The sequence below is a fragment of the Humibacter albus DSM 18994 genome (assembly GCF_000421825.1).
Classification (GTDB): Bacteria; Actinomycetota; Actinomycetes; order Actinomycetales; family Microbacteriaceae; genus Humibacter; species Humibacter albus.
This window is the reverse complement of record NZ_ATXT01000016.1, coordinates 346,030-402,129: the sequence shown is the minus strand read 5'-3', so window position 1 is coordinate 402,129 and position 56,100 is coordinate 346,030. Positions and strand designations below refer to the sequence as shown.

Below are 56,100 nucleotides of genomic sequence, written 5' to 3'. Positions count from 1 at the left end.
GCAGACCTACGCCGTGCTGTCCGCCGAGTCGGTGACGGACGGGCATCCTGCGCAGGAGTACTTCCGGGGGCGCACCGCCGCCCTGCGCGAAAAGCTCGTGGGCGTGCTGCGCGAGTTCGCGCATGACGGAGTCGGCGGCGATGAGTTGGTCCGTGCTGCCAATGCCCTCATCGCCGTCATGGACGGCTTACAGGTGCAGTGGCTGCTCGATCCCGACGCGGTCGACATGCCGGGAACAGTCGCGATGGTGATGGACGAAGTGATCGATCGTCTCTCGTCAGGAACCGCCGCGCCAAATGCCCGTTCTCGTGCGGACGAAATGCTCACCCCGCGTTGACCCCTCGTCACTCGCAGCCCCGCCTGCGGCTCTCGCGGTGACTCTCAGTGCTCGCCGGGCGACCACGTGGTCAGGCGACCGCACATGCCCCAGCGAGTGGCGGCATCCGGATGGCTGACGGCAATCCCGCTCGTCGCCATCACCCCGGGGTCTCCCGCGGCAAGCGATGCCAGCTGGCCGGCCGTGGCATCCAGCTGCGCACCGGGACCCTCGGTGACGAGACGTTCCCACTCGCCCACGCGGTCGCTCACCAGCGCAGCGGATGCCGCCGCCACCGGAGAGGGCGACGGTCGCGGACACGTGGCCGAGGGCTTCACCGCCACGGCGGACTGGTGGCAGGACAGCCTGCACGCCGAGTCCGCGTCGGTGCGAGCCGTGTACGAGAACGGCCTGCTCGTGGGGCACCCCGCGGTGATCGAGAACGCGGTGGGCGACGGACACGTGGTCTATCTCGGGACGCGGCTGGAGGCATCCGCCCTGTCCCGCGTGCTGAACGGCGAGGCGGCGCGGGCAGGCGTGAGTCCTCTGGTCGCGGACGCTCCCGCCGACGTCGAGGTGGCGCTGCGCGAGAGTGCGGAGTCGCGGTTCCTGTTCGTGATGAACCACTCGGAGACCGAGGTCGCCCGTGTCGCGCTGCCGTTCGCCGGGCGGGAGCTGCTGGGCGGAACCGACGTGGCGCACTCGATCGAGCTTGCGCCGCTCGGGGTGGCGGTCGTGCGAGCAGCGGAGGTCTGACGGGAACCAGCGGACGACGCCGAGAGCAGCCGCCGTAGCCGTCGCCCCGCATCGGGCAGGCGTCAGCAGCTGAGGGATGTCGGTGGCTGCGGGCAAGCTGGGTCCGTCGCGTCGACAGACCCAGCGGCGCACGGAAAGGGACTCCATGGACTTCGCTTCGATCCGCATCATCACCGACGACGTCGACCGCCTCGCGCGGTTCTACGAACTCGTCACCGGCATCGAGCCCGTGCGCCCGGCGCCGGTGTTCGCCGAGTTCCGCACCGCGGTCGGTGCGCTCGCAATCGGCAGCACGGCCACCGTCGCCATGCTGGGCGATCGCGCACCGAAGGCCGGAGCGAACGACTCCGTCATCATCGAGTTTCTCGTCGACGACGTGGACCGCGAGTTCGCCCGGCTTCGCGACGACCTGGACGACGTCGTGCTCGAGCCGACGACGATGCCGTGGGGCAACCGTTCGGCGCTGTTCCGCGACCCGGACGGGAACCTCGTGAACCTGTTCGCGCGGCCGGCGAGCTAGGTACGAACCGCCGCTGCCGGGCGAACCTCAGCTGATTCGCTTGCCGCCGGCATCCGTCACCGACGCGCGACGGCCAAGCCCACCGTGGCGTACTGCATGGTGAAACTGCCGCCATGCTCGTCGACGGCCTTTCCGAGGCCGGCGAGAAGGGCATCCATCGCGTCGGCGGGAATGCGGTTGTGCCCGCCCATCGTCGGCACCGAGTCGAGCCAGGCATCCCGGGTGATCGTCGCCTGCCAGTCGAAGCGCAGGGCCTCCGGCTCATCGAACGCGCCCGTCGTGCGGATGCCATCGGTCGCCTTGTCGAGGAAGTGCCGGTAACCATCGACGGCGGATACGCCGGCGGCCCAAGGCGTGAAGGGCAGGCCGGTGTCGACCGACCGGTAGACCTCGCCGAAGGCTGCAGCGATGTCTGGATCCGGGTCGCCCGCGTTCCAGAAGATGGCGAGGCGGCCGCCCGGGTGCAGGAGGGCGGCGGCTTTGCTGGCGCCCGCGTCCGGGGCGATCCAGTGCCACGTCTGGCCGGCGATCACAGCATCGAAGGCGGCACCGCGGGCATCCCACTCCTCGAAGCGACCCAGGCCAACGGCGAAACCGCGGGCGCGGGCGAGCTCCGCCATGCGTTCGTCGACCTCGACGCCGACCACGTCGGCGCCCTCGGCGCGGAACGGGAGAGCGGAGAGCCCGGTGCCGATTCCGACGTCCAACACCCGCTTCTCGGGCAGGCCGTCGAGCACGGCGTGAGCGAGCGCCCGCGGATAGTGCGGCCGAGCGCGATCGTAGCGGGCGGCATCCGACCCGAACGACTCCGCGATCTCGCGGTGGTGGTGCGGCACAGGATCGGCAGCGGGCGAAGGAAGCGCGACCATGTGCTCACTCTAGGCCGAGCCAGCAGCGGCGGCTGGTCTTGCGCGCCCCCGCCAGCGTCGACTTGCCTGCTCCGGGAAGTCCATTGACCAGAACGAGGGATCGCGAGGGCAACTCTGCTACCGGCATCCTCACACCAACTCGCGCCAGTTGCCGGGCAGCACGGCGGGAGGCCAGGCTGGGTCGGGCGTCCAGGCGTCCCAGTCGGCGTCGAACGGCCAGCCGCCGTCGAGGGCGATGTGGGTGAGGCGTTCCCCGGCGTCACGTGCCTGACCCGCCTCGTCCTCGGTGACGGCGCCGACGTCGAGGAGCCAGGCGAGCTCATCCTCGTCCTTGTAGTACACGTTCCAATCGGGGTCGCCGGGTGTTCCGGAGCAGACGACGTCGAGTGTCCAGTCGCAGGTGTCGAAGCCGATGTCGGTGCGTCTCCAGGGTTGCTCGAGGTTTCCGTACCAGGTGCCGACCCAGTTCTCGCCGTCGTGCCAGCGCCAGACCGACCATGGATCGCCGTGCCGGTGCACACGCACGACCGTGGAACCCGACCACCGGTGCTCGCCGTGGGTGCCGTCCCAGGCATCCGGAAGCACCAGGCGGCCGTTCGGGCCGGCGCCCTCGCCGTTGCGGCGGCGGATGTCGGATCCGGGCACCGTGGCGACGACGGAGACGTCATCGGTGTCGACGAGGACGTGACAGGCGACAACGAATCCGACGGCGTGCCCACGTGCGCCGAACTCGCGGATGCTGCGCACCGCGACCACGTCGCCGCGGCGGAACGAGGACGCCTCGTGTGCGGCAGGTGCAGGCGTCGTGTCGCGATCGGCGGTTGCGCCGGCCGTCACGGGAGAGACTGCATCGAGTTCTTCGTCGAGCGGCATTCGTCCAGTCTGCAACACAGGACGCCGGGCGGCTGCGAGGTTCGTCGCCCCGATCAGCGATGCGGCGCGTGACTGAGTCGGTGGCTGAGCGCACAATGTCTCCATGTCGGATCGCATCTCTGTCAGCGGCGTGACCATCAACGCCCCGCACGCCCTCGAACTCGCACGCTTCTACGCCGACATCACAGGCGGTGCCGCGCACGGTGACGCGGGGTGGGCGACGGTCACCGGGCCGAACGGAGAGCTCGGCTTCCAGCAGATCGCGGACTATGTACCGCCGACGTGGCCGGAAGGCACGGTGCCGATGCAATTGCACGTCGACTTCTACGTCGATGATCTGGTCGCGACCGAGAAGCGGGTGCTCGCGGCGGGCGCGACCCGGTTCGACTTCCAGCCCAACGACGACCACTGCCTCGTCTTCGCCGATCCTGCGGGGCATCCGTTCTGTCTCAGCACGTGGAAGGCGCCGGTGCTGAACGACGAATGAACTCCGTCGGCGTCGGCGGATGGGCGAGCTCCCGGGGCTATGCCGGCCAGCCGATCGGCGGTCGATCTCAACGCTCTGCGACGATGGAGCGGTGCGTCACGACGAGCTGCTGAACGACCTGAAGGCGCTCGCGCCGTCACCGCTGCGCGACGACTACGTGCGTTTCGTCTCCGAGCGGGGCGAAGCGGCGCTGCGACGCGACGGCGGCCTCGAGCATGTCACCGGTTCGTGCTTCGTGGTCTCGCCGGATCTCGCGAACGTGCTGCTCTGCTTTCATCGCAAGGGCGGGTTCTGGGTGCAGTTCGGCGGTCATGTCGAGGAGTCGGATGCCTCCATCGCGCAGACGGCGCAGCGTGAAGCACGAGAGGAGTCGGGCATTCCGGGGCTGGTTCTGCTCGGGACGGCACGCGACCTCACCGCGCCGATCGCCGACCTGGATCGGCACGAACTGCACGGCGGATTCGCGTGCGCCGCGCACTGGGATGTCGGGTACGTCGCCGTGGTCTCCCCCGATGTCGGGATCGTGGTGAGCGAGGAGAGCGAGGACGTGCGGTGGTTCCCGGTCGACGCGCTTCCGGCGCAGGTCCCGGCCGGGCTCGCCGATCGCGTCGAGGCGGCACGCGGTGCGGTGCGGGCGTTGGCGTGAGCGTGGGGCGGGTCGGGCCGTTGCGACCGCGAGGTGGCCGGCGTCGGAGTGATGCTGAGCTGAGCTCGGCCGGTGGCTTGTGGAGATGGTGAGCAGGAGCATCCTCACCGAATGACGATGGCGAGCGCTCCGAAGCAACACGCGGCGCCGATTACCGCGATGGCGCCGCAGAGCAGTCGGGTTCGCCACCCGGTCAGGCGGCGGGCGATCGTGTACGCGACGTATGCCGCCCCGATCGTGATCTGGATGACCCAGTAGCTCCAGCCAGTGGTAGCCGCGACCCGCACGAGGGATGCGACGCCGTCGCCGATCAGGAGCGCACCGATCGCTCCGGACCCGATCGCGCGCAGCGGGTGGCGCGGGGAGTACTGCCATGAGGAGGCGACGCCCACGACGGGTCCGACCACGAACGCCAGGAGGAACAGGATGTCGCCGGGCCCGTACGAGTCGGGGAACCCCCGCAGGGTCGAGGCGATCGCATAGCCCTGGAGCAGGCAGTGGAAGGCGATGAGGCCGAAGAGGGCGCACATCCACGGGCCGCGATGTGCGATCGTCACCACGATGACGACGAGGATGACCCAGCCGCCGTTCGAGTTGGCGAACGGAGCGAGCGCGGGCGGGAGAAACGTCTGCGCGAACGAGGTGAGGCCGCCGAGGAGCAGGGATGCCGCGGCGACTGCGAGCGTGATGGCGATGGCGATCGCGACGCGGGCGGGGGCGACGGCGGGCGCGCGGCGGTCGGCGGGGGCGACGGCGGGCGCGCGGCGGTCGGCGGGGGCGGGGGTGGAACGCTCGGCGGTCGGCGCCGCGTTGTCGGCGGCGACTTCGGGGCGGAGGGGACCGGTGGAGCGCGCCGGCGCGGCGAGTCGTTCGGAGGGCGTCGGTTTGACGGCCTGGTCGGTGGGCACGGGTTGAGGGTGCTCGGCGTCAGGGGTCACGATGTCCAGTTTGGCAGCGGGCCGATGGGCCCGATCGTGAGGCGGAGTGGGGTCGTTTGCGGAAGTCCGCGCGGTGGGCTGGATTTGCGGCGGTCTGAGCTCGAGCGTGCGATGCGAGAACCGAGCGGCTACGTGCGAGGGAAGGCAAGCGCATCTCTCCGTCCACAAGACGAGTTTCCACGAGTTACTAACAATGCTGATCAGAGGTGATTTTTGTCGTCTGAAATGTCGGTGGTCGCTGGTTGACTTGCTGGCATGACGGACCTCGCGACGACACGGGCGGCAGCGGACGATGCTGCGGCCGGTGGTGTCAGCTCTGTCGACGCCGACATTGTCAACTCTGTCGCCGAGGTCTTCAGCGAGCTGGCGTCGCGAGCCCGGGGCGCGCTGAACGGGCGGGGACTTCAGGCGGCGACCGACGACGATCTCATCGGTGTGCTTCGAGCTGCCGAAGAGCTGGGTCGCCTCGTTGACGGGTGGCGCGTGCGCGCCGCCGGCGAGGTCTCGCATCGTTCGCGCAAGAGCCTGGGCGCCGACCGGCTGTCCACTCAGCGTGGATGCCGCAACGAAGCCGAGCTGATCGCACGCGTGACGCAGGTGGCTGAGCGCACGGCGGTGCGAAGGGCACGTCTGGGAACCGCACTGCGCCGCGAGGAGTCGCTGGGTGGCATCCCGGGAGAGTCGAAATATCCCGTGGTGGCGGAGGCGGTGGGAACCGGTGAAGTAGGTGCCGACACGGCCGAAGTGGTCGTGACGATGCTTCGGCAGGTAGAGCACCGCGCGGCCCCGGAGCCGCGGGTCGCGGCGGAAGAGGCGCTCGTCGGATGCGCGCGCGGTTTCGATCCGACGACAGGCGAAGCGGTGGTTCCGTTCACCGCGGATCAGACCCGTGCGCAAGCCACGGTGTGGCGAGCGCTGCTCGATCCCGACGGTGTGGAACCGGCCGAGCACGAGGCACTTCGCCACCGATCGATCGTGAAGACCGGGGAACGCGACGGCCTCGTCGGGTATCGAATGCAGTTGATGCCCGAGATCGCGGCCCGCCTCGAGCGCATCTTCGACGCGCATCTGTCACCCAAGGTGACCGGACGGTTCGTCGATCTCGGTGTTGACACGGGCGTGGGCGTTGATGCGCGGCGCGGTGCAGATGTACGGCGCGGTGCAGATGTACGGCGTGATGCAGACCTACGGCGTGGTGCGGGCGCGCAGCCCGGCGACGCCGAGGGCGAGGCTGGTGCCGAGGGCGAGGCTGGCGCCGGCGATGCCGGTACCGAATTTGATGTCCTTCCCCTGCCCGATGACCGCACGCCCGCACAGCAGCGACACGATGCTTTCGCCGCGGCGATCGATGCGGCGACCCGCTCGGCGGAGACGCCGATGAACGGCGGAGCTTCGCCGACGGTGCTGGTCAATGTGAACGTCGACGATCTGGCGGCCGGGAACGGTGCGGGCTGGATCGACGGCGTCGAGACGCCGATCTCCATGGAGGCGGTACGGCAGTTCACCTGTACCGGCGGCATCCGCAAGGCGTTCTTCGACAGCACGGGTCGGCTCGTGGCGCTGGGCATTCCTGACCGGTGCTTCAACGGATCACAACGCAAAGCGATCACGGCTCGTGACGGCGGCTGCGCCATCCCCGGTTGCACGATCCCGGCCGGGTGGTGCGAGATTCACCACGTCGAGGAGTATGCGCGCGGTGGACCGACTCACACTGACAACGGGGTGTTGCTCTGCTGGCATCACCATCGCACGATCGACAGCTCGGGGTGGCACGTTCAGATGAGGCGGGGCGTGCCGTACGTGCGGGCGCCGCACTGGATCGACCCGAGTGGGCGGTGGAGACGCGTGGGCGAGGGTCGCGCACGGCGGTCGCGAGCGGGGCGAGCAGTGCCGAGCGAGTGTTCGGGGACCGGACGAAGGGCAGGTGCGAGCGGTGTGGAATCGTGACGGCGACGCCGCGAGGGGCGTCCGCGACCGGAGCTTCTGGTTCGCGGCCGATGGTATGGGGTCACGGGCGTGCCTCGGGTCAGCGACGTGAGCCACGCGGCACCATCGGGAGATGTCCCACGATCGGTTCCTACGCATCCACAGCCCAGAGTTCCGCGCGATGAGTCAGCGGGTGCTCGAAGTCACAGCGCTCACGTCGCGCCTCAATGTGCTGCCGTTCGACGACGAAGCCGGCAAGGCGGCGCTGCTCGAACAGATTCTCGGACGCGCGCTGCCGGATCGCCTTACGATCTATCCGCCGTTCTTCACCGATCACGGCAGCAACCTCGAACTCGGCGAGCGCGTCTTCATCAACCAGAACTGCACGTTCCTCGACTACGCGGGCATACGGCTGGGCGATCGAGTGATGGTGGCACCGAAGGTCACCTTCATCACGGTGGGTCATCCGGTCGATCCGCACGAGCGGCGCGAGTGGCTCACCGGCGGTCCGATCGACGTTGCCGAGAACGTGTGGATCGGAGCGGGTGCCACCATCCTTCCCGGCGTGAGCATCGGCAAGGATGCCGTCATCGCGGCCGGCGCGATCGTCGCCGACGATGTGCCACCGGCGACACTGGCTACGGGCGAGAAAGCGGCCGTTCGCCGCCAGTGGTGACTCGCCAGTGGTGGCCGGTAGTGGTGCCCGCCAGTGGTGACCCGGTAGTAGTGACGTTCGGCGGTGCCGGCTCCGGCTCCGGCTCCGGCAGCGGCAGCTGGCTCAGCCTGGTCGTTCGGGCTGGATCCGACTCGACCGCTGTCGTTTCCGGCGGGTTCGTCCTTGCGTAACTCAGTTCCTCCCGAGCTTGTCGGCGTTGTGCTTGCGCATCTCCTCCGCGAGCCGCTCGTTGTGCTCTCCGAGGTGCTCGGTGACGTTCGCGATCACCTCGGGAGCCTTGTTCTGGCTGAGCTTGGCGCGGGCGTCGAAGCGGGTCACGCGCATCCGCAGGCCGACTGTTCCCTTCGCCGCGCGACGCATCCCGGGCTCGTCCTCCGACAGGCTGCGACCGTGCGGGTAGTGCTGCTCGAAGTGGTCGGTGAGGTCGTCGAGCATCGCGTAGGTGGCCTCGTCGCTGAGAATCTCGGGCACGCCGTAGAGATGGGCAGTGAGGTGATTCCAGGTGGGGATGATGTCGCCCGGCGCATACCAGCTCGACGACACGTAGTCGTGCGGGCCCTGCACGATCACGAGGATCTCGTGCTGCCCGAGCTCGTGAAGCACGTCGTCGGGGCGCCCGAAATGGCTGAGGATCACGATGTCGTCATCCGTCACAGACTCGTCGAGCACGACCGGGTAGTGGGATGCCACGAGGCCGCCGCTCGTGTTCGAGACGATCGTCGCCCAGGGGTTGTTGCGGATGAGGTCCTTGACCTCGGCCGGATCGGTCATCAGGTAGTGCGGCGTGTGACGCATGCACTCATCGAACCACGTCGTGCTGGGCGCGGCCCGTGGCGCCGCGGCCCAGCGCAGCCCGACGCCGCAGGCGCAGCGCAGCCCGTGGCGCCGCACGATCAGCACAGCCCGTGGTGCCGCACGCTCAGCGCAGCCCGTGGCTTCGCAGGCTCAGCGCAGCACGCCAAGCTTGCGCGCCTCCACGATCGCCGCCGTGCGCGAAGCGACTCCGAGCTTCGAGAACACGTGCACGAGGTGCGACTTCACCGTCGCATCCGTGATGTGCAACCGCTGCGCCACCTCGCTGTTGGATGCTCCCTCCCCGACGAGTCGCAGCACCTCGATCTCGCGCGCCGAGAGACTGACGTGCGGAGCGCGCATCCGCTCCATCAGCCGACCGGCGATCGCCGGCGCGAGCGCGCTCTCGCCCGCCGCGGCGGCGCGTACCGCCGCGATGAGCTCGTGAGGCGGGGCGTCCTTGAGCAGGTAGCCGCTCGCACCCGCCTCGACCGCGCCCAGAATGTCGCCGTCGGTGTCGTAGTTCGTGAGCACGAGCACGTACGGGGCCGCCTCGAGCGCGCGGACGCGGCGCGTGGCATCCGCACCGGTCACGGCTTGGCCGAACTGCAGGTCCATCAACACGAGCTCGGGGGTCAGCGACTGCGCCAGCCGCACGGCGTCGTCGGGCGTGGCGGCCTCGCCGACCACCTCGATGTCGCTCTCTCCGTCGAGCAGTGCGCGGATGCCCGCCCGCACCACGGGATGATCGTCCGCGATCACGACGTGGATCATCGCGCACCCCCACCGATCGACACCACCACCGACGTGCCCTCCCCGGGCGCGCTGCGCACCTGCAGGCCCCCGCCGAGCTGTGCGACGCGCTCGCGCATGGCGCGCAGGCCGAACGAATCCGAAGAGGCGGCCTCAGCCGCCACCGCCTCCGGGTCGAAGCCGATCCCGTCGTCGGCGATCTCCAGTCGCACGCCCGAGGCAGCGGACACCGGCGCGACGGCGACGCGCACCACGGATGCCCGCGCGTGCTGCACCACGTTCGCCACCGCGCCCTGGACGATGCGCAGCAGAGCGGTCTGCACGTCCATCGCCAGGTCGGTCGTGTCGGGCACGTCGACCTCGACGCGCAGGCCGTCGTGCGTCCACTCCCGGTCTGCGAGCCGCAGCAGAGCCGCCCGCAGCCCCTCATCGAGCGACGGCGGCGACAGCTCGCGGATGAACCGGCGCGTGTCTGCCAGGCTGGCGGCGGCCGTCTCGCGCGCGAGCCGCACGTGCTCCGCCCCCGGGCGACCGGCATCCGCCCGCTCCGCCGCGTGCAGGAGCATCTGGATGCTTGACAGCGACTGCGCCACGGTGTCGTGGATCTCCCGTGCGAGTCGCGCCCGTTCCGCCAGTACGCCCTGCTCGCGTTCCGAGGCGGCCAGCCGGTCGCGCGTCGCCAGCAGCTCCGTCAACAGGGCCTCGCGTTCGGCGGCCTCCGCAGCCAGCTCCTGGTATCCGAGCCCGATCAGCAGTGCGACGCCGGCTCCGACGAGCGGTCCGACGACGCCACCCAGGGTGAACTCGTCGTGCAGACCGAGCGCGACGATCGCGATCGCCGTGGCCACGAGCACGGCGACGGGGCCCCAGACGCCATCGAGCAGATGCAGGTAGAGGAAGAAGAGCGGGAAGACGAGGTACGCGGCTTCCGGAACGATCGCGAGCAGCAGCATCCAGACGGCGGTGAGGGCGATGAGCCACACGACACCGACCGTGCGGCGCGACGCCTCGGGCGCCCGAGCCACCGCGATGCCCAGCATGTAGACCGCGGCGAGCAGCACGGCGAGCGCGACGCCGGCCCACATCCAGGAGGACCGCTCGATCAGCAGACGAACGACCACGAGCACGAGCAGCGCGACGAACAGGGCGTGCAGCCCGATGCGCAGGGCGAAGAACACCCGGGTGAGATTGCGGTGCACCATGGTGACTCCAGGCTACAAACCGGCGGTGATCGGGGCATCCATCGAAAGTCGGAGACGAAGTGCCAACCGCTCGGCGATGGCTTCGAGGCGCGCGAAAACGAGGCTGGAATCACGTCGTCGTCCTGAGCCGCGCACTTCTTGCGCAGCCGGCGGCGTGAAGGGCCGCCTCGATACGTCGCGGCAGAAGGGACTTCCCGTGTTCGTCGCCTGGCGCGACCTGCGCTTCGCGCGCGGTCGCTTCGTGCTCATCGGCGCCGTCGTGGCGCTCATCACCCTGCTCGTCGGATTCCTCGCCGGGCTCACCGGCGGTCTCGCGTCGCAGAACATCTCCGCCGTGCTCGATCTGCCAGCCGATCGCATCGTGCTGCAGCAGCCCTCCACGGGGCAGCCGAGCTTCAGCGAGTCCTCGATCGATGCGGATGCCGTCGCGGACTGGAAGCAGGCGCCCGGCGTTCGCGACGTCATTCCGGTCGGTATCGTGCAGAGCAAGGCGAAGGCGGGTGGTACGACTGCAGGCGTCGCTCTGTTCGGACTGCCGCACGGCTCGACCTCATCGACCCTCACCGACCTCGCTCCCGCTCATGCCGACGAGGTCGGGCTCTCGGCCGGCGCCGCGAAAGACCTGGGGGTGAAGACCGGCGACCGGGTGAGCATCCTCGGTGCGCGGTACCGGGTAACCATCGTCGGTGGGGATGCCTGGTACAGCCACACGCCCGCCGTCGTGCTCACTCCGTCGACCTGGGCGAAGGCGGACCGCGCTATGGGCGGCGACGGGTCGGCGACGGCGCTCGCCGTGACCGGCGATCCCGACTGGTCGGCCGTCGCGGACCGCACGCACACGGCGGCACAGACGCCGCTGGCGAGCCTCGCCGCGCTCGACACGTTCAAGTCGGAGATCGGGTCACTCGGCCTCATGATCGCCATGCTGTTCGGCATCTCGGCACTCGTGGTCGGTGCCTTCTTCACCGTCTGGACCATGCAGCGCTCCGGCGACGTCGCCGTGCTCAAGGCGCTCGGCGCCACCACGCGGTCGCTCGTGCGCGACGCTCTAGGCCAGGCGCTCGTCGTGCTCGTCGTGGGCATCGGGCTCGGGATGCTCGTGGTCGTCGCCCTCGGAACCCTCGCCGGCGGCGCCCTCCCGTTCCTGCTCAGCCCGCTCACCACACTGGCGCCCGCCGCCGCGATGGCCGTGCTCGGCCTCGCCGGCGCCGCGGTCGCGCTGCGCAACGTCACCAAATCCGACCCCCTCACAGCACTTGGGAGCAACCGATGATCACCCTCGACGACGTCACACTCACCTTCCCCGACGGCGCCTCGCGCGTCACGGCGATCGACCGTGTCTCATTGACCGGGCGTGCGGGCATCCTCACCGGCATCACCGGGCCCTCGGGCTCGGGCAAGTCGAGCCTGCTTGCGGTCGCGGCCACGCTCATCCGTCCCGACTCCGGCCGCGTCACGATCGGCGACGTGGATGCCACCTCCCTCTCGCGCGACGACGCCACCGCTCTGCGCCGCGAGCGCATCGGCATCGTGTTCCAGCAGTCCAACCTGCTGCCCTCGCTCACCGCGCGGGAGCAGCTGCAGGTGATGGCGGAGCTCGGCGGACACGGCGCCGGGCATCGCCGTCGTGCGGTGCGCTCGCGCGTCGACGAATTGTTGGATGCCGTCGGCCTCGCCGATCACGCCGGCAAGCGTCCCGCGCAGCTCTCCGGCGGTCAGCGCCAGCGCGTCGCGATCGCCCGTGCGCTCGTACACGAGCCGCAGGTGCTGCTGGTGGACGAGCCGACGAGCGCGCTCGATCAGGAGCGCGGTGCGGAGATCATGGACCTCATCGCGCGCCTCACGCACGAACGGGATGCCGCGACGCTGCTGGTCACGCACGATCTCGTGCACGAGGGGCTGCTCGACGAGCTGGTCACCGTGGTGGACGGGCGGATCGTGGCGGGGGCTCCGGCGATGGGGGCTGTGGCTCCGGCGGAGCTGTCGGTGGCTCGGGCGGTGCGGGGTGCGATGTCGGTGGAAGTGTCGGAGGCTGTCCCGACGACGGGCGCATAGGCGGCGGACGCGATCGGCTCAGCAGAGTGGGCGTGCGCACTGCAGGCGAGGACGCCTGCACGCGAGCGCACGCCCAGGCGAGTGCACCGAATCGACTCTGTCTGCCCCGTCGTCTGTCGGCATCCGGGTGCACTGGTTGCCGGCGCGGGGCCGCCGGTGCAGTGACTCGCGCTCGGACTGCGCTACCCGACCCCGCGCAGCACCGCGTCGACCGCGAAGTCCAGCTCGGCACGTGAGTCCGAGACATCCCGCTTCGGCGCCGCTGCCAATGCTGGGAAGCGCTCGGCAACAGCTTCGGTGAGCCACGGCTCCGGTGGGGCCGCACCCACGCTGCGCTCGAGCGTCGCATACGTACGGATGAGGCTGTCGAGCAGCAGCGCCAGTCGCAGAGCGTCCACGTGTGAGTCGTGCGGAATGGCGCGCACGAGCGCATCGATCCAGGCGTAGGGCCGGGGCTGGCGCGGCATCCCGCTCGGCTTCACCTCGGTCAGCCACGGATGCGCCGTGTACCGATCGGCGAGCAGCCTCACCCACGTGCGGCACCGCGACTGCCACCCGCGCCCCGCGATCGTCGGTGGGGCCCCGATGGCGTCGTCGACCATGAGCTCCACGAGTGCGGCCTTCGAATCGACGTAGCGGTACAGCGCTGTCGTCGTCATGCCGAGCCGTTCGGCGACGCGGGCGAGGGAGAGGGCATCCAGCCCGATCTCGTCGGCCAGTTCGACCGCGGCGGCGGCGACCTGCTCCTGGCTCCAGCGCGCCTTGGGACCGCGAGTGGATGCCGCCTCCACGCCCCAGAGCACGCGCAATGCTCGATCTTCCGGACTGTGCATGACATTCACTGTACCCCGTGTTACTGTGCATTCGGTTCACAGTGAATCACGTTCACAGATTATGCTCGCGATGCGATGCGATGCGATGCGATGCGATGCGATGCGATGCAGACGCAGAACCAGATGCAGATGCAGATGCAGACGCAGAAGTACGAACAGAGCATGACTGACGAAAACCGCGAGCCCGGCAACACGACCGAGCCGTACCACCAGGGCAACACCGACAGAAACGGAAATCTCATGACCACTGCACTCGTCACCGGCGCATCATCCGGTATCGGCGCTCGCGTCGCCGCGCTGCTCGCCGCTCGCGGCCTGACCGTTTTCGGCGCCGCCCGCAACACGGCAGCCGTCGCGGCGATCGACGGCGTCACCGCCGTGCCGCTCGACCTCACCGACGACGACTCGATCCGCGCCGCCGTAGCGACCGTGACCAAGGCGGCCGGCACCGTCGACGTGCTTGTGAACTGCGCCGGCTACGGCGAGTTCGGCACGGTCGAAGAGACATCGCTCGGGGCTGCCCGTCGACAGCTCGAGGTCAACGTGGTGGGGGCGGCGTGTCTGATCCAAGCGGTGCTGCCCGGCATGCGCGCGGCGGGCCACGGACGCATCGTCAACGTCTCATCGCTGGCCGGCGAGTTCGCCGCACCCCTCGGCGGCTGGTACCACGCGTCGAAGTTCGCGCTCGAGGCGCTCTCCGACTCACTGCGCGGCGAGGTCGCCCAGTTCGGCATCGATGTCACGCTCGTGCAGCCCAGTTACGTCGCCACCGATTGGCACGAGAACGCCATGCAGCACCTCGAATCGGCGTCCGGCCGCGGCCCCTACGCCGACATGGTGGCCGCGATGCGACGCCACTTCTCCAGCCCGGCGCTGGCGCGCCAGATGTCGAGTCCGGATGCCGTCGCCGCCCTGATCGCGAAGGCCGCCCTGACAACCCGCCCGCGCACCCGCTACCGCATTGGCGCCGGTGCGAACATCGCCGTCGCCCTGGCGACCCTGCTGCCGGACCGCGCGTTCGATGCGCTCACCCGCAAACAGTTCGGGTACGCCTGAGATCCGGTCGTCCTGGCACTCGAGTGCGCCCAAACGACTCTGTCTGCCCGGACGTCCGCCGGCGTATCGGTGCGCTGAGGCGCGGCATCCGGCATCCGCCGGCGTGTCGGTGCGCTGAGGCGCGTCAAGGGATGGGGTGCGAGCGCGCGCAAGGGTGGCGTCTGGTGCGCGGAGCGTGCGGGCAGCGCGTGCCGCGGGCCCCGCGCCGATCAGCGGCCCGGCGCCGCGTACTTCGCCGTCGACTCCCGCACCACGAGTGTGTTGTCGATGAGGCGCAGCCCCGGTGCGACAGCGCCGCCGCCCTGGATCGCCTCGTGCAGCAGCGCGAATGCGCGCTGCCCGACCTCGGCGAAGTTCTGCTGCACCGTCGTCAGCGGCGGCCAGTATTCGGCGGACTCCGGGTTGTCGTCGAAGCCCACCACGCTGATCTCGCCGGGAACGGCGCGCTCCGCCTCGTGCAGGGCGCGAAGCACGCCGAGCGCGATCTGGTCGTTCGCGCAGAACACGGCCGAGACATCCTCGCGTGCGGCGATGGCCCGGCCCGCCTCGTAGCCCGACTCGGACTCCCAGCTGTCGCCGAGCGGCTCCGGCACCTCGCACCCGTGGTCGAGGAGGGTCTGGCGCCAGCTTTCGGCGCGATCGGCGGCGGCGTTCGACGTCTCGACCGGGCCCGACACATGCCAGACGGTCGGATGCCCCAACCCGAGCAGGTGCTCGACCGCCAGTCGCGCCCCCTGCTTCTGGTCGGCGTTCACCGAGATGCGATCGTCGTAGCGCCGTGAATCGATCAGCACCGAAGGGATACGCTCCGGGAACGTGATCGAGTGCTCGCTCAGCTCGTGGGCCTCGAGGATGACGATGATGCCGTCCACCGCCTCGTTGTCGAGCCGCGACAGTGCGTTCGTGATGCTGCCCGTCGACGGATCGCCGGTGAAGATCAGGTCGATCGAGAATCCCTCGGCGCCGGCGGCCGTCGTGATCGCATCGAGAATGCGCACCGACCCGATGTTCTGCAGCGTGAACATCAGCACGCCGATGGTCTGGAACCGGCCGCTCTTCAGGGCACGCGCGGCGCTGTTCGGGCGGTAGTCCAACTCGGCCATCGCGGCGAGCACGCGCTCGCGCGTCGTGGGCTTCACCGTGGCGAACCCGTTCGAGACGCGGCTGACGGTCTGCGCAGAGACGCCGGCACGCGCCGCGACATCGCCGATGGATGCCGGTCGGCTCTTCTCATGCGCGGCCTTGCGGACCACTGCGCCTCCCCTTGTCATACTCACGCGTTGTCACGCGTGCGCGTTCGTTCTCACCCGGAAGCCGCGACGCCTCAGCGCGCCGGCCCGTCTGCTTCATCGTATTGACGAGTCGCGCGCCGACGGGAATCCGTCACCGCGGATGCGGACCTCCGCGGGGGGCCGGTCCCGCTCGTCGCAGCCGGTCTCACCGCGCCCGCCCACGGCGCATCGCCGATGCGGCAGCGGAGCCGTCACTCCCGTTCCGAAATCGATGGTAACGTAAACATGTTTACGTGAACACCGGATGTCGGCGGTCGCGTGGACCCCCCCGGCACTCGTCCCCGACGCTCGAGTCCGCGGCTCGCGCAGAGCCGCACGCCACACCCCGACCCGCCCCCGAAAGAAGACCGTGTCGTCTCTGACATCTTCGCCCGCCCGGCCCTCCTCGCCTGCCCGGCCGCGGAAGCGCTCCTCTCTGCAGAGGCGCGTCTCGTCTGCCGGCGTCGGATTCGTGACGCCCTTCATGATCGGGCTCGCGCTCTTCGTGATCGCGCCGATCGTGTACGCGCTCTACCTGAGCGTGTTCCGCAGCCAGCTCGTGGGCGGAACCACGTTCGTCGGGCTCGAGAACTACCTGACGCTGTTCGGCGACGCGAAGTTCTGGGACTCGTTCCTGCGGGTGCTGCTCTTCCTCGTGGTGCAGGTGCCGATCATGCTCGTGCTCTCGCTCGTGGCGGCGCTCGCGCTCGACAGCATGCGTCTGCACGGCGCCGGCTTCTTCCGCATCGCGATCTTCCTTCCCTACGCTGTGCCCGGCGTGGTCGCGGCGCTGATCTGGGGCTTCATCTACGGTGACCAGTTCGGCCTCACCGGTGCCGTGAACGACGCTTTCGGTTGGCACCTCGCCCCGCTGTCGTCGTCGTGGATCCTCGGCTCCATCGGCAACATCGTGACCTGGGAGTTCATGGGCTACAACATGCTCATCTTCTACTCGGCACTGCGCGTCGTCTCTCCCGATCTGTACGAGGCCGCCGAACTCGACGGTGCCGGTGCCTTCCGGCAGATCACCAGCATCAAGATCCCGGCTCTGCGCGGCTCGATGGTGATCGCGGTCATCTTCTCGATCATCGGCAGCTTCCAGCTGTTCAACGAGCCGAACCTGCTCCAGACTTTGGCGCCGAACGCGATCGGCAGCTACTTCACCCCGAACATGTATGCCTACAACCTCTCGTTCGCCGGGCAGCAGTTCAACTACTCCGCCACCGTCGCGATCGTGATGGGCGTGATCACCGCGGTGATCTCCTACATCGTGCAGGTGCGCGGCACGAGAGCGGAGAACCTCTGATGACCGCGACCATTCCTGCCACCCACTCCGGATCGCCGGCGGCGCCGGCTCCCGGCTCGACGAACGGGCCTGCGGGCACCGGCGCGAAGGCGCGGCGTTCTCGGCGGCCGGCGGGGAGCATCCGTCGCCTCGGCCCGCACGCCCGCCCCCGCAAGAACATCGTGCTCACGATCGTGATGGCGCTGTTCGTGATCTACTCGTTCGTTCCGCTGGTGTGGCTGATCGTCAACGCGACGAAGACCCAGGGAGACCTCTACTCCACCTTCGGTCTCGGGTTCGGGCACAGCTTCGCGCTGTGGGACAACATCGTCGACACGTTCACCTACAAAGACGGCATCTTCGTGCACTGGTTCGGGAACACGCTGCTCTACGTGGTGGTCGGCGCGGGCGGCGCCACATTGCTCGCGACGCTGGCCGGATACGGCCTGGCGAAGTACGCGTTCCGTGGTCGGCGCGCCGTGTTCGCCGTGGTCATCGGAGCCATCGCCGTGCCGGGCACCGCGCTCGCGGTGCCGACGTTCCTGCTGTTCAGCCAGGTGGGCCTCACGAACACGCCGTGGGCGGTCATCCTGCCGTCTCTCATCAGCCCGTTCGGCCTCTATCTCGTCTGGACGTTCGCCGTGGATGCCGTGCCCACCGAGGTCTTGGAAGCCGCCCGCGTCGACGGGTCGAGCGAGATCCGCACGTTCTTCACCATCTCGCTGCGGCTGCTGATGCCGGGCATCGTCACGGTGATGCTGTTCGCGATCGTGGCGACCTGGAACAACTACTTCCTGCCGCTGATCATGCTCAGCGACCCCACCTGGTACCCGCTCACAGTCGGTCTCAGCCAGTGGAGCGCGCAGGCGACCGGCGCCGGCGCCCAGCCCATCTTCAACCTCGTGATCACCGGAAGCCTCCTCACGATCGTGCCGATCGTGGTGGCGTTCCTGTTCCTGCAGCGGTACTGGCAGTCCGGTCTCGCCGCGGGGAGCGTCAAGTCGTGATCGCGCCGCGGACTCGCACCACTCCTTATCCATTCCCGTTCCACATCCCGATGAAGTGAAAGGCAACACCATGCATCACAGCACGCGATCCTCGGCTTGGCGCCGGGTCGCATCCGTCGCCGTCGCTGGCGCCGTCGCCGCGGCAGCCCTCGTGGGCTGCTCGTCGTCCGGCACCGGTTCCGACAGCGGATCGAGCGCATCCGACGTGACAGCAACCCTGAAGAAGGGCGGCACCATCACCTACTGGACCTGGACCCCCGCGGCCAAGGCTCAGGTGGCGGCGTTCGAGAAGGCCTACCCGAAGGTGCACGTCAAGCTGGTCAACGCCGGCACGAACACGACCGAGTACACCAAGCTGCAGAACGCCGTCAAGGCCGGCAAGGGAGCGCCCGACGTCGCCCAGGTCGAGTACTACGCCCTCTCGCAGTTCGCTCTCTCCGACTCGCTCGTCGACCTCAAGCAGTTCGGCTTCGATTCGCTGAAGAAGGACTACTCGACGGGTCCGTGGGGCAACGTGAACGTGCAGGGCGCGCTCGTCGGCCTGCCGCAGGACTCCGGCCCCATGGCCATGTTCTACAACAAGACAGAGTTCGAGAAGTACGGCATCTCCGTGCCCACGACGTGGGACGAATACGTCGCCGCAGCCAAGAAGCTGCACGCGGCGAATCCGGATGCCTACATCACGGCCGACAGCGGAGACCCCGGCTTCGCTACCAGCATGATCTGGCAGGCCGGCGGACACCCGTTCACGGTGGACGGCACCAAGGTGACCATCAACCTGCAGGACGAGGGAACCAAGAAGTTCACGTCCGTGTGGAATGAGCTCGTTCAGAACAAGCTGCTCTCTCAGACGCCCGGCTGGACCGACGACTGGTACAAGGCGCTCGGCAATGGCGACATCGCGACGATGATCACGGGGGCCTGGTTCCCGGGCATCCTGGAGTCGTCGGTGAAGGACGGCTCCGGTCAGTGGGCCGTGGCTCCGATCCCGACGTATGACGGCAAGGCCGCCAACGCCGAGAACGGCGGCAGCGCCGAGGTCGTCATGAAGCAGAGCAAGAACCAGGCGCTCGCCGCGGGCTTCCTCCAGTGGCTCAACGACAGCAAGAAGAGCGTGAGCATCTTCATCAACGCGGGAGGCGGCTTCCCGTCGACCACCGCTGATCAGAACTCCAGCGCGTTCCTGAACCAGGCGCCGGAGTACTTCAACGGTCAGAAGATCAACAAGGTGCTCGTCTCGGGCGCGAAGGATGTCGTGAGCGGCTGGCAGTACCTCCCTTACGAGGTGTACGCCAACAGCATCTTCTCCGACACCGTCGGCCAGGCCTACAGCAACGCGACGTCGCTCGACCCCGCGCTGAAGAACTGGCAGAAGCAGCTGGTGACCTACGGCAACCAGCAGGGCTTCACGGTCAAGGGCAAGTAGCGAAAGACCGCACCACCGCGAGCGGCTGTCCGTGACGGGCGGCCGCTCGCGGCATCCACCAGCAGCATTCCGCACTATTCCTCGCACCATCAGCACCTCACATCACAGGAGTTCTTCCCCCATGAGCCGTTTCGCGATCAGTGGCGACGACTTCGTGCTCGATGCGAAGCCGTACCGCGTCATCTCGGGCGCGCTGCACTACTTTCGCGTGCATCCGGATCACTGGGCCGATCGCATCCGCACCGCGAAGCTGATGGGGCTGAACACCATCGAGACCTACGTGCCGTGGAACGAGCACGAGTCCCGCCGTGGGCACTTCGCCGCCGAGGACCCGCGACTCGATCTGCGCCGGTTCCTTCGGCTCATCGCCGCCGAGGGCATGCACGCCATCGTGCGCCCCGGCCCCTACATCTGCGCCGAGTGGGACGGCGGCGGGCTTCCGGGATGGCTGCTCGCCGACCCCGACGTACGCATGCGCAGCACGGACCCGCGCTTCCTCGAGCCGGCCACGCGCTTTCTGCACCATGTGCTCGGCATCGTGGCCCCGCTGCAGATCGACAACGGCGGGCCGGTCATCCTCGTGCAGGTCGAGAACGAGTACGGCGCATACGGCGATGACAAGCAGTACCTGCGCGAACTCACCGACGTGACGCGGGCATCCGGCATCACCGTCCCACTGATCACCGTCGATCAGCCGAGCGGCACCATGATCGCCGATGGCAGCCTGCCCGAGCTGCACAAGACGGCGTCGTTCGGATCGCATGCGGCCGAGCGACTGGCGCACCTGCGCCGCCAGCAGCCGACAGGACCACTGATGTGCGGCGAGTTCTGGTGCGGCTGGTTCGACGACTGGGGCGCGCACCACCACACGACGTCCGCCGAGGCCTCGGCCGCCGAGCTGGATGCCCTGCTGAAGGCTGGCGCATCGGTGAACGTCTACATGGTGCACGGCGGCACGAACTTCGGCTTCACCAACGGCGCGAACGACAAGGGCGTCTACAAGCCGATCACCACGTCGTACGACTACGACGCGCCCATCGACGAAGCGGGAAGACCGACCGCCAAGTTCTGGGCATTCCGCGAAGTGATCGCCCGGTACGCGCCGGTGCCCGAGTATGCGCCGGAGCCCGCGGCGGCCGCCCCGGTGTTCGAGGTGCCACTGGCGCCCGGCAGCGGGCTGATGGATGCCTCCGCCTCCGCGAGCTGGGCGTCTCATGACCACCTGCCCACCGTCGAGGACCTCGGCGTCTACCGGGGCCTCGTCGCGTACCGCACCGCGCTTCCCGCCGACACGTGCGGGACCCTCGTCTTCGCGGACATCCGGGACCGCGCGATCGTGGTCGTCGACGGCGTGCGTGTCGGCGCTCTGAACCGGGAGCGGCACGAACGCGCGATCGCCATCCCCGCCGGGCGCGAACTGCTCGTCATCGTCGAAGACGAAGGGCGCGTCGACTACGGTCCGCGCATCGGGGAACGCAAGGGTCTCATCGGGCCGGCCACGCTCGGCGACGTGCCGCTGACGCGGTGGGAGACCATGCCGCTGGATGTCGACGCGCGCGCCGCGTTGTCGGGGCCGGTATCGACGGCTCTCGAGCGATCGACGCTCGTGGGATCGGATACGGGCGCCGAGGGTACCTCCGGTCGCACTCCGACGGATCCGCTGCCGCGCTTCCACCACGCAACCTTCGAGCTGGATGCGCAGGCAGACCTCTTCCTCTCCACCGCCGGCTGGGGGAAGGGTGCGGCCTGGCTGAACGGATTCGCGCTCGGCCGGTATTGGAGCGCCGGCCCGCAGCACACGCTCTACGTGCCGCGCGGAGCGACGCATGCTGGCGCCAACGAGCTCGTCGTGCTCGAGCTGGACGCGCTCGCCTCACCGGTGGTGCACTTCGTGGCCGACCACGATTTGGGGCACACGGAGTTCTGACCGTCGCTCGGGCGCCGACCGCCGGCGAACCGTCCCGCTCTGGGGTCGCGTCGGCGCGTGACGAACCCCGACTACGCGGGAGAAGATGGCCGCAGGAGGTGCGCATGGACGATGGCACCGGAATGCTCACTGCAGCAGCGGCCGTCGCGCTCGTCGGCGCACTGGTCACGCTGGTGAGCCTCGTTGTCTTGCATGTGCTGCCGACGGGGCTCAGCCCCTTGCGCGATCCCGTGAGCCAATACGGCATCACGCGCTACCGAGCCGGCTACCGCGTCGCGGCCGTGGCCGCCGGCGTCGCCGGTCTCGGCATGGCCGCTCTGCTCGGTCAGGCGACGGGTCGCTGGTCGGTGCCGGTGGTTCTGCTGCTTGTCTTTGCGCTGGCGCGAATTCTCATCGCGTTCTTCCCGATGGATGCCCCCGGCACGCCCCCGACGGCACGCGGACGGGTGCATCTCGGCCTGGCCATCATCGCCTTCTTCGCCGTCACGGTCGCCGCGTTCCTCGATCCCGGGCGGTCGGACGTCGCCGGTCTCGGCCCGATCACGCTCGCCTGCGCGATCCTGATGGCGCTCGGCACGGTCGGCATCGTGATCGCACGACGCTCGTCGGGCCCGAGCCTCTTCGGGCTGTTCGAGCGGTTGATCTACGCGGGGTTCCTCGCGTGGTTTCTCGTGGTGGGCATCCTGGTGCTGGTGTAGCGCTCGGGCGGCGGCTGGAAGCGTCGTCCGTTTCGGGCGCTGTCGGGCGGGAATCGGTCCCGGGACCGCGCTTCTCGAAGCCTAGGCGGCCTTGGCCCGAGCCGTTGCCCGTGCCCGGTACTCGGAAGGAGCGAGCCCCTCCTGCTTCTTGAATGCCGCGCTGAATGCGCTCTCGGACCCGTAGCCGAGCTCGTAGGCGAGAGGTGCGACTCGCGTGTCCGGATCGGTGAGCGCCTGCTTGGCCAGCAGCATCCGCCAGCGAATGAGGTAGGCGACCGGTGGGATGCCGACACGCGCGCGGAAGCGCTCGGCGAATGCCGTCCGCGACATGGCGCATGAGCGGGCGAGGCTCTCGAGAGTCCAGCGCCTCGCCGGCTCGTCGTGGATGAGCATGATGGCGGACCTCAGCTGCGGATCGGCGAGCCCTTTGAGCCAGCCTGCGGGGAGTCCCGGGTCTTCGGAGAAGACGCGCACGACGTCCAGGATCAGCAGCTGGGCGTACTGCCGCACCGCGAAGTCGGAGCCGATGCGCTGCGCCGTGATCTCTTCGAGCAGGTTCTCGATGTGTCGGCGAACCCGACCTGTCCCCTCGTCCGCGGCTCGCACATGGGACACGGGCGGCAGCGTGCGCAGGAGGAAGTCGCGTGCCACAGTGCTCAGCTCGACGCGGCCACCGATCACGACGCTGACGCCGGCTGCGGCGAGTGCCTTCGGATCGATGACACCGCCGTCGGGCGGGGCGACCTCCGCCGGGTTGCCGTCACCCTCGCCGCCGGACAGTGCGAGACGCGTCCGGCCGTTGAGCAGCACGATGTCTCCCGCCGCCACGGCGATAGGATCGGCGATTCCGTCCGTGTGCAGGCTCGCACTGCCGCGTACCAACGCGATGAACTTGAGGTCGTCCTGAATGGCCGATCGCGTGACCCACGGGCCCGCGACGGCGAAGGCTCCCGAGACGACGCTGCGCACGTTGAGGAATGCGAACATTCGAGACAGGTGATCCTCGGACACGTTCTGAACTGTAGAGCAAGAATGCCGGACTCCGCATGATGGATCATCCGGCGGCCTCGGCCCAGACTTCATGGTGCTCGCCTACGCACACCGCGTTGGCAGGATGAGAGGAGCACCATGCCCGACACCATGATCGCCTTGGTCACCGGCGCGAACAAAGGCATCGGACGCCAGATCGCGGGCCAATTGGCGGCGCTGGGTCACACCGTCATCATCGGCTCCCGCGATCTCGCTCGTGGCGACGATGCGGCCGCGGAGATTCGTGATGAGGGCGGCAAGGCGCGCGCGGTGGCACTGGATGTCGTCGACGCCGATTCCGTCGCCGCAGCCGCTGAGAGCGTCGAGGCCGAATTCGGCCGTATCGACGCGCTCGTGAACAACGCCGGAATCAGCCATAGGCCCGGAGCCGATCTCGCTGGTCAGCTGCCGCGCTCCGCCGACGTCGATCACGTGAGGTATGTCTTCGAGACGAACTACTTCGGGCTCATTCGGGTCACGACTGCGTTCCTGCCGCTGCTGCGCCGGTCGCCTGCGCCGCGGATCGTCAACATCTCCAGCAGTGCGGGATCGCTCACCGCCATCTCGGACTTCGCCAACCCCGACCCGATCGCGCTGGGCTATGTGCCTTCGAAGACGGCGGTCACCGCGGCCACGCTGATGTATGCGCGAGACCTGGCGAGCGAGGGCATCCTCGTCAACGCCGTCTGCCCCGGATTCATCGCAACGGATCTGAATGGGCACCGCGGCACGGGGACCGCTGAGGAAGGCGCCCGGCAGGCCGTACGCATGGCGACCATTCCCGCGGATGGTCCGAGCGGCACCTTCACCGACTCCGCGGGTCCTGTCGCCTGGTGAGCCGGGCGGCTCGGAGCGACAACGCCATTCGATGACGATGACGCCCGATGACGCGGGCAATGCCGCTGTGCGGTGGGCGCGTGCAGCATGTCGTCCATGACGTTGTGGACATCGGATGCCTCGGGCGCGCTCCCGCACGTGCTGACCGCACTCGGTGTCGCACGCCGGGTACGCGAGACCCGCCCCGAGTTCGCCGAACGGCTCGTCGTCGACGACGAGCGCGCCATCGTGCTCCTGAAGCTTCCGGTGGGCGGTGGCGTCATCGTCTGCGGACGGGTTCGGAAGGGCCCGTTCACCGCATGGCAGGTATGGTCGCCTGACTACTCGGAGTTCGACCTCGAGCGCGCCTCGCTCGGCGTCGACGGATTCGCGCGGCTCATGATCGAGGAGTACGACCGGTTGGTGCGGTGAGGAGCCGCGTCTTCCCCCGTTCTGGAGACTGCCGCTATCGGTCCCGGCACCGATACGGTTCCGGCGGAGGCGCACGCATGGGCAAGGGATTCGCGGTCATCGACCTCGAGACGACGGGGTTCTCCCCCGAGAAGCACGATCGCATCGTCGAGATCGGAGTCGTGCATCTCTCTCCCGACGGCGAGGTCGAGGCGCGCTATGAGACCGTCGTGAATCCGCAGCGCGACCTGGGGCCGCAGCACATTCACGGGATCTCGGCGGCGGCGGCATCCCGCGCACCGGTCTTCGACCTCATCGCTCCGGATGTCGCGACCCTGCTCGACGACCGCGTGCCCGTCGCACACAACGTCGTTTTCGACTCGCGGTTCCTGCAATACCAGATGGCCGAGGCGGGCATCGCCATTCCCGGCCGTGACCACTGGCTGTGCACGCTACGGCTCAGTCAGTCGATCACCGGGTTCCGTGCGCTCTCCGAGTGCTGCTCGGCCATGGGCATCCCGCTCGAGAACGCGCACAGCGCCGGGGCGGATGCCTATGCCACTGCCCAGCTGCTGAGCGCCTACATCGGCGCGCTCGCCGATGCCGATTTCTGGGCGCAGTGGCTTGCGTCCGCCGGCCACGTCGCGACACCCGCCGTTTACGAGCGAGTGTCGTGGATGCCGCGCCTGGAGGCGTTCCGCCCGGAACCGTCGTTCCTCGAGAGGATCACGAGCACACTCGGAACGTCGCGCATCGGGGCGCACCTCAACGTGGACTATCTGGCTCTCCTGGACCGCGTCATGCTCGACAACGTGATCTCGGCATCGGAGGCGGATGCGTTGATCCAGCTGGCCGCGGAGCTCGGGCTCTCGACGCACGACGTGCGCGTCGCCCATCGGGCCTACTTCGACGGGTTGGTGAACGCGGCGTGGAGCGACCATGTGCTCACCGCGCAAGAGATCGAGGAGATCAGGTGTGCGGGCATCCTGCTCGGCATTGACGCGAGCGATGTGGATCGGGCGCTGCTGAGCGAAGACAGCCCCGCCCTTCTGACGATGCCGATCAGCTCGGGCTTCCGCCTGGCTCCGACCGACATCGTGGTGCTCACCGGCGAGATGACGAAGCCGCGCGAGGAATGGGAACGGTTGCTCACGGCCCTCGGATTCCAGGTGAAGAACAACGTCGTCAAGAAGACGAAGCTGCTCGTTGCCGCCGATCCCGATTCGATGTCGGGCAAGGCGAAGCAGGCGCGCAGCTACGGAGTCCCGATCGTCAATGAAGCGGGACTGGAGAAGCTGCTCGGCGTCTGAGAGAGGCGCGGCGTCGCCACCCGTCGCGCTACCCCTACCCTGGACCGCATGAGCGAACTTCAGCAGCACCTGCAGGGAACCGTCGCCGTCGTCACCGGCGCGTCGAGCGGCATCGGGGAGGCGACGGCGCGCGCACTCGCCGCGGAAGGCGCATCCGTCGCGCTCGTCGCGCGCCGCGGCGACCGGCTGCGGGCGCTCGCCGAGGAGTTGGAGAGCGGCTCGGGTGCCGGGACGAGGGCGGGAGCGGGCGCGAGCGCCGGCGTGCGGGCCCTCGTCATCGAGGCCGACATCACCGATCGGGCGCAGGCGCGGGAGACCGTGGAGCGCACCGTGCGAGAGTGGGGGCGGCTGGACATCCTGGTGAACAACGCGGGCGTCATGCTGCTCGGCCCCATCGAGACCGCGCCGATCGACGAGTGGGATCGCATGCTCGACCTCAACCTGCGGGCGCTCCTGTCGATGACCGAGGCGGCGCTTCCGCACCTGCTCGAGGCGGCCGATCGTGCACCGCGACGCGTGGCGGATCTGGTGAACGTGTCGTCGACCGCCGGACGCCAGGTGAAGCGCGGCTCGGGCGTCTACAACCTGACCAAGCACGGCGTCGGCGCGTTCAGCGAGTCGTTCCGGCAGGAGTTCAGCCGCCGGCACCTGCGCGTCGGAGTCGTGGAGCCGGGCGCTGTCGAGACGGAGCTGCGCGACCACCTGCGGCCGGAGATTCGCGAGGCGAATCTGAAGCGCATGGCATCCATGGAGGCGCTGCGGTCGCCGGATGTCGCGGACGCCATCCGTTACATGGTCACCAGGCCGCGCCATGTCGTGATCAACGAGCTGCTGGTGCGTCCGACCGAGCAGGACGACTGAACAGGGCTGCCCGCCGCCGGTGGCCGTCACTAACTCAGGCCATATCGAATCACGGCGCGTATATGTCGATCTGATCCGATATGGCCTGAGTTAGTGACGGGAAACGTGGTCGTGGTCGCGGTGGCTGCCGTTGTCGTTGCTGCCGTGGCGGTGGAGGTGGCAGTGGCAGTGGCAGTCGTTGCCGTTGCTGCCGTGGCGGCGGCTGTTGCTGTTGCGGCTGCCGTTGCCGTCGCGGCTGCTGTTGCCGGGCGGGGTGCCTCGACATGCGAGAAGGGCCGCACGATCGGGTGATCGTGCGGCCCTCGTCGCGACTCGGGACGTGCCTCAGGCGAGGATAGTCCAGGGGTCCTCGATCAGCTTCGTGAACGTCTGCATCCACTGGGCGGCGAGCGCGCCGTCGATGATGCGGTGGTCGCTGTTCAGCGTGTACCGCATGATGCGGCGCGGCACGACCTCGCCGTTCACGACCGCCGGCTCCGCCTTCGTGCCGCCGACGGCCAAGATGGCGCCCTCCGGCGGGTTGATGATGGCGGTGAACGACTCCACGCCGTACATGCCGAGATTGCTGATGGTGAAGGTGCCGCCGCTCATCTGTGCCGGAGTCAGCTTGCGGTCCTGGGCGAGCTTCACGAGTGACTTGGCCTCTTCGGCCAGGCGGCCGACCGACTTGGTGTCGGCGTCGTCGATCACCGGCACGACGAGGCCATGGTCGCTGGCGACCGCGATGCCGATGTTGATGCGGTGGTGCACCTGCATCGACGTCGAGTCGCCGCTCGGGTAGCTCGCATTGACGAGCGGATGCTCGCGCAGCGCCAGTGCAGCGGCCCGCACCAGCAGGTCGTTCACGCTCACCTTGGGGCGACCCGCGGCGACGAGACGCTCGTTGAGCGTTGCGCGCATCGTCATCAGCTCCTCGGCGTCGGCCGCAGCCGTCACCGCGAAGTGCGGAATGGTCTGTGCGCTCTCCGCGAGCCGGCGCGCGATGACACGGCGCACCGAATCCATCGGAACCTGCTCGGTGCCCCGGCGCTCGTCCAGCGATGCGGATGCTCCGCCCTGCGCGGGTGCACCGCCCGCGCCGCCGGCCGGTGCGGCCTGGCCGGCAGAAGCTGCAGCGGCAGCAGGAGCGGGCTGCGCGGCCGGGGCCGCAGCGCGCGCGGCCGAGGAGGCGGAAGCATCCGAGGCGGCGGCATTCGCAGCGGGCGCGTTCGCGCCGATCAGCTTCTCGACGTCGGCGCGGATGATGCGACCACCGGGGCCGGTGCCCGTCACGTTGTGCAGGTCGATGCCGTGCTCGCGGGCGATGGTGCGCACCACCGGCGAGGCGAGCAACCGCTCGCGTGAGTTCGCTCCGACGGGTGCCGGGGACGCGGCCTGGTCGGCGGTGTCCGTCGAAGCTGCGGTGTCTGCCGAATCCGCTTCCGGGGCAGCAGCCTGCGCCGGTGCCTGCGTTGGCGTCTCGGCGTCGGCGGGCGTCGTCTCTTCGGCGGTGGCGGTCTCCGATCCCGCGGATGCGGCGGCGCCGGCCTCCGGCTCTGCGGCGGTCCCGGGCTCCGCACCCGCGGCCGGAGCCGCGTCGTCGTCGCCGGAGCCGGCCGGTTCACCGTCGAGCTCCGCAATCGGAGTCCCGATCGCGACGGTCTGACCCTCGGGCACCAGGATCTTCGTGAGCGTTCCCGACTCGTAGGCCTCGAAGTCCATGTTGGCCTTGTCGGTCTCGATCTCGACGAGAACGTCGCCGGGCTCGACCTTGTCGCCGACCTTCTTGTTCCAGGTGGAGATGGCGCCCTCTTCCATGGTGTCGGAGAGGCGCGGCATCGTGATCTGTTTCATGACGGTTCCTTGTCTGTCGCCGTGAGCGTCCGCTGTCAGCGACGGCGTCCGACGGCGTCGAGCGTCTCGTGCACGGCGTTGATCACGTCGTCCACGGAGGGCAGCGCCGCGGTCTCGAGCGGTTTCGCGTAGGGCATCGGCACCTCGGCCATTGCGACGCGCCGCACGGGAGCATCCAGGTAGTCGAAGGCGCCGTCCGAGATCGTGGCCGCGATCTCGGCACCGATTCCGTAGGTCAGCCAGTCGTCTTCGAGCACGACGGCCGCGTTGGTCTTCTTCACCGACTCGACCACGGTGTCGCGGTCGAGCGGGCGCAGGCTGCGCAGGTCGATGACCTCGATGTCGAGGCCCTCGCTCTCGGCGAGGCGATCGGCCACCTGCTGGGCGACCAGCGCCATCCGCGAGTATCCGATGAGCGTGAGGTCTTTGCCTTCGCGTGTCACCTTCGCCTTGCCGATCACGGCAGGCTCGAGGCCGTCGGGAACCTCGCCCTTCGTGTTGTAGAGCGCCAGGTTCTCGAGGAACAGCACGGGGTCGTCATCCCGAATGGATGCCATCAGCAGCGCCTTCGCCTCGGCCGGCGTCGACGGCGCGACCACCTTCAGACCCGGCACGAACGCGTAGTACAGCTCGATGTTCTGCGAGTGCGAGGCACCCAGCTGCTGTCCGCCGCCGCCGGGCGTGCGGATGACCATCGGAACGCTCATCTGGCCGCCGAACATGCCGTGGATCTTGGCCGCATGGTTCACGATCTGATCGAGCGCGAGGAGCGAGAAGTTGATCGTCATGATCTCGACGACGGGACGCAGACCGAGCATCGCGGCGCCGATCGCGGCGCCCGTGAAGCCGAGCTCTTCGATCGGGGTGTCGCGCACGCGGCGCTCGCCGAACTCCTTGAGCAGGCCGGCGGTGATCTTGTAGGAGCCGTCGAAGATGCCGATCTCCTCGCCCATCAGCATGACGTTCTCGTCCCGCTGCAGCTCGGAGCGCAGCGTGTCGTGCAGCGCCTGACGGTAGGTCATCTCGGTCATGCGTTCCTCCCCGCGGCGCCGGCCGCGACCGGCAGTGCCGGGAAGAGCGCCTCGCCCGGGTAACGACGTGAATCGTTCGGCACCGGGGTGGCGTAGGTGTAGTCGAAGAGAGTGGATGTCTCGGGTGTCGGAGAATCCGCCGCGAACGCCGCCGCGTCATCCACGATCGCGATCGCCTCGCGGTCGAACTCGGCCACGGCGTCGTCATCGAGAACGCCGGCGTCCTTCAGCTTGGCCGCGAAGGTCTGCACCGGGTCGTTCAGCTTGAGCGCCGCGACGTCCTCGGGGCTGCGGTACTTGGCGGGGTCGACGACGGAGTGGCCGCGCAGGCGCTCGGTCATCACCTCGAGCAGGTAGGGACGGCCGCCGCGGGCCACCTCGACCGCACGCTTCGCGCCGGCCGCGGCTTCCTCGGGGTCGAGTCCGTTCACGCGCGCGGATTCGATGCGGTAGGCCGCACCCCGCTTGTACAGGTCGGGCTCGGCGGACGAGTGGGCGACATCCGTGCCCATGCCCAGGCCGTTGTTGATGATGACGTACACGATCGGGAGGTCCCAGAGACCGGCGAGGTTCAGCGACTCGTGGAATGCGCCGGTGGCGACGGTGCCGTCGCCCATGGTGCACATCACGATGTCGGGCCTGCTCTGGTACTGCAGCGCGAGCGCGGCACCGGTGGCGATCGGCAGCTGGCCGCCGACGATGCCGTATCCGCCGAGCATGCGGTGCGTCACGTCGAACATGTGCATCGATCCGCCCCAGCCCTTGGAGACGCCGTCGACGCGGCCGTAGAGCTCGGCCATCACCTTGCGCGGGTCGATGCCGCGCGCGAGGGCGTAGCCGTGCTCGCGGTAGTTCGTGAACAGGTAGTCGCCGGGGTTCAGCTCGCCGAGCAGACCGGCCACCGCAGCCTCTTCGCCGAGGTTGAGGTGGCAGTAGCCGCCGATCAGCGCCTCGGTGTAGGCGCGCTGTGCGCGCTCCTCGAACCGGCGGATCAGCAGCATCTGCTTGTAGTACGCGGTCAGTCGGGCGCGCTCGGCATCGTCGATCTTGGGCCGACGGGGCGAGCGGGATCCGGCTTTGCCTGCCGTGCGAGTCGACGCGCTCCGCGTCGTCTTCGCCGGAGCGGCCATGGGGTCCTCCTCATTTCGAGGCGTCTTCTGAACGCCATCGATCAGTCAAATGACACTATCGGGTATCATTACCTACAATACTACGCCGTGTGACGGGGATCGGCACGCTGGAATCGTCTTGCGTGGTCGCCGCCGCATCCGGTGCCGCAGGCGGTTCCGCGGGCCGGCCGCGGAGGGATCCGCAGCCGGGAAGAAGTCGAGGGAGAGACCGATGGGCGCTGAACTCGATGAGCCGCGGCGGGGGCGTCCCACGACGGCGCAGCGGGAGGAGCGCCGTCGCCGCATGCTGGACCGCTCGCTGCAGATCTTTCTCGAGCGCGGATACCAGGGGTCGACTCTCGAAGAGCTGGCACGCGCATCCGGGGTCACGAAGCGCACCATCTACACCGACTACGGCGACAAGGAGGGGCTGTTCGCCGCGATGGTGGAGAGCCTGGCCGGCGGCATCAGCCACGAGCCGGGCACCGACGGCGAGACGCTGCAGGCGCTCTCGGCGCGCATCGTGTTCCGCATCCACTCCGACGAGCTGGTGGGGCTGCACCGGCTCGTGATCGCCGAGTCGCCGCGATTCCCGGAACTCGCTCGCACATTCCACGCCCAGACGGACGTGCGGCACATCTCGGCGCTGCGGGCCTACCTCGTTCGCCAATACGGCGAGGATGCCGCTCGGCTCGCGTCCGCGCTCTTCTCGCTGCTGCTCGGCGAACGCCACCGTCAACGGCTGCTCGGCGTGCGCTCGGCGGCGACGCAGGATGAGGCCGAACGGATCGCGGCCGAGGCGATCGCGCAGCTGGGCTTCGCCAGCGGGGAAGCAGCCGCGCCGCCCGCGGACTGAGTGGCGGGCGGCGCGTCAGTTCCGCTGTCACGAAGCGCGACGAGTTGCCTGTGCAGATCGCCGGTTGTGAGAGCGGAGGGTGGCGGCGGCGCACGCGGGCCGCGTCGGAGCGCCTACCGTGGAGGAATGACCCACGATCGGCGGGTGGAGGCAGCCCGCTACCGGCTCGAGAAGCTGGGGAAGGCATCCGGGGACGACCCCGATGATGCCGCCCAGAGCGGGGCAGGCGCCGCCGGCCCGAGTGATCTGCAGCGCGCCGCCTACGTGGAGACGGCCATCCAGCAGGCGATCCGCCGCGGCGAGTTCGACGACCTTCCCGGCGCGCGCAAGCCGCTCGAGGGGCTCGGCCATCCGCATGATCCGGACTGGTGGATACGCCGCAAGATCGAGACCGAACGGTTGACGGGGCTCGGTCCCCCTGCACTCACTCTGCGCGTAGAGAACGTCGAGCTCGACGACCGCCTCGACGCTCTCGTGCGCGAATCGGATGTGCGCGATGCGCTCGAGGACTTCAACCGGCGCGTGGTCGAAGCCCGCAGGCAGCTTCTCGGTGGCCCGCCGGTGGTCACGCCCACTCGCGACATCGACGCCGAGGTGGCGGCCTGGGAAGAGCGCCGCGATCGGCGACGAGCCGCGGAACGGGCGGCCGAGCAGGAGCGGCGGGCCGCAGAGGCGGCCGAGCGAGCCCATCGCCGCCGCTGGTGGCGCAAGTCGCGATAGTCGCGCGATCGGAATGGTGGCGCAAAAAAGGAGGCTTCCGCCTCCCGCATTTCCATTATCCCTCCTCGAGGGGGCCTTGCGGCAAGTGCCCCGGTGTGGTGCAGAATCGCAGGTCGCGCCGCGAATCGAGCCGCCGCGGCTCCCGCGCAGCGATTCCGGCAGAGGGGACCCGCATGACCACCACCCGATTAGCCGCCTTCGACCTTCCGACTCGCCTTCGGCCGAAGGCCGACCCCGCGCTGATCGGCCAGGACGAGGAGCTCTTCGCGGCGCTCGGCGCCGCGCTCGACGAGCAGATCGCCGAGGCGACTGATCGTCTCGCGGCGGCGCGCCGCGTGCCTGACGACCACGACTCGAACAGTGTGGATGCCGCGGGCCAGGCCGCCATGGACCGTGACACCGAGGTGCGTCGCCTCGCGGCACGTCTCCGGCTGCTGCGGAGATTCGGCATCGACCTGTGCCTGGGCCGCATGACGCCTGCCGGCGGCGGCGACCCGCTTTACATCGGGCGCATGGGGCTGACCGACTCTGCGGGGAGGCGACTGCTCGTGGATTGGCGGGCACCGGCATCCGAACCGTTCTTCGCCGCCACACCGGCGCACGCGATGGGTCTCGCCACCCGCCGTCGCTACCAGTGGACGAACCGCCGCATCACGGACTACTGGGACGAGGTGCTCGACGAGCGCGCACTCGAAAGCGGCAGCATCGGCGCCGCGGACGGCGCGGCGCTCGACGACCAGTCCGCGTTCATCGCGAGCCTCGGCGGTAGCCGGTCGCCGCAGATGCGCGATGTGCTCAGCACGATCCAGGCGGATCAAGACGCCATCATCCGGGCGGACTCGCACGGCCCGCTCGTCGTCGACGGGGGTCCAGGCACGGGCAAGACCGTGGTCGCGCTGCATCGGGCGGCCTACCTGCTCTACTCAGAGCCCCGCATCGTCTCCGGCGGTGGTGGGGTGCTTTTCGTCCGTCCGCACCAGGCGTATCTCGACTACGTCGACGACGTGCTGCCCAGCCTCGGCGAGGACAGCGTGCGCATCTGCACGCTGCGCGATCTCGTTCCCGAGGGCGCGGCGGCCGTGGAGGAACGCGACGGGCGGGTGGCTCGGCTGAAGGCATCCCTCGATCCGACGGCGCTTCTCGACGCGGCCGTGCGTCACTACGAGCGGCCGCCGCACGACGGGCTCGTGGTGCAGACGCCGTGGGCCGACGTCGAGCTGGATGTCCGCGCCTGGGCCGAAGCGTTCGACGCTCCGGAGCCTGGCACGCCGCACAACGAGGCGCGCGCGGTCGTGTGGGACACGCTCTTGGAGATCGCGGTGGACCGGATCGTCGCGGAGACCGAGGAGTCCGACGACGAAACGGCCGGTGACGCGGCACCGCACCTCGTGCGCCGCTATTTGGCGCAGGACGACGACGTGAGCGGTGCCTTCGCCCGCGCCTGGCCGCTGCTCGACCCCGCCGGCGTGGTCGGAGACCTGTGGTCGGTGCCGGCGTACCTGGCGCAGTGCGCGCCGCACCTCTCGGGCGACGAGGTGCTCGAGCTGCAGCGAGCGGATGCCCGTGCCTTCACCGTCGCGGATCTTCCGATCCTCGACGCCGCCCGCCACCGCATCGGCGACCCTGAGGCCGTGCGTCGCTCCCGCCGGCGTGCCGCCGCGCTCGCCGCGGAGCGCGAGCAACGTGCGCGCGTCACCGAGGACCTGATCGCCTCCGACGACTCCGAGATGCTGATCATGCGGATGCTCACGGGCCAGGACTTCGAGAACTCTCTGGTCGACGAGTCCCTGCTGTCGTCGGACGCGACCGAGCGAGCCGGGGTGACAGACGCGTCGAGCGCGGCGACCGGAAACGGGTCGCACGCCGACGTCGGCGCGCGGATGATCGCCGAAGCGGAGGCGCTCGCGGGCCCGTTCGCGCACGTGATCGTGGACGAGGCGCAGGAGTTGACCGACGCCGAATGGCAGATGCTGTTGCGGCGTTGTCCGTCGCGCAGTCTCACGATCGTGGGTGATCGCGCGCAGGCGCGACGCGGGTTCTCCGGAACGTGGGCCGAGCGGCTGGGGCGAATCGGGTTGGGCGGGGTGAGGCAGGCATCCCTCGCCGTGAATTACCGCACTCCGCGAGAGGTGATGGCAGTGGCGGAACCGGTGATCCGTGCTGCACTGGCGGATGCGAACGTGCCGACATCCATTCGCAGCAGCGGCATCCCGGTGCAGCACGGCTCGGTCTCCGATCTCGAGGCGATCGTCGCCGACTGGCTGACGGAACAGGGCGAGGGCGTGGCCTGCGTGATCGGCGCACCGGAGTTCGCCGAGCGGCCCCGCGTGCGTTCTCTCACGCCGATCACGGCGAAGGGGCTCGAGTTCGATCTCGTCGTGCTCGTGAACCCGCAGCGGTTCGGCGCTGACGAGGATGTTGTGGGCCCGAGCGTTGGAGGCCAGAGCGCCGGTGTCGAGGGCGCTGATGGGAAGGGCGTCGGCGACGGCGGCATCGAGGGGGCGGTCGACCGCTACGTGGCGATGACGCGTTCGACGCAGCGACTGGTGATCCTGACGTGATGGCCGCCGAGGGCACAAGGCGCGCGAGCGCCGTGACTACGATCCGATGGTGACTTCCTACTTCGAGCGACTCGATGACACGCACTTTCGCGCGACTCCGGCGGTCGGCGGCGCCTGGGATCCGACCGAACAGCACATCGCGCCCGCACTCGGCCTGCTCACGCACACAGTGGAGCGCGCGTTCGCCGGCCGTCTCGCCGACGGTCTGCAGCTCGGGCGGCTCTCGTTCGACATCCTGGGTACGCTGCCGATCGACGTCGTCGAGCTGGAGGCGCACGTGCTGCGTCCGGGACGCACCGTCGAGCTCGTCGAGGCGCGGCTGAGCCACGGCGGGCGGGCGGCCGCCACTCTGCGCGCGTGGCTCATGGCGCGGCACGACACCGAAGACATCGCGGGCGACGCGTTCGACCCGATGCCGTGTGTCGACGAGTTCCCCGAGTGGAACGAGTTCGACATCTGGCCCGGCGAGTTCGTCCACACCGTGGATGCCCGTGGCCGCCGTCTGGCGCCAGGTCGGTTGCAGGGCTGGTTACGTCCGCGGGTGCCGCTGCTGGCCGACGAGCCGATCAGTCCTACGGTTCGGCTGCTGAGCATCCTGGACATCGCGAACGGCATCACGCCGCGTCTGCCCCCGCAAGAGCTGCTGTTCCCGAACATCGACCTCACGGCGCACCTGATCGCGCAACCGCAGGGTGAGTGGCTCGGATTCGACACGACGGTGGCATACGGCGGCACCGGCCTCGGCGTCACGCACACCGTGCTGCACGACGAGCGTGGCGTGATCGGCACGTGCGTGCAGGGGCTGACGGTGCGACCGCGACCACGCTGACCGGCCGCTACGGGGAGGGCGGGCGTAGCCTGGAGGACTTTGCTTCACCCATCCGTCTCCGCACGACCAGGAGGTCGACGTGACCGCACAGTCCGAGCCGCACGATGAATCACACCGCGAACCGCACGGCGAGCCGCACCCTTTCGAGAACTATCCACGGGAGCTGACCGAGCGCCGGGTCGGCGACGAGGACCAGCAGGTCGCCCGCTGGGTCGGCGACGCCGCCCCGCCGGTGGATCCGATCGTCGTCGTCGACCCCGAACCGGGCTGGCCCGACGCGGCCGCGGTCGAGTCCGCGAACATCGCCGACGCGCTCGGCGACCTCGTCGTGCGCATCGAGCACGTCGGATCGACCTCGGTGCCCGGCCTGCCCGCCAAGCCCATCCTCGACATCGACGTGCAGGTGCCTGACAGCTCCGACGAGGATGCCTACGTGCCGGCCCTCACGCGGGCCGGCTATGTGCACGTGCTGCGCGAGCCGTGGTGGAACGGGCACCGGATGCTCGTGCGCGCGGACGGCGGCGTGAACCTGCACGTGTTCCAGGCGGGTTCTCCGGAGCCGCTGCGCCACCTGCTGTTCCGAGACTGGTTGCGCACGCACGACGCCGACCGTGATCTGTACGCGGCGGCGAAGCGCCGCCTCGCGGTCGAGACGGCCGACGACCCGGATTCGTACAACCTCGACAAGAACGCCGTCATCGACGACATCTACACGCGCATCTTCAGCGCCCCGCCGAGCTCGCACCCGGCGTGGCCGGAGGGAGGCTACAGCGGATTGTGACGGAATCGCCCGGTCCGTGCGGTCTGGCGAATATCGCGTGGCGCCACAATGGCGGCGTGAGCGATGACGACGAGTACACGGGCTCCCACCATCGTCCCGGACGCAAGGGTGCGCGCGCGGATCGTCGCAGACAGAGCAAGGGGCGCATGGAGGCTCTCAGCGACGGAGTCTTCGCCGTCGCGATCACACTGCTCGCGCTGGACCTCGCCATTCCGCTCACGCACCGCACATCGAGCGACCTGATCGGGGCGTTGCTTCGCGAATGGCCCGGCTACCTGGCGTACCTCGTCAGCTTCGCCACGATCGGCGTGATCTGGCTCGGACACAGCGGCATGACCGAGTATCTGGACCGCGTGGATCCGGTCTTCCAGCGCCTCAACCTTCTGCTGCTCCTGTTCGTGTGCGTGCTGCCGTTCACGACAGGTCTTCTCTCCGAGTTCATCAATGAGAAGGGCGAAGATGCGGAGCGAGTGGCGACCGTCACGTACGGCGTCATGCTGCTGCTCTGCTCGGTGCAGCTGTCGGTGGTGTGGCGCTATGCCGTCAAGGCGAAACTCGTCGAGCCGAACCTCGACGACGACGAGATCACCCTGCTGAGCAGCCGGCTCACGCCGGGGCTCGGCGGATACGTGATCTTGATCCTGCTCGGACTCGTGTACCCGAAGGCGGCGGTGTTCGGCTACCTCATCGTCGCGGTGCTTCTCCTGCTTCCGTTCCGGGTTCCGGGAATCGGGCGCGCCGCGCGTCGTGAGCGGCGAGCAGCCCGCCGTCGTTGACAGCGTCGCTGATCCGGCGTCGTCCTATCGGCGCGGAACGCGTTCCTCGATCAGACGGTTGCGGGACCCGAGGATGCCGAACACCACCTGCGCGACGACCACCGCGAGAAGCACGGTGAGCGACAGCATCCACCCGCCGGTCGCGTCGTGCAGCACGCTGATCACGATGGGGCCGGTCGCCGCGAGCAGGTAGCCGATCGACTGCGCCATACCGGAGAGCGCTGCGGACTGACCGTGGTGATGCGTGCGCAGGCCGAGCAGAGCGAGCGCGAGCACGATCGATGCGCCTGAGCCGATGCCGATCGAGGAGATCCAGACCAGGCCGAACGACGGCAATGTCAGCTGACCGAGGATGCCGATGAACATCAACGCACTGATCGCGATCGCGATCGCGCGCTGATCGCGGAGGCGGCTGATGGTCGCCGCGCAGAGCAGCGTGCCGAGCAGCCCGAACATCTGATACGCGACCTGGTGCCAGCCGGCCACGGCGGCCGAGACTCCTGTGGACTGCTCCACCTGCGGCCACCATGTGACGACCGTGTAGTAGATGGTCGACTGCAGTCCCATGAAGAGCGTCACCTGCCAGGCGAGCGCTGCACCCCACGGTGACCGGAACCGGCGACCGGGCGCAGTCGGCGCCGCCGCGCTGCCGTCGTCCGGAGCCTTGGATGCCTGCCTCGATCCGGGCGCGTTCGATGCGGTCCGCGGCCCCGGCCCGAACCGCAGCTGCGGCAGGAACACCGCGAACGCGATCAGCGCCAGCCCGGCCCAGATACCCAGCGACAGGCGCCAGCCGTGGCCATCGGCGCCGGCGATCGGAACGGCGACGCCCGCCGCCACCGCCGCCAGGCCGGTCTGCACGGCCGAGTACGTGCCGGTGACGGATCCGACCCGCGCCGGATAGTCCCGCTTCACGAGGGCCGGCAGCAGCACGTTGAGCACGGCGATCGCCAGACCGAGCAGCGCCGTGCCGGTCCAGAGCAGCCACATGCCGGGCAACGAGCGGGCGATGATGCCGACCGCGAGCACGATGAGCGCGCCGCCGAGCGTGCGCTCGAGACCGAAACGCGACGACAGCAGGGGTGCCACGGGCGAGAAGACTCCGAAGGCCACCAACGGAATGGAGATCAGCACCGACGCGGTGACCGCATTGATGCCGAGGTCCGCCCGAATGTCACCCAGCACCGGCCCGACCGACGTGATGGCGGTGCGCAGGTTGGCGGCGATCAGCAGCAGCCCGATGAAGAGGAGGCCGCCGCGCAGCATGCCGGAGGCGTTCGCACGCACGGGAGCGGTGGGCGGCACGATTCCTCGTTTCTGTTCGTGGACCCTACCGAGGCTAAACGGTCTGCGTGTCGACCTTGCCTCGGACCCCGCCCCGAGTTCCTGAGCGAGCGAAGCGAGTCGAAGGGGATCCGGCGGCGAACCGCCCTTCGACTCCGCGCTTCGCGCTCCGCTCAGGGAGCTCGCGTTCTACGCGAGCACGTCGGCCGCGCGACGTGCCGCGACCGCGGCCTCCGCCGAGTCCACGTCGCGCACCGCGCCGGTGTCCGCCGAGGTCGCCATCAGTGCATAGGCGCGCAGCGCGGCCGAGACCACGCGCTCGCGGCCCTGCGGGCGGTAGCCGTCGCCGGCCACGAGGGCGAGGCGGCGCTCCTCGAGAACGTCGGCCGGGACATCCAACGCGATCGAGCGCGACGGGATGTCGATCGCGATCGTGTCGCCGTCCTGCACCAGGGCGATGGTGCCGCCGGCGGCCGCCTCGGGGGCCACGTGGCCGATCGAGAGGCCCGACGTGCCGCCGGAGAACCGGCCGTCGGTGATCAGTGCGCACGCCTTGCCGAGGCCGCGACCCTTCAGGAACGACGTCGGATACAGCATCTCCTGCATGCCGGGGCCACCGCGCGGGCCCTCGTAGCGGATGACGACGACGTCGCCCTCCTTGACCTTCTTGTTCAGGATGCCGTCGCACGCGGCCTCCTGGGAGTCGAAGACGACCGCGGGGCCGGTGAACTTCAGGATGGATGCGTCCACTCCCGCGGTCTTGACCACGCAGCCGTTCTCGGCGAGGTTGCCGCGCAGCACGGCCAGGCCGCCGTCCACGGTGTAAGCGTGCTCCTTGTCGCGGATGCAGCCGTTCGTGGCGTCCGTGTCGAGCGCGGCCCAGCGCTCCGACTGCGAGAACGCGGTCGACGAGCGCTTGCCGCCCGGCGCGGCGTGCCACAGTTCGAGCGATTCCTCGGAGGCCATTCCGCTGCGCACGTCCCAGGCGTCGAGCCACGCGGCCAGCGAGGGCGAGTGCACGGAATGCACGCCTTCGTCGAGCAGCCCGCCACGGCGCAGCTCGCCGAGAATGGCCGGGATGCCGCCGGCGCGGTGCACATCCTCCATGTAGTACGTGCGGTCGTGGGCGATGTTCGGCGCGATCTTCGCCAGGCACGGCACGCGTCGGGACAGCGCGTCGATGTCGGTGAGACCGAAGTCGACGCCGGCTTCGTGCGCGGCGGCGAGCAGGTGCAGGATCGTGTTCGTCGAGCCGCCCATGGCGATGTCGAGTGCCATCGCGTTGCCGAACGCCGCCGGCGTGGCGACGTTGCGCGGCAGCACGGAGGCGTCGTCTTCGTCGTAGTAGCGGTGCGCGATCCGCACCGCGAGCGCGCCGGCGTTCTCGTACAGCGCGCGGCGCGCGGTGTGCGTGGCGAGCGTAGAGCCGTTGCCCGGCAGGGCGAGACCCATGGCTTCGACGAGGCAGTTCATCGAGTTGGCGGTGAACATGCCTGAGCACGAGCCGCAGGTCGGACAGGCGGATTCCTCGATGCGCAGCAGGTCGGCATCCGAGACGCCGTCGTTCGCCGCCTCGCTGATGGCGTCGATGAGGTCGAGTGTGCGCACGGAGCCGTCGACCAGAATGGCGCGACCGGACTCCATCGGGCCACCCGAGACGAAGACCGTCGGGATGTTCAGGCGCAGCGCGGCCAGGAGCATCCCGGGCGTGATCTTGTCGCAGTTCGAGATGCAGACCAGAGCGTCGGCGCAGTGCGCGTTGACCATGTATTCGACGGAGTCGGCGATGAGGTCGCGCGACGGCAGCGAGTAGAGCATGCCGTTGTGGCCCATGGCGATGCCGTCGTCGACGGCGATCGTGTTGAACTCGCGAGCGATGCCGCCGGCCTGCTTGATCGCCTCGCTGACGATGCGGCCGACGGGCTGCAGGTGGGTGTGGCCGGGAACGAACTCCGTGAAGCTGTTGGCGACGGCGATGATCGGCTTGCCGAAGTCGCCGGCGTCGACGCCGGAGGCGCGCATCAGGGCGCGGGCTCCAGCCATGTTGCGGCCATGGGTGACTGTGCGAGAACGGAGTGCGGGCATGTCTACAGCATGCGGATGCCGCCGGCCGAGCAGAAGACGGCGCTCATGCTAGTAGTGGGGGTACTAGCGTTGTGTCGTGGTGAAAAGCGGGTCGGCGGCGAGCGCTGACGCTGGCGACCCCGCGTCCGCGAGCCGCACCGAGCTCGGCGCCTTCCTGCGCGCCCGCCGCGCGAACCTGACCCGGGCGGATGCCGGTCTTCCGTCGATCAACCGGGGTCGCACATCCGGTCTGCGCCGCGAAGAGGTCTCGTTCCTCAGCGGGGTGAGCGTCACCTGGTACACGTGGCTCGAGCAGGGGCGCGACATCCATCCGTCCCGTCAGGTTCTGGATGCGCTCGCCCGTACCCTGCGCCTCACCGTCAGCGAACACGGTTACCTGCTCTCGCTCGCGGGGTATGCGCCCGCACCCGTGACCGCTCCGGCGCCCGTCGCGGTGGCGCCGCCGCAGGTGCAGCGTCTCATGGATGCCCTCGCCGGGTCTCCCGCGTTCACGCTCACCGCCGACTGGCGCATCGCCGGCTGGAACTCCGCCTACCAGGCGCTGTACCCCGGCGTCGCAACGGTGCCCGCCGAGGACCGCAACCTGCTCTGGCTCGTCTTCACCGACCCCTATGTGCATGAGTTGTTGCCCGACTGGGAGATCACCAGCAGCCGGTTCGCGGCGGAGTTCCGCGCCGAAGCGGGGCCGCGGCTCGGCGACCCCGATTATCTGTCGCTCATCGCGCGCCTCGAAGAGGCCAGCGGGCCATTCCGCAACGTGTGGGCGTCGCGCGACATCGAGGGTTTCGTGTCTCGGGAGCGGACGTTCCGGCATCCCGAAGCCGGTCTGCTCACCGTCGAGCATCACCAGCTCGTCCCGTCGGACCACCCCGACCTCCATATGGTCATCTACACGCCCTCGGCTGGTACGGACACCGCGGACCGGCTCGCACGGCTACTGGCGGGAGCCGGTGCGGTAGACGGGGCGACGGCCGGCGCAGCGATCTTGTCCGGGACCGATGTCGCGGCGTCGACATCGCGGAGTGCGGCGGAGCCGGAAACCTGATGGATGCTCGCGGCACCGGCACCGGCACCGGCACCGGCACCGGCACGGGCACCGGCACGATCGTCGCGCGCCTGCGCGCCGCCGGGTGCGTCTTCGCCGAGGAGGAGGCGCAGCTGTTCGTCGCGGAGGCGCACGATGCCGAGGAACTCGAGCAGTTCCTTGCGCGACGCGTGGCCGGGGAGCCCGTCGAGTACATCCTCGGATGGGCTCAGTTCCGAGGGTTGCGGGTGGTCGTGGCGCCCGGGGTGTTCGTGCCGCGACTGCGCACCGGAATCGTGGTGCGCGAGGCGCTCCGGGTTCTGCCGGCGGTGCCACGGGAGGGTGCGGCTTCAGCGCCGGGCACCTTCCATGGGTCGGGTCGCTCGCCGGATGCGGGCGGCGTGGGCTCGTTCCTCGACTCGCCGACGCCGGTCGTGCTCGACCTCTGCTGCGGTGCCGGAGCGATCGGCGCGGCGATCCTGGCTGCCCGGCCGGACACCGAAGTGCACGCCGTCGACATCGACCCCGCGGCGACGAAGTGTGCGCGACGCACCCTGGATGCCGTGTGGTCCGGCCGTCCGAGCGCGTACGCCGAGCCGACCCCGTTCGCGGTCACGGGCAGCGCCGCCCCGGGTGGTGCGGACCTGGGTGGTGCGGACCCGGGTGGTGCGGGTCTGGGTGGTGCGGACCCGGGGGGTGCGGACCCGGGGGGTGCGGACCCGGGTGGTGCGGAGTCGGGCAGTGCGAACCTGGGTGCGGATCCGGGCAGTGCGGACCTGGCAGGCACGGGCTCGCCCGATGCGTGTCGACCTGATGCCGCTTCTTCGAGAGCCGTCACCGTCCCGCACGTGCACACCGGCGACCTCTATGCGCCGTTGCCCGCGTCATTGCGCGGTCGTGTCGACGTGATCACGGCGAACGCGCCGTATGTGCCGACCGAGGACATCCGTCTGATGCCGCCCGAGGCGCGCGAGCACGAGGCGCTCGCCGCTCTCGACGGCGGCTCCGACGGCCTCGACCTGCAGCGAAGGGTCGCCGAGGGCGCCGCGGAATGGCTCGCGGCGGGCGGGCACGTGATCATCGAGACGAGCAGGCGGCAGGCGGTGGCGACCGCGGGCATCCTCGAGGCGGCCGGCTTCGCTGCCGTGATCGTGCGGGATGACGAAGTGGACGGCACCGCTGTGGTGGCCACGGCGGGCGGCGTCACGGGCCGCTGACGCCTCCGGGGCGCACGGCGGCTTCCGCCATGCCGTGGATTCCGCCATGCAGCGGCTGGCACCACGGTGGAGCCGTCGCTGGTCGCGCCGCCGCCGGTCGAGCCGGTCGCTGGTCGGTCCGTCGCCGGTCGCGCCGGTCGCTGGTCGGTCCGCCGCCGGTGGAGCCGTCGCTGGTCGCGCCGTCGCCGGTCGCGCCGTCGCCGGTCGAGTCGTCACTATTTCAGGCTCAGCGGCGTCAGATCGATATATCCGCGTTCTGACGCTCTGTGGCCTGAGTTAGTAACAATGAGACCCGTTGTGCAGCGACCCGGAGAGCCCGACCCGCTGTGGCCTGAGTTGGCAACAATGAGACCCGTTGTGCAGCGACCCTGACAGCCTGACCCGCTGTGGCCTGAGTTAGTAACAGTGAGACCGTTGTGCAGCGCCCCTGAGAGCACCGCTCAGGTGCCCCGAACGGACTCTCAACCGCGGCGGATAGAATCGAGGCGGTTCCGGCATCCGGCTGTTCCCCGCGTGCCGAATCGAGCGCCGGACCCGAAGACCCTCGCACGAAAGAAGCCCCGTGAGTACAGCCGCGCCTGAGCGCGCCAGCGCCGATCGCTATTGGATCGCCGCCTTCGTGCGCGCGATCGTCGCGCTCGTCGCCGGCGGGTTCATCACGTTCGATCCCGAGCATTCATCGCGAGTCGGTCTGCTCGTCTTCGGCGGCTACGCGCTCGTTGAGGGCATCGTGGTCGGCGTCAGCGGCCTGCTGCTGAAAGACGCGCTCACCAAGTGGCTCTTCGTCGCACAGGGCGCACTCGGCGTGGTCATGGGCGTCGCCGCGCTGGTGCTGAACGGTGCCGGACTCGGTGTCCTTCTCTACGGCGTGAGCGTCTGGGCATTGCTCACCGGGTTCGCCGAGCTGTACTGCGGCGTGCGCGGCCGCCGCCGCGCGGAGCAGTCTCGCGACTGGATGGTCATCGGCGGGCTGACCGTGATCCTCGCCATCGTCTACCTGCTCATCCCCTCCGACGCGCTCCTGACCGTCGGTCTGTTCGGCGCCTACGCCGTCATCGTCGGCGTCTACGTGGGGATCGGGGCCTTCACCCTCAAGTTCGGCCTGGCGCACGAAAACGCCGTCGACGAGAACACGGACGAGAACGCATCGGAGAGACACGCGTGAGCGACGACAAGAAGACGCCCGAGGGGCGCACACCCAGCCTGCGAGACCGCATGCGTCCTGCGGAGTTCGTCGGGATGTCTGCGGTTCTGGCGCTGTTCGTCGGCCTGATCGTGCTGCTGTCCACGCGCGAGCCGCTGTTGGCCCTCGTGTTCTTCGGCGTCGCGTTCATCGTGACGCTCGTGGTGATCGCGCTTTTCGTGCTCGGATCCAAGCCCGACGAGGACGAGCGACAGGATCTCGCGGAGCAGAACCACGAGCATCCTGAACTTCCGGATGCCGGTGCTCACCGCCCGACGGACGGCCCCACCGCCGACGGGTCGGGCCCCACGGCCCCGCGTAATCCGCACGACTGACGCCCAGACGGCGCCGGATTGCTACGCGCCGTACGCATAACCCGCGGCGCGCGTGGCGTGCTGTGCGCCTGACGTGCTGTGGCGCGTGACGTGTCGCACGGCTGGCGCCCCGACGCGTGACGCGCCGCGTAATTGTCGCATCGTCGCGAAAACAGCAACGATCGCGGGTTCGCGGCGAGAACAGCAGAGACGCTGCTGTTCTCAGCCGACCTTGCTGTTTTCGCCGCCGTCTGCCGCACCCGGGTCTGCGGCCGAAGGGCCCGCCGCACTACCCCAACCGGTCGACCAGCTGCGGCGCGAGCCCGACGTATCCCGCGGGAGTCAGCGCGAGCAGACGGGCCTTGGCGCCCTCGCCGATGTCCAGCGTTCGGATGAACTCGGCCAGTCCCTCGCGGTCGACCCGCTTGCCGCGTGTCAGCTCCTTCAGCAGCGCGTACGGATCGCTGATCGAGGAGCGTCCGGCGGTGACCTCGGCGCGGATCACCGTCTGGATGGCCTCGCCGAGAACCTCCCAGTTGGTCTCGAGATCGCGAGTGAGGGCATCCTCGTCGAGCGCGATCTCGGTCAGGCCCCGCTGGATGTTGTCGAGCGCGAGCAGCGAATGCCCGAGCCCGACGCCGATGTTGCGCTGCGTCGTCGAGTCGGTGAGGTCGCGCTGCATGCGGCTCGTGACGAGCGTGGAGGCGAGCGAGTCGAGCACCGCGCACGACAGCTCGAGGTTCGCCTCGGCGTTCTCGAACCGAATGGGGTTGATCTTGTGCGGCATGGTCGACGAGCCGGTGGCACCGGCCTGCGGGATCTGACGGAAGTAGCCGAGCGAGATGTAGGTCCAGACATCCGTGGCGAGGTTGTGCAGCACGCGGTTCGCATGCGCCACGCGGCCGTAGAGCTCTGCCTGCCAGTCGTGCGACTCGATCTGCGTGGTCAGGGGATTCCAGGTGAGGCCGAGCGACGTGACGAACTCTTCAGAGATCGAGGGCCAGTCGGCGCTCGGATCGGCCACTGCGTGCGCCGAGAACGTTCCTGTCGCACCGCTGAACTTTCCGAGGTACTCGCCGGCGGCGATCTGCCCGGCGATGCGCTGCAGGCGGTACACGAACACCGCGAACTCCTTGCCCATCGTCGTGGGCGTCGCGGGCTGGCCGTGCGTGTGGGCGAGCATGGAGGCATCCCGCATCTCCAGTGACCTGGCGTGCAGGGCGTCGACCACGGAGTTCAGCTTCGGCAGCCAGATCTGCGACACCGCGGACTTCACCGTGAGCGCGTAGGAGAGATTGTTGATGTCCTCGCTCGTGCACGCGAAATGCGTGAGCTCGGCGATGGCATCCAGGCCGAGCTCGCGCAGCTTCTCGCGCACCAGGTATTCGACGGCCTTCACGTCGTGCCGGGTGGTGGCCTCGAGCGTCGCGAGCCGGTCGATCTCGTCCTGACCGAAGTCGGTGACGAGGGCACGCAGAGCGGATGCCTGTGCCTCGCTGAGCGGTTCGCTCCCGAACATGCGGTGCGAGGTCAGATATAGCAGCCATTCGACTTCGACCTGCACGCGGGCACGGTTCAGGCCGGCCTCGGAGAGGTAGTCGCCGAGCGCGGAGACGGCGACGCGGTAGCGGCCGTCGAGCGGGCTGAGCGGCTGGGGAGGAAGAGAAGTCATGGTCGTCCTTGCTGAGGGGTCGGCGTGCGCAACGCGGGCGCGAGCTGGTCGAGAAGAGCGCGGTCGGCGCGCTCGATCATTCCCAGCACTGCCGCGAAGAAGCTGTGGTCGGAGTAGTAGGGGTCAGGCACATCCAGGGAATCGGATCGAGGACTCTCGAAGCTGCGCAGCAACTGCACCTTGCTGCGGTCGAGGTCGTTCGTGGCCCAGTTCTTGAGGATGCGGAAATGGCTGCGGTCGAGCGCCACGACGAGATCAAGGTCGGCGAACGACTCCGGATCGAACTGCCGGGCGCGGTGCAGCGATCCGTCATACCCGTGCGCAGCCATGGCGTCGATCGCCCGCGGATCGGCCTGCTCCCCGACATGCCAATCGCCGGTGCCGGCCGACGAGACCTGCACCCGGTCGGCGACGCCGGCCTGCTCGGCCAGCTCGCGGAAGACGACCTCGGCCATCGGCGAGCGGCAGATGTTGCCGCTGCACACGAAGCACAGTCGGAAGCGCGGCGCCACAGGCGTCGGCTCATTCGGATCCACGACGTGCTCGTCAAGGGACTCGGCCTGCGGCGACTGCGCCCGAATCGGGTCCGGCGCGAAGCTCATGCCTCCATTGTGCTGCAGGTGAGGGATGCCTCGCGCATCGCTCCTTGTCGTCCCCACGTCTGTGAGACGCCGAGTTCTCCCCGATGTGCCGCATCGCCGGCATCCGGGCCCGGCGATCCGACCAGGCTGGAGGAAACGAGGCCGGAACACCCCGACGCGCAGGCGGAGCCGGGCAGAAGAGGAGGTGGTCGTCTGAACCCGACATCGCTCGCCGCCGCGCAGTCGGCGGTGGACTACGCGCGCACGGAGCTTGCGGCGAACATCGCCCAGCTGCCCGATGCTGACGCCCTCGAGTGGCGCTCCGAAGCACAGCGCCGGTTCCGCACTCGAGTCGACGAGCTTCGCCGGAGCATGCGGGATGCCCTCACCACGCTCGAACTCACCGCCGACGCTCTCGACGTGGCGGCTCGCGCTGCCGCACTGGCAGCGACGTCGGCGGGCACTGCGTCGGGAACGACCGCATCACGAGGAGGGAGAGGCTTCCGCGATGGGTAGCGGTATCACGATCACCGGCGGAAGCACGCGGGTGTCGTCAGAGGCGCTGCGTGCGGCACGGGCGACGCTGGCGGCGATCGGCAATGAGCTCGACGACGTCGACCATGCGCTGCGCCCCGCGCTCGCGCTGGCCACCGGAGCCGGAGCGTCCACGCTCACGTCAGTGGGGATGGCCTCCTCGGGGATGGGTTCCTCGGTGACCGCCTCAGCGGGGATGGCTGCGACCGGGATGCCGGCCGGAAGCGCCTCCGAAACGGTCGGGTCCACCGGACCGGCTGCAGCGAGGCTCGCGAACGCGGCCGCCCACGGCATCCGAACAGCGGCGGCCGACTCCCACAGGCTCGCCGACGAGCTCGGCACGGCCGCCGACCTCTACGACGACGCCGATCGTCGCGCCGGCGCCGGCATCGCCGACCTCTCCACGATCAGCGGCTGGGCACTGGGCACACTGGCGCCGCTGATGGCAGCCATCGGAATCGCCTCGCTGCCGAGTCTGCTGCTGGCGCTCACCACGCTGTTCGCGGCCGGACGCCAAGCTCCGCAGGCTGCTCGCGTCGTGCTGTCCGGCCTCGGTGAGCTTGCCGAGTCACGCGCCTTTCTGCTGCGTGATCCGCGCGTCGTCTCGCTCATCCGGTTCGCCGTCTCGGCCGCCGACGACGCGATGCTGGGCGCCCTCGGCCTTCCGCTCAACCTCGTCGCATCCGTCGACGACAGAGGTGACGGCGCGTTCGGGCTGCACGGCGCCGCCACGCTGGTCGTTGGCGCCGGCGCGGCGCTCGGTCTGCTGAAGGACACCCCCGTGCACGTGCGCCGCGCCTCGTCGGCAGCCGTGGCACCGCCGACGGGTTTCGCGGACCTCGCGGCACGCGTTCCTCCGACGCGGGCCGACGCGCCGCAGGTGCGTGTGGAGCGTTATTCGGATGCGGCCGGCGAATCGACCTACATCGTCTACGTCGGCGGCACGGTCGACACGAGTCCGGTCGCCACCGGCGAGCCCTTCGACATCACGAGCGACCTCATCGGCGTGGCGCAGGGTGATCCGGCATCCCTGCGCACCACCGAAGAAGCGATGGCGCAGGCCGGGGTGAAGCCGGGCGACACCGTGATCCCGGTCGGCTACTCCCAGGGCGGCATCGTGGCGACGAGCATTGCGACGTCGGGCGACTACGACATTCCAGCACTCGTGACCTTCGGGTCACCGACTGCCGGCATCGATGTCGCCGACGGCACCGTCGACGTGGCGGTCGAGCACACCGACGACCTCGTACCGGCGCTCGGCGGAGAGCCCCGGGCCGACGACGCGCACGGCGGCGACCGCATCGTCGTCACGCGTCAGACGTTCACAGGCGAGATTCCGGCAGGTTCCTCTCCGATCGATGCTCACCTGATGAAGGAGTACGCGCTCACGGCGCAGAAGATGGATGCCTCGAGCGACGCCCGCCTGTCCGCTGCGTTGGCAACCCTCCCGCACGGTGGCGCCGGCGACGCCGGGCTCTATCAGGGGACCCGGGTGCATCTCGCCGGACCGAACGTGCCGCACGCGAGCGGCGGTGGTGGAGCGTGGTGAGGCGACGGAGCGGAACGCTCAGACGCGCCGCATCTGCTGCGGCGGCTGCGTTACCGCCGCAGCGCGGGCCGGAAGATGAGGCCCAGCAGCCAGCTGATGATCGCCAGGATGAGCGCCGCCCAGACACCGGCCCAGAAGCCGTCGACGTGCAGCCCGAAGCCCATGGCGTCGCTGATCCACGACACGATCAGCAGCAGCAGCCCGTTCACGATCAGCGAGATGAGACCGAGCGTCAGTATGTACAGCGGCAGTGCGACGATGCGCAGCACCGTGCCGACGATGCCGTTGACGAGTCCGAAGATGAGCGCGATCAGCAGATAGGTCAGAATCAGCGAGAACGTGCCGTTCGACGGGTCGTACGACTCCACCGTCACGCCGGCGACGATCAGAGTGGTCACCCAGAGCGCGAACGCGTTGATGATCAGCTTCAGCAGAAACTTCATCCCCACAGTGTTCCAGGACGGGGGCCGCCGGGAAAGGGGTGCGCACAGCGGGTTGCGGCACAGCGTGTTGCGGCTCGGCTCGTTTTCGGCACAGCTCGTTTTCGGCACAGCTCGGCACAGCTCGTTTTCGGCTCGGGGAATACCGCCGCGGGTAAGTTGTCGGTGTGGATCCCCAGAACGTCGAACGGGTGCTGTTGCGCCCGGAGATCGCCGGCCTCGCCGCCTACGCGCAGGGCCGGGTGCCCGCTGAAGACGGATTCAAGCTGTCGAGCAACGAGAACCCGTTCCACCCGTTGCCCGGGGTGTTGGATGCCGTCCGCGCGAAGACCGCGCTGAACCGGTATCCCGACGGTGCGGCTCTCGCTCTGCGCGACCGCCTCGCCGAGCGATTCGGCGTCGGCACAGCAGAGGTGCACCTGGGCGCCGGATCCGTGGCGCTCCTGGCGCAATTGATCAGCGCGGCCGCCGGTCCCGGCGACGAGGTTCTCTACGCGTGGCGATCCTTCGAGGCGTATCCCGGTCTCGTGACGGTGGCCGGGGCATCCAGCGTCACGGTTCCGCTGCTTCCCGACGCGCGGCACGACCTCGACGGCATGGTCGCCGCGATCACCGATCGCACCCGCGCCATCATCGTCTGCACGCCGAACAACCCGACGGGGCCTATCGTCACCGCCGCGGAGTTCGAACGGTTCATGGAGCAGGTGCCCTCCGACCGGCTCGTGCTGCTCGACGAGGCGTACGTGGAATTCGTCACCGACCCGGGCCACGTGGACGGCCGTGCGCTCATCGGCAGATATCCGAACCTCATCGTGCTCCGCACATTTTCCAAGGCATACGGCCTGGCCGGTCTGCGCATCGGCTACGCGGTCGGGCCCGAGCGGCTGCTGAACGCGGCGCGCGCGACGGCCATCCCGATGAGCGTGACCGATACGGCGCAGGCGGCGGCACTGGCATCCCTGGAACGCGAGGACGAACTGCTCGAACGTGTCGCGGTCATCGCGGAGCGCCGCGGCCGACTGCGCGACGGGCTGCTGGCGCAGGGCTGGGACGTTCCGCAGGCGCAGGGCAACTTCGTGTGGCTGCCGACGGGCGAGCACACGCCGTACTGCGCCGACGTGTTCTTCGACGCCGGACTGGCGGTGCGCGGGTTCGCGCCATATGGCATCCGCGTGGGGGTGGGCGAAGAGGAGTCTGTGGATGCTGTTCTAAAGACCGCGGAAACCCTTGTCGAGACACTACGGAAATTGCCCGCAGGTGAGCGGTTAGGTTAGTGAGGATGTCTGCAACGAACGACCGATTCGCGTCATCGACGGGACTCTCCTCCGCGACGGTGCAGGTGCTGACCGACGACGGTCGATTCGAACCGACGGATGCCGCGACCGAGTTCCTGCCGTACCTCGAAAAGCTGACCGACGACGACTACTCGCGCTTCTACCGTGAGATGGTGCGCGTGCGCAGCTTCGACACCGAGGCCACCAACCTACAGCGCCAGGGACAGCTCGCCCTGTGGCCGCCGAGCAGCGGACAGGAGGCCGCCCAGGTCGGATCCGCCTGCGCTGCGGCGCCTCAGGACACGATCTTCCCGTCGTATCGCGAGCACGCCGTGGCCACCATCCGCGGCGTCGACCCGCTCGACATCATTCGCGTCATGCGCGGCGTGACCAACAGCGGCTGGAACCCCACCGACCCGAAGAACGGCAACGTGCGGGTCTACACGCTCGTGCTCGGAACGCAGGCGCTGCACGCCACCGGCTACGCCATGGGCATCGACCTCGACCGGACGAATCCCGCTGCCCCCCTCGACCGGACGAGCCCGGCTGCGGTCAGCGTGCACGGCGGTGTCGGCAACGCAGAGCCGGATGCCTCCGCCCGCGAAGCCGTCATGGTCTATTTCGGCGACGGCGCCAGCTCCGAGGGCCAGGTCAGCGAGGCGTTCGTCTTCGCCAGCAGCTTCCAGACCCCGCAGGTGTTCTTCCTGCAGAACAACCAGTGGGCCATCTCGGTGCCGGTGAAGACGCAGTCCCGTGCGCCGCTCTACCTCCGCGCGGGCGGCTTCGGAATGCCCGGCATCCAGGTGGACGGCAACGACGTGCTGGCCAGCTACATCGTGTCGGCCAAACAGTTGGATGCCGCGCGCGGCGGCCGCGGTCCGAGCCTCATCGAGGCGGTCACCTATCGCATGGGCGCGCACACCACGAGCGACGACCCGACCCGCTACCGCACTTCCGACGAGGATGAGCACTGGCGCGGCCGCGACCCGATCGCCCGCATGCGCACGTTCCTGTCGTCCCGCGGTGTCGGCGACGAGTGGTTCGATTCCATCGACGAGGAGGCGGCCGACTATGCCGCAGACATCCGCCGTCGCACGCTGGAACTGGTCGCGCCCACCGCAGAGTTGATCTTCGAGCACGTCTACTCCGAGCCGCACGCCGGCCTCGTGGAGCAGCAGGCGTGGCTGGAGCGCTACGAGAAGTCGTTCGAGGCGGAGGTCGGTACGGCCGCCGGCACGGCTGGTGCCGCCACGACGCAGGGGGCGGGAGCATGACCGACGTGACGACCGCGCAGCAGGCGGGTCGGACATCCGCTCGCACGCCGTTCCGCACCGGGACCGCGAGCCTGCCGATGGCGAAGGCGCTGAACGCCGGGCTGCGCCAGGCGCTCGCCGACGACCCGCGCGTGCTGCTCATGGGCGAAGACATCGGTGCTCTCGGCGGCGTGTTCCGCATCACCGAGGGCCTGCAGGACGAGTTCGGCGCGCGGCGCGTGATCGACACCCCGCTCGCCGAGGCGGGCATCGTGGGCACCGCCATCGGCCTGGCCATGCGCGGGTACCGGCCGGTGTGCGAGATCCAGTTCGACGGATTCGTGTTCCCCGCGTTCGACCAGATCACCACCCAGCTGGCCAAGATCACCGCGCGGCACGAAGGCGCGTTGCGCATGCCGGTGGTCATCCGAATCCCGTACGGCGGCCACATCGGTGCCGTCGAACACCACCAGGAGAGCCCCGAGGCGTACTTCGCGCACACTCCCGGACTGCGGGTCGTGAGCCCGTCCACGCCGAACGACGCGTACTGGATGATTCAGGATGCCATCGCCTCCGACGACCCGGTCGTCTTCCTCGAGCCGAAGAGCCGGTACTGGCCGAAGGGCGAGGTCGACTTCGAGACCGGCGCCGTGCCGCTGCACGCCAGCCGCGTGGTGCGCACCGGAACGGATGTCACGGTGGTCGGCCACGGCGCCATGGTCAGCGTGCTGTTGCGCGCGGCCGAGATCGCGGCGGAGGAGGGCACGAGCGTCGAGGTCGTCGACCTGCGCTCGCTGTCGCCCATCGACTTCGGCCCGCTGCTCGGGTCCGTGCGCAAGACCGGCCGCCTCGTCGTCGCGCAGGAGGCCCAGGGGTTCGTGAGCGTTGGCAGCGAGGTGGCGGCCACCATCGCCGAGAAGGCGTTCTACTCACTCGAGGCCCCGGTGCTGCGCGTCGCCGGCTTCGACACCCCCTTCCCGCCCGCCAAGCTCGAAGACCTCTATCTGCCCGACGCGGACCGCGTGCTCGAGGCGGTCGACAGGGCGCTGGCGTACTGATGCCTTCCCGTCCGGTCGTCGTGATCGACGCGAGGGCTCGCACCTGATCCGTTCACAGACCTGATCCACCCACCGACTTCAGCCCGCAACGCGAGGAGTGCCATGACCGAGTCCGAGTTCCTGCTGCCGGACGTCGGCGAGGGCCTCACCGAGGCCGAGATCGTCTCATGGAAGGTCGCCGCAGGCGACAGCGTGCACGTCAACGACGTGCTGTGCGAGATCGAGACCGCCAAGTCGCTCGTCGAGCTGCCCTCGCCGTTCGACGGCGTCGTCGATCGACTGCTCGTCAACGAGGGTCAGACCGTCGAGGTCGGAACCCCGATCATCATCGTCGGAGCCGGCGCTTCCGGCGGAGCCGTGCTCGAGGCCGAGGGTCTCGACAATGTGATCGAAGTCGACGACGAGGCGCAGGCATCCGATGTGAACAGCGCAGCGGATGCCAGCGCTCCCGCTCCCGGCGCAGCGGCAGGGTCTGCGCGTGCCGAGGCCGCAGCGGCTGCGGAGGCGGCGGCATCCACGCTCATCGAACGCGACGGCGACGAGCCCAAGCCGGGCGCGGTGCTCGTGGGCTACGGCTCGGCAGGGCACGGCACGAGCCGGCGCCGTAGTCAGGCGCGGTCGCCCGAGCAGGGGCGCCATGTTCCGGCGGCCGCCGACCTGGTCCCGGCCGCGCGAGCCGTGCCCGTGGTGGCGAAGCCGCCGATCCGCAAGCTCGCGAAAGACCTCGGCGTCGACCTGGCGCTCGTGGCCGGCACGGGCATCGCCGGAGAGATCACGCGCGACGACGTCATTCGGCAGGCCAGCCAGGCGAGCGTGTTCCACAATCTGCAGACGCCGGCATGGCCGGATGCCCGCGAGGACCGCATCCCCGTGAAGGGCGTGCGCAAGGCGATCGCCACGGCCATGGTGCAGAGCGCCTACACCGCGCCGCATGTGAGCCTGTTCGTCGATGTGGATGCCACGCGCACCATGGAGTACGTGCAGCGGCTCAAGAAGTCGCCGGACTTCGCGGGCGTGCGGGTGTCACCGCTGCTCATCATGGCCAAGGCCATGATCTGGGCCGTGCGCCGCAACCCCACCGTGAACTCGACGTGGACCGACGAGGAGATCATCGTTCACCACTTCGTGAACCTCGGCGTCGCCGCCGCGACCCCGCGCGGGCTCATCGTGCCGAACGTGAAGGAAGCGCAGTCGATGAGCATGCTCGAACTCGCGAGCGCCCTCGGCGACCTCACGCTCACGGCGCGGGACGGCAAGACCCCGCCGAAGGACATGGCGGGCGGCACCATCACGGTGACCAACATCGGCGTCTTCGGCATGGACACCGGAACGCCCATCCTGAACCCCGGCGAGGTGGCGATCGTGGCGCTCGGCACCATCAAGCAGAAGCCGTGGGTCGTGGACGGCGAGGTGCGGCCGCGTTTCGTGACCACGCTCGGGGCATCCTTCGATCACCGCGTGGTCGACGGGGATGTCGCCAGCCGCTTCCTCGCGGACGTCGCGTCGATCATCGAGGAGCCGGCGCTGCTGCTGGACTGAGTTGTTTTGCGCGCCCGTCCCCGCCGGGCGCGCCGCGGTCGGCTTGGGTATGTGTCGCCTTCGGCGGCGTGCACGCCGCCGCCTTGTGGAGCGTGTTGCGTTGCGAGGGTGGTGCCCGTCCCCGCCGGGCGCGCGGCGGTCGGCTCTCGTACGTGTCGCGTTCGGCGGCGTGCACGCCGCCGCCTTGTGGAGCGTGTTGGGTGGTGATGGCAGCGTTCAGCTGTCGCCGTGCTCGGTCGCGTCGGGCCTCGCAGCCTTGTCGTTCGTGCGCGGGAGCTCGAGGCCGACGCGTCGATCGCCGAGTGCTTCCGCACGGCGTCGCCGGTCGACTCGCTGCGTGAGGACCACGGTGGCGCAGGACGCCACGCCCAGCACCACGAAGATCCATCCGACGGCGGGGTACCCGAACACGAAACCGCTCGGCACGCCGAACACGCTGAGCAAGGTCAGCGAAAGCGCGATTCCACTGATGCGGTTGCGGCGCAGATACTGCGGGTCACGATCGAGCATGTTCATCACGACGAACTCACGAGTGTTCGTCATCACGATGACGGGAAGCGACACGACGAGAAACGCGATGAGCCCGATGATCAGTCCTACGGCATAACCGACGAGAAGGAACGCGGGCCACGGCGCGCCTCCGTCGAACCAGTAGTGGAAACCGTCGGTCGACGTGGCCGCAGCCACTGCCGACTGGAACGACGGCATCACCCAGACGACGATCGAGGCGATCGAGCACAGCACCGCGGCGGCGAGAGGAAGGAGGAACAGCGGTCCGAAGAACGCGGCGAGAGTACGCGGCGGGCGCCACAGCGGCTGCAGCACCGCGATGATCCCCGCCAGGATCGGTCCGAGGAAGGGGAGGTTGCCCCACACGGTGTCACCCTCGGCGTCGGGGATCGCGAGAATCTCTCCGACGACGGTGATGATCACCCCAGCGCCCAGCGTCACGATCGCCGGCACCGTGACGCAGAGCCGCAACACATCCTTGCCCGTGGTCGCCGGGTCATCATCCGTGCCGGTCGTGGCACTGGGCCGATTCTTGTCGGGAGCGATCCCCCTCGCGTCGGCGGCGTCGGGCTCATCGGGGGTCGGCGTGGCATCCACCGGCCCCATTATTCCGGGCCCGCGTCGTCGGGCGTCAGGCCACGCGAGCGGCCAGCGCCTTCAGCGCCCGGTCCAACGGGCCGCCGAGCCCGTAGCGCTCCCCGAATTCCCGCACGGATGCCTTCCGCGCGGCATCCAACGCCCGTATCGTCCCGTCGACCGGCGGCAGCTGCACGCGCTCGCCGACCGCGATCGCGGGCACGGCTCGCTCGAGATACTCCGCGGATGCCGCCAGCTTCGCCCTCACGCCCGCCGCCATCGCGCTCCCTGCGTCGCCTGCGGCGGTGAGGATTTCGTTCAGGTCGCCGTACTCGCGCAGCAGTCCCGCCGCTGTCTTCTCGCCGACGCCCGCAACACCGGGCAGCCCGTCGGACGGGTCGCCCCGCATCGCCGCGAACGCCGCGTACTGCCTCGGCGAGATGCCGTACTTCGCTTCGACGACGGCATTCGTCACGATCTCGAGCTTGCTCATGCCGCGCGCCGTGTAGACGATGCGCACGCCGGCGTCGTCGTCGACCAGCTGGAACAGATCGCGATCGCCGGTGACCACATCGACGGAGCCCTCACTCCGGTCGGCGGCGCGGCGTGCGAGGCAGGCGATCACGTCGTCGGCCTCGGCTTGCTCGGCGCCCACGATCGGGATGCCGAGCAGACCGAGCAGCTCCCTGATCACCGGCACCTGCGGCACGAGTCCTTCGGGCGTGTCCTCCACGTCGACGCCGCCGGGCACCGCCTCGGCTACGCGGTGCGC

Annotated in this window: 54 protein-coding genes (2 of these 54 cut by a window edge); 35 read left to right on the top strand and 19 right to left on the bottom strand. The window is 69.3% G+C overall.

The genetic code is table 11. The features are described from left to right. The 3 genes from H623_RS0113365 to H623_RS0113350 all read left to right on the top strand — a co-directional run. Window positions 1–337, top strand: the 3' portion of a protein-coding gene (locus H623_RS0113365; RefSeq protein WP_022901443.1) for a TetR/AcrR family transcriptional regulator. The gene continues 332 nt to the left of window position 1, outside the view; 337 of the gene's 669 nt are visible here — the last part of the coding sequence; its start codon lies off the left edge, out of view; it ends in the stop codon at window positions 335–337. Window positions 338–421: 84 nt separating this feature from the next. Beyond that, window positions 422–1,072 carry a beta-galactosidase trimerization domain-containing protein gene (locus H623_RS0113355; protein WP_084485998.1) on the top strand — a complete coding sequence of 217 codons (651 nt, stop codon included), beginning with the start codon at window positions 422–424 and terminating at the stop codon, window positions 1,070–1,072. Between the two features lie 145 nt (window positions 1,073–1,217). Further along, a complete protein-coding gene (locus tag H623_RS0113350; protein WP_022901440.1) occupies window positions 1,218–1,592 on the top strand; it encodes a VOC family protein in 375 nt (124 codons plus the stop codon). A 56-nt stretch (window positions 1,593–1,648) separates the two neighbouring features. Here the strand turns inward: H623_RS0113350 and H623_RS0113345 are convergent, their stop codons facing one another. Then, window positions 1,649–2,461, bottom strand: coding sequence for a class I SAM-dependent methyltransferase (locus H623_RS0113345; RefSeq protein ID WP_022901439.1), 813 nt, complete (start codon window positions 2,459–2,461; stop codon window positions 1,649–1,651). Between the two features lie 129 nt (window positions 2,462–2,590). Further along, complete coding sequence (locus H623_RS21215) at window positions 2,591–3,334, bottom strand: DUF402 domain-containing protein (RefSeq protein ID WP_022901438.1); 744 nt, start codon at window positions 3,332–3,334, stop codon at window positions 2,591–2,593. 103 nt (window positions 3,335–3,437) lie between these two features. Here H623_RS21215 and H623_RS0113335 point away from each other — a divergent pair, with 103 nt between their 5' ends. Together H623_RS0113335 and H623_RS19950 are read left to right on the top strand one after the other, a co-directional pair. Then, a complete protein-coding gene (locus H623_RS0113335) occupies window positions 3,438–3,821 on the top strand; it encodes a VOC family protein (RefSeq protein WP_022901437.1) in 384 nt (127 codons plus the stop codon). A 91-nt stretch (window positions 3,822–3,912) separates the two neighbouring features. Beyond that, window positions 3,913–4,467, top strand: coding sequence for an NUDIX hydrolase (locus H623_RS19950; protein ID WP_022901436.1), 555 nt, complete (start codon window positions 3,913–3,915; stop codon window positions 4,465–4,467). 104 nt (window positions 4,468–4,571) lie between these two features. On the opposite strand, the gene H623_RS0113325 is transcribed toward H623_RS19950, so the two are convergent. Beyond that, on the bottom strand, window positions 4,572–5,375 hold the full coding sequence (locus H623_RS0113325; protein ID WP_022901435.1) for a DUF6518 family protein: 804 nt from the start codon (window positions 5,373–5,375) through the stop codon (window positions 4,572–4,574). Between the two features lie 285 nt (window positions 5,376–5,660). Here H623_RS0113325 and H623_RS0113320 point away from each other — a divergent pair, with 285 nt between their 5' ends. Both H623_RS0113320 and H623_RS0113315 read left to right on the top strand, forming a co-directional pair. Beyond that, entirely contained in the window at window positions 5,661–7,352 is a 1,692-nt protein-coding gene (locus tag H623_RS0113320) for an HNH endonuclease signature motif containing protein (RefSeq protein ID WP_022901434.1), read from the top strand. A 112-nt stretch (window positions 7,353–7,464) separates the two neighbouring features. Beyond that, window positions 7,465–8,007, top strand: coding sequence for a sugar O-acetyltransferase (locus H623_RS0113315; RefSeq protein ID WP_022901433.1), 543 nt, complete (start codon window positions 7,465–7,467; stop codon window positions 8,005–8,007). A gap of 171 nt (window positions 8,008–8,178) precedes the next feature. Here the strand turns inward: H623_RS0113315 and H623_RS0113305 are convergent, their stop codons facing one another. The 3 genes from H623_RS0113305 to H623_RS0113295 all read right to left on the bottom strand — a co-directional run bounded on the left by H623_RS0113305 (window position 8,179) and on the right by H623_RS0113295 (window position 10,754). Continuing rightward, complete coding sequence (locus H623_RS0113305; protein ID WP_026940330.1) at window positions 8,179–8,802, bottom strand: FMN-binding negative transcriptional regulator; 624 nt, start codon at window positions 8,800–8,802, stop codon at window positions 8,179–8,181. 150 nt (window positions 8,803–8,952) lie between these two features. Further along, on the bottom strand, window positions 8,953–9,573 hold the full coding sequence (locus tag H623_RS0113300; RefSeq protein WP_022901430.1) for a response regulator: 621 nt from the start codon (window positions 9,571–9,573) through the stop codon (window positions 8,953–8,955). Next, window positions 9,570–10,754, bottom strand: a complete 1,185-nt coding sequence (locus H623_RS0113295; RefSeq protein WP_022901429.1) for a sensor histidine kinase — start codon at window positions 10,752–10,754, stop codon at window positions 9,570–9,572. Before H623_RS0113295 ends, H623_RS0113300 begins: the two co-directional genes overlap by 4 nt. 196 nt (window positions 10,755–10,950) lie before the next feature. Between H623_RS0113295 and H623_RS0113290 the strand changes: the two genes are divergently transcribed. Further along, the gene (locus H623_RS0113290) at window positions 10,951–12,027 is read left to right on the top strand and encodes an ABC transporter permease (RefSeq protein WP_026940329.1); all 1,077 of its coding nucleotides are present in this window, start codon (window positions 10,951–10,953) and stop codon (window positions 12,025–12,027) included. Further along, a complete protein-coding gene (locus H623_RS19945) occupies window positions 12,024–12,809 on the top strand; it encodes an ABC transporter ATP-binding protein (RefSeq protein ID WP_022901427.1) in 786 nt (261 codons plus the stop codon). The genes H623_RS0113290 and H623_RS19945 overlap by 4 nt, the downstream gene beginning before the upstream one ends. A gap of 182 nt (window positions 12,810–12,991) precedes the next feature. Here the strand turns inward: H623_RS19945 and H623_RS19940 are convergent, their stop codons facing one another. Continuing rightward, window positions 12,992–13,642 carry a TetR/AcrR family transcriptional regulator gene (locus H623_RS19940; RefSeq protein WP_051143229.1) on the bottom strand — a complete coding sequence of 217 codons (651 nt, stop codon included), beginning with the start codon at window positions 13,640–13,642 and terminating at the stop codon, window positions 12,992–12,994. A gap of 162 nt (window positions 13,643–13,804) precedes the next feature. Here H623_RS19940 and H623_RS0113270 point away from each other — a divergent pair, with 162 nt between their 5' ends. Next, window positions 13,805–14,698: an oxidoreductase gene (locus H623_RS0113270; protein WP_245558991.1), complete on the top strand. Its 894-nt coding sequence runs from the start codon at window positions 13,805–13,807 to the stop codon at window positions 14,696–14,698. A gap of 209 nt (window positions 14,699–14,907) precedes the next feature. On the opposite strand, the gene H623_RS0113265 is transcribed toward H623_RS0113270, so the two are convergent. Further along, a complete protein-coding gene (locus tag H623_RS0113265; protein ID WP_022901423.1) occupies window positions 14,908–15,951 on the bottom strand; it encodes a LacI family DNA-binding transcriptional regulator in 1,044 nt (347 codons plus the stop codon). A 388-nt stretch (window positions 15,952–16,339) separates the two neighbouring features. Between H623_RS0113265 and H623_RS0113260 the strand changes: the two genes are divergently transcribed. The 5 genes from H623_RS0113260 to H623_RS0113240 all read left to right on the top strand — a co-directional run bounded on the left by H623_RS0113260 (window position 16,340) and on the right by H623_RS0113240 (window position 22,312). Continuing rightward, on the top strand, window positions 16,340–17,275 hold the full coding sequence (locus H623_RS0113260) for a carbohydrate ABC transporter permease (RefSeq protein WP_026940326.1): 936 nt from the start codon (window positions 16,340–16,342) through the stop codon (window positions 17,273–17,275). Window positions 17,276–17,451: 176 nt separating this feature from the next. Continuing rightward, window positions 17,452–18,261: a carbohydrate ABC transporter permease gene (locus tag H623_RS0113255; protein ID WP_051143249.1), complete on the top strand. Its 810-nt coding sequence runs from the start codon at window positions 17,452–17,454 to the stop codon at window positions 18,259–18,261. Between the two features lie 70 nt (window positions 18,262–18,331). Next, on the top strand, window positions 18,332–19,687 hold the full coding sequence (locus H623_RS0113250; protein WP_022901420.1) for an ABC transporter substrate-binding protein: 1,356 nt from the start codon (window positions 18,332–18,334) through the stop codon (window positions 19,685–19,687). A 121-nt stretch (window positions 19,688–19,808) separates the two neighbouring features. After that, on the top strand, window positions 19,809–21,614 hold the full coding sequence (locus H623_RS0113245; protein WP_022901419.1) for a glycoside hydrolase family 35 protein: 1,806 nt from the start codon (window positions 19,809–19,811) through the stop codon (window positions 21,612–21,614). Between the two features lie 104 nt (window positions 21,615–21,718). Next, the gene (locus H623_RS0113240; protein ID WP_022901418.1) at window positions 21,719–22,312 is read left to right on the top strand and encodes a DUF998 domain-containing protein; all 594 of its coding nucleotides are present in this window, start codon (window positions 21,719–21,721) and stop codon (window positions 22,310–22,312) included. Between the two features lie 81 nt (window positions 22,313–22,393). On the opposite strand, the gene H623_RS0113235 is transcribed toward H623_RS0113240, so the two are convergent. Continuing rightward, window positions 22,394–23,323 (bottom strand): AraC family transcriptional regulator, encoded by a 930-nt coding sequence (locus H623_RS0113235; protein ID WP_022901417.1) that lies wholly within the window; start codon window positions 23,321–23,323, stop codon window positions 22,394–22,396. 117 nt (window positions 23,324–23,440) lie between these two features. Here H623_RS0113235 and H623_RS0113230 point away from each other — a divergent pair, with 117 nt between their 5' ends. The 4 genes from H623_RS0113230 to H623_RS0113215 all read left to right on the top strand — a co-directional run bounded on the left by H623_RS0113230 (window position 23,441) and on the right by H623_RS0113215 (window position 26,739). After that, window positions 23,441–24,178: an SDR family NAD(P)-dependent oxidoreductase gene (locus tag H623_RS0113230; RefSeq protein ID WP_022901416.1), complete on the top strand. Its 738-nt coding sequence runs from the start codon at window positions 23,441–23,443 to the stop codon at window positions 24,176–24,178. 96 nt (window positions 24,179–24,274) lie between these two features. Then, on the top strand, window positions 24,275–24,589 hold the full coding sequence (locus H623_RS0113225; protein WP_157560980.1) for a hypothetical protein: 315 nt from the start codon (window positions 24,275–24,277) through the stop codon (window positions 24,587–24,589). 77 nt (window positions 24,590–24,666) lie between these two features. After that, complete coding sequence (locus tag H623_RS0113220) at window positions 24,667–25,878, top strand: exonuclease domain-containing protein (RefSeq protein ID WP_022901414.1); 1,212 nt, start codon at window positions 24,667–24,669, stop codon at window positions 25,876–25,878. A gap of 48 nt (window positions 25,879–25,926) precedes the next feature. Next, window positions 25,927–26,739 (top strand): SDR family NAD(P)-dependent oxidoreductase, encoded by an 813-nt coding sequence (locus H623_RS0113215; RefSeq protein WP_022901413.1) that lies wholly within the window; start codon window positions 25,927–25,929, stop codon window positions 26,737–26,739. Between the two features lie 324 nt (window positions 26,740–27,063). On the opposite strand, the gene H623_RS0113210 is transcribed toward H623_RS0113215, so the two are convergent. From H623_RS0113210 to pdhA, 3 genes are read right to left on the bottom strand one after another with little or no spacing between them, the layout of a single operon-like run. Continuing rightward, window positions 27,064–28,572 carry a dihydrolipoamide acetyltransferase family protein gene (locus H623_RS0113210; protein WP_022901412.1) on the bottom strand — a complete coding sequence of 503 codons (1,509 nt, stop codon included), beginning with the start codon at window positions 28,570–28,572 and terminating at the stop codon, window positions 27,064–27,066. A gap of 35 nt (window positions 28,573–28,607) precedes the next feature. Continuing rightward, window positions 28,608–29,603 carry an alpha-ketoacid dehydrogenase subunit beta gene (locus tag H623_RS0113205; protein ID WP_022901411.1) on the bottom strand — a complete coding sequence of 332 codons (996 nt, stop codon included), beginning with the start codon at window positions 29,601–29,603 and terminating at the stop codon, window positions 28,608–28,610. Then, window positions 29,600–30,733 carry a pyruvate dehydrogenase (acetyl-transferring) E1 component subunit alpha gene (gene pdhA / locus H623_RS19935; RefSeq protein WP_022901410.1) on the bottom strand — a complete coding sequence of 378 codons (1,134 nt, stop codon included), beginning with the start codon at window positions 30,731–30,733 and terminating at the stop codon, window positions 29,600–29,602. The genes H623_RS0113205 and pdhA overlap by 4 nt, the downstream gene beginning before the upstream one ends. Window positions 30,734–30,944: 211 nt before the next feature. Between pdhA and H623_RS0113195 the strand changes: the two genes are divergently transcribed. From H623_RS0113195 to H623_RS0113170, 6 genes are all read left to right on the top strand, one after another. Next, on the top strand, window positions 30,945–31,568 hold the full coding sequence (locus H623_RS0113195) for a TetR/AcrR family transcriptional regulator (RefSeq protein ID WP_022901409.1): 624 nt from the start codon (window positions 30,945–30,947) through the stop codon (window positions 31,566–31,568). A 126-nt stretch (window positions 31,569–31,694) separates the two neighbouring features. After that, window positions 31,695–32,288, top strand: coding sequence for a DnaJ family domain-containing protein (locus tag H623_RS0113190; protein WP_022901408.1), 594 nt, complete (start codon window positions 31,695–31,697; stop codon window positions 32,286–32,288). Between the two features lie 173 nt (window positions 32,289–32,461). After that, window positions 32,462–34,849, top strand: coding sequence for a HelD family protein (locus tag H623_RS0113185; RefSeq protein ID WP_022901407.1), 2,388 nt, complete (start codon window positions 32,462–32,464; stop codon window positions 34,847–34,849). Window positions 34,850–34,898: 49 nt separating this feature from the next. Further along, complete coding sequence (locus H623_RS0113180) at window positions 34,899–35,678, top strand: thioesterase family protein (protein WP_026940324.1); 780 nt, start codon at window positions 34,899–34,901, stop codon at window positions 35,676–35,678. A gap of 79 nt (window positions 35,679–35,757) precedes the next feature. Beyond that, entirely contained in the window at window positions 35,758–36,459 is a 702-nt protein-coding gene (locus H623_RS19930; protein WP_022901405.1) for a GrpB family protein, read from the top strand. 56 nt (window positions 36,460–36,515) lie between these two features. Continuing rightward, window positions 36,516–37,235 (top strand): TMEM175 family protein, encoded by a 720-nt coding sequence (locus H623_RS0113170; RefSeq protein ID WP_051143227.1) that lies wholly within the window; start codon window positions 36,516–36,518, stop codon window positions 37,233–37,235. 24 nt (window positions 37,236–37,259) lie between these two features. Here H623_RS0113170 and H623_RS0113165 read toward each other — a convergent pair whose 3' ends face one another. Together H623_RS0113165 and ilvD are read right to left on the bottom strand one after the other, a co-directional pair. Continuing rightward, entirely contained in the window at window positions 37,260–38,540 is a 1,281-nt protein-coding gene (locus tag H623_RS0113165; RefSeq protein ID WP_022901403.1) for a CynX/NimT family MFS transporter, read from the bottom strand. Window positions 38,541–38,708: 168 nt separating this feature from the next. After that, window positions 38,709–40,604 carry a dihydroxy-acid dehydratase gene (gene ilvD, locus H623_RS0113160; RefSeq protein ID WP_022901402.1) on the bottom strand — a complete coding sequence of 632 codons (1,896 nt, stop codon included), beginning with the start codon at window positions 40,602–40,604 and terminating at the stop codon, window positions 38,709–38,711. 76 nt (window positions 40,605–40,680) lie between these two features. On the opposite strand from ilvD, the gene H623_RS19925 reads away from it, so the two are divergent. From H623_RS19925 to H623_RS19905, 4 genes are all read left to right on the top strand, one after another. After that, the gene (locus tag H623_RS19925) at window positions 40,681–41,649 is read left to right on the top strand and encodes a helix-turn-helix transcriptional regulator (protein WP_022901401.1); all 969 of its coding nucleotides are present in this window, start codon (window positions 40,681–40,683) and stop codon (window positions 41,647–41,649) included. Further along, window positions 41,649–42,845: a methyltransferase gene (locus tag H623_RS22380; protein WP_022901400.1), complete on the top strand. Its 1,197-nt coding sequence runs from the start codon at window positions 41,649–41,651 to the stop codon at window positions 42,843–42,845. Before H623_RS19925 ends, H623_RS22380 begins: the two co-directional genes overlap by 1 nt. A 562-nt stretch (window positions 42,846–43,407) precedes the next feature. After that, complete coding sequence (locus H623_RS19910; protein WP_022901399.1) at window positions 43,408–44,010, top strand: HdeD family acid-resistance protein; 603 nt, start codon at window positions 43,408–43,410, stop codon at window positions 44,008–44,010. Next, entirely contained in the window at window positions 44,007–44,363 is a 357-nt protein-coding gene (locus tag H623_RS19905) for a hypothetical protein (protein WP_022901398.1), read from the top strand. Before H623_RS19910 ends, H623_RS19905 begins: the two co-directional genes overlap by 4 nt. A gap of 268 nt (window positions 44,364–44,631) precedes the next feature. Here the strand turns inward: H623_RS19905 and purB are convergent, their stop codons facing one another. Continuing rightward, window positions 44,632–46,014, bottom strand: a complete 1,383-nt coding sequence (gene purB, locus H623_RS0113135; RefSeq protein WP_022901397.1) for an adenylosuccinate lyase — start codon at window positions 46,012–46,014, stop codon at window positions 44,632–44,634. After that, window positions 46,011–46,469 carry a low molecular weight protein-tyrosine-phosphatase gene (locus H623_RS0113130; RefSeq protein ID WP_245558993.1) on the bottom strand — a complete coding sequence of 153 codons (459 nt, stop codon included), beginning with the start codon at window positions 46,467–46,469 and terminating at the stop codon, window positions 46,011–46,013. The genes purB and H623_RS0113130 overlap by 4 nt, the downstream gene beginning before the upstream one ends. 375 nt (window positions 46,470–46,844) lie before the next feature. Between H623_RS0113130 and H623_RS0113125 the strand changes: the two genes are divergently transcribed. Both H623_RS0113125 and H623_RS0113120 read left to right on the top strand, forming a co-directional pair. Beyond that, a complete protein-coding gene (locus H623_RS0113125) occupies window positions 46,845–47,111 on the top strand; it encodes a hypothetical protein (protein ID WP_022901395.1) in 267 nt (88 codons plus the stop codon). Then, entirely contained in the window at window positions 47,104–48,678 is a 1,575-nt protein-coding gene (locus H623_RS0113120) for a hypothetical protein (protein ID WP_022901394.1), read from the top strand. Before H623_RS0113125 ends, H623_RS0113120 begins: the two co-directional genes overlap by 8 nt. A 50-nt stretch (window positions 48,679–48,728) precedes the next feature. Here the strand turns inward: H623_RS0113120 and H623_RS0113115 are convergent, their stop codons facing one another. Beyond that, complete coding sequence (locus H623_RS0113115) at window positions 48,729–49,121, bottom strand: phage holin family protein (RefSeq protein WP_022901393.1); 393 nt, start codon at window positions 49,119–49,121, stop codon at window positions 48,729–48,731. Window positions 49,122–49,285: 164 nt separating this feature from the next. On the opposite strand from H623_RS0113115, the gene H623_RS0113110 reads away from it, so the two are divergent. The 4 genes from H623_RS0113110 to H623_RS0113095 all read left to right on the top strand — a co-directional run bounded on the left by H623_RS0113110 (window position 49,286) and on the right by H623_RS0113095 (window position 54,242). Next, window positions 49,286–50,392: a histidinol-phosphate transaminase gene (locus H623_RS0113110; protein WP_022901392.1), complete on the top strand. Its 1,107-nt coding sequence runs from the start codon at window positions 49,286–49,288 to the stop codon at window positions 50,390–50,392. A 5-nt stretch (window positions 50,393–50,397) separates the two neighbouring features. After that, window positions 50,398–51,666, top strand: a complete 1,269-nt coding sequence (locus H623_RS19900) for a thiamine pyrophosphate-dependent dehydrogenase E1 component subunit alpha (RefSeq protein ID WP_022901391.1) — start codon at window positions 50,398–50,400, stop codon at window positions 51,664–51,666. A 77-nt stretch (window positions 51,667–51,743) separates the two neighbouring features. Continuing rightward, window positions 51,744–52,703 (top strand): alpha-ketoacid dehydrogenase subunit beta, encoded by a 960-nt coding sequence (locus H623_RS0113100; RefSeq protein ID WP_033372002.1) that lies wholly within the window; start codon window positions 51,744–51,746, stop codon window positions 52,701–52,703. A 102-nt stretch (window positions 52,704–52,805) separates the two neighbouring features. Next, window positions 52,806–54,242 (top strand): dihydrolipoamide acetyltransferase family protein, encoded by a 1,437-nt coding sequence (locus tag H623_RS0113095; protein ID WP_022901389.1) that lies wholly within the window; start codon window positions 52,806–52,808, stop codon window positions 54,240–54,242. Window positions 54,243–54,458: 216 nt separating this feature from the next. On the opposite strand, the gene H623_RS0113090 is transcribed toward H623_RS0113095, so the two are convergent. Beyond that, complete coding sequence (locus H623_RS0113090; protein ID WP_022901388.1) at window positions 54,459–55,349, bottom strand: hypothetical protein; 891 nt, start codon at window positions 55,347–55,349, stop codon at window positions 54,459–54,461. A gap of 34 nt (window positions 55,350–55,383) precedes the next feature. Then, window positions 55,384–56,100, bottom strand: the 3' portion of a protein-coding gene (locus H623_RS0113085; RefSeq protein WP_022901387.1) for a 5'-3' exonuclease. It continues 225 nt past the right edge of the window; only the last 717 of its 942 coding nucleotides appear in the window; the start codon falls outside the window, past its right edge; it ends in the stop codon at window positions 55,384–55,386.

Bases quoted from the DNA above. Each gene is read 5' to 3' on its own strand.
- ilvD (WP_022901402.1), bottom strand. From the start codon at position 40,604: ATGCCCGCACTCCGTTCTCGCACAGTCACCCATGGCCGCAACATGGCT.
- H623_RS0113335 (WP_022901437.1), top strand. From the start codon at position 3,438: ATGTCGGATCGCATCTCTGTCAGCGGCGTGACCATCAACGCCCCGCAC.
- H623_RS0113240 (WP_022901418.1), top strand. From the start codon at position 21,719: ATGGACGATGGCACCGGAATGCTCACTGCAGCAGCGGCCGTCGCGCTC.
- H623_RS19940 (WP_051143229.1), bottom strand. From the start codon at position 13,642: ATGCACAGTCCGGAAGATCGAGCATTGCGCGTGCTCTGGGGCGTGGAG.
- H623_RS19945 (WP_022901427.1), top strand. From the start codon at position 12,024: ATGATCACCCTCGACGACGTCACACTCACCTTCCCCGACGGCGCCTCG.
- H623_RS0113270 (WP_245558991.1), top strand. From the start codon at position 13,805: ATGACTGACGAAAACCGCGAGCCCGGCAACACGACCGAGCCGTACCAC.
- H623_RS0113350 (WP_022901440.1), top strand. From the start codon at position 1,218: ATGGACTTCGCTTCGATCCGCATCATCACCGACGACGTCGACCGCCTC.
- H623_RS0113300 (WP_022901430.1), bottom strand. From the start codon at position 9,573: ATGATCCACGTCGTGATCGCGGACGATCATCCCGTGGTGCGGGCGGGC.
- H623_RS0113250 (WP_022901420.1), top strand. From the start codon at position 18,332: ATGCATCACAGCACGCGATCCTCGGCTTGGCGCCGGGTCGCATCCGTC.
- H623_RS0113185 (WP_022901407.1), top strand. From the start codon at position 32,462: ATGACCACCACCCGATTAGCCGCCTTCGACCTTCCGACTCGCCTTCGG.
- H623_RS0113195 (WP_022901409.1), top strand. From the start codon at position 30,945: ATGGGCGCTGAACTCGATGAGCCGCGGCGGGGGCGTCCCACGACGGCG.
- H623_RS0113345 (WP_022901439.1), bottom strand. From the start codon at position 2,461: ATGGTCGCGCTTCCTTCGCCCGCTGCCGATCCTGTGCCGCACCACCAC.
- H623_RS0113190 (WP_022901408.1), top strand. From the start codon at position 31,695: ATGACCCACGATCGGCGGGTGGAGGCAGCCCGCTACCGGCTCGAGAAG.
- H623_RS0113120 (WP_022901394.1), top strand. From the start codon at position 47,104: ATGGGTAGCGGTATCACGATCACCGGCGGAAGCACGCGGGTGTCGTCA.
- H623_RS0113130 (WP_245558993.1), bottom strand. From the start codon at position 46,469: ATGGCCGAGGTCGTCTTCCGCGAGCTGGCCGAGCAGGCCGGCGTCGCC.
- H623_RS0113295 (WP_022901429.1), bottom strand. From the start codon at position 10,754: ATGGTGCACCGCAATCTCACCCGGGTGTTCTTCGCCCTGCGCATCGGG.
- H623_RS0113095 (WP_022901389.1), top strand. From the start codon at position 52,806: ATGACCGAGTCCGAGTTCCTGCTGCCGGACGTCGGCGAGGGCCTCACC.
- H623_RS0113315 (WP_022901433.1), top strand. From the start codon at position 7,465: ATGTCCCACGATCGGTTCCTACGCATCCACAGCCCAGAGTTCCGCGCG.
- H623_RS0113225 (WP_157560980.1), top strand. From the start codon at position 24,275: ATGACGTTGTGGACATCGGATGCCTCGGGCGCGCTCCCGCACGTGCTG.
- H623_RS0113245 (WP_022901419.1), top strand. From the start codon at position 19,809: ATGAGCCGTTTCGCGATCAGTGGCGACGACTTCGTGCTCGATGCGAAG.
- H623_RS0113255 (WP_051143249.1), top strand. From the start codon at position 17,452: ATGGCGCTGTTCGTGATCTACTCGTTCGTTCCGCTGGTGTGGCTGATC.
- H623_RS0113230 (WP_022901416.1), top strand. From the start codon at position 23,441: ATGCCCGACACCATGATCGCCTTGGTCACCGGCGCGAACAAAGGCATC.
- H623_RS0113305 (WP_026940330.1), bottom strand. From the start codon at position 8,802: ATGCGTCACACGCCGCACTACCTGATGACCGATCCGGCCGAGGTCAAG.
- H623_RS0113215 (WP_022901413.1), top strand. From the start codon at position 25,927: ATGAGCGAACTTCAGCAGCACCTGCAGGGAACCGTCGCCGTCGTCACC.
- H623_RS21215 (WP_022901438.1), bottom strand. From the start codon at position 3,334: ATGCCGCTCGACGAAGAACTCGATGCAGTCTCTCCCGTGACGGCCGGC.
- H623_RS0113115 (WP_022901393.1), bottom strand. From the start codon at position 49,121: ATGAAGTTTCTGCTGAAGCTGATCATCAACGCGTTCGCGCTCTGGGTG.
- purB (WP_022901397.1), bottom strand. From the start codon at position 46,014: ATGACTTCTCTTCCTCCCCAGCCGCTCAGCCCGCTCGACGGCCGCTAC.
- H623_RS22380 (WP_022901400.1), top strand. From the start codon at position 41,649: ATGGATGCTCGCGGCACCGGCACCGGCACCGGCACCGGCACCGGCACG.
- H623_RS0113210 (WP_022901412.1), bottom strand. From the start codon at position 28,572: ATGAAACAGATCACGATGCCGCGCCTCTCCGACACCATGGAAGAGGGC.
- pdhA (WP_022901410.1), bottom strand. From the start codon at position 30,733: ATGGCCGCTCCGGCGAAGACGACGCGGAGCGCGTCGACTCGCACGGCA.
- H623_RS0113220 (WP_022901414.1), top strand. From the start codon at position 24,667: ATGGGCAAGGGATTCGCGGTCATCGACCTCGAGACGACGGGGTTCTCC.
- H623_RS0113205 (WP_022901411.1), bottom strand. From the start codon at position 29,603: ATGACCGAGATGACCTACCGTCAGGCGCTGCACGACACGCTGCGCTCC.
- H623_RS0113355 (WP_084485998.1), top strand. From the start codon at position 422: ATGCCCCAGCGAGTGGCGGCATCCGGATGGCTGACGGCAATCCCGCTC.
- H623_RS0113320 (WP_022901434.1), top strand. From the start codon at position 5,661: ATGACGGACCTCGCGACGACACGGGCGGCAGCGGACGATGCTGCGGCC.
- H623_RS19900 (WP_022901391.1), top strand. From the start codon at position 50,398: ATGTCTGCAACGAACGACCGATTCGCGTCATCGACGGGACTCTCCTCC.
- H623_RS0113100 (WP_033372002.1), top strand. From the start codon at position 51,744: ATGGCGAAGGCGCTGAACGCCGGGCTGCGCCAGGCGCTCGCCGACGAC.